Source organism: Nonomuraea sp. NPDC050310 (assembly GCF_040655795.1).
Taxonomy (GTDB): Bacteria; Actinomycetota; Actinomycetes; order Streptosporangiales; family Streptosporangiaceae; genus Nonomuraea.
Genome location: NZ_JBFAKP010000037.1, coordinates 1 through 47000 on the forward strand (window position 1 = coordinate 1; position 47000 = coordinate 47000).

The 47000-nt window shown below is 68.7% G+C and carries 48 protein-coding genes; 16 read left to right on the forward strand and 32 right to left on the reverse strand.

Annotated elements, in window-relative coordinates:
* Both AB0I67_RS41210 and AB0I67_RS41215 read left to right on the forward strand, forming a co-directional pair.
* Nucleotides 1-255, forward strand: a 255-nt coding sequence (locus tag AB0I67_RS41210) for a transposase (protein WP_357936087.1), incomplete at its 5' end; no start/stop codon positions are given.
* Between the two features lie 107 nt (nucleotides 256-362).
* The gene (locus tag AB0I67_RS41215; protein WP_357936089.1) at nucleotides 363-1781 is read left to right on the forward strand and encodes an IS1380 family transposase; all 1419 of its coding nucleotides are present in this window, start codon (nucleotides 363-365) and stop codon (nucleotides 1779-1781) included.
* Between the two features lie 225 nt (nucleotides 1782-2006).
* Here the strand turns inward: AB0I67_RS41215 and AB0I67_RS41220 are convergent, their stop codons facing one another.
* The gene (locus AB0I67_RS41220; RefSeq protein ID WP_357936091.1) at nucleotides 2007-2432 is read right to left on the reverse strand and encodes a hypothetical protein; all 426 of its coding nucleotides are present in this window, start codon (nucleotides 2430-2432) and stop codon (nucleotides 2007-2009) included.
* A 435-nt stretch (nucleotides 2433-2867) separates the two neighbouring features.
* Entirely contained in the window at nucleotides 2868-3362 is a 495-nt protein-coding gene (locus AB0I67_RS41225; protein ID WP_357936093.1) for a hypothetical protein, read from the reverse strand.
* A gap of 709 nt (nucleotides 3363-4071) precedes the next feature.
* Between AB0I67_RS41225 and AB0I67_RS41230 the strand changes: the two genes are divergently transcribed.
* Complete coding sequence (locus AB0I67_RS41230) at nucleotides 4072-5427, forward strand: hypothetical protein (RefSeq protein WP_357936094.1); 1356 nt, start codon at nucleotides 4072-4074, stop codon at nucleotides 5425-5427.
* A gap of 227 nt (nucleotides 5428-5654) precedes the next feature.
* On the opposite strand, the gene AB0I67_RS41235 is transcribed toward AB0I67_RS41230, so the two are convergent.
* The 3 genes from AB0I67_RS41235 to AB0I67_RS41245 form a co-directional block, all read right to left on the reverse strand.
* Nucleotides 5655-6146: a hypothetical protein gene (locus tag AB0I67_RS41235; RefSeq protein WP_357936095.1), complete on the reverse strand. Its 492-nt coding sequence runs from the start codon at nucleotides 6144-6146 to the stop codon at nucleotides 5655-5657.
* Nucleotides 6147-6158: 12 nt separating this feature from the next.
* Nucleotides 6159-6686, reverse strand: coding sequence for a hypothetical protein (locus AB0I67_RS41240; protein WP_357936097.1), 528 nt, complete (start codon nucleotides 6684-6686; stop codon nucleotides 6159-6161).
* A 644-nt stretch (nucleotides 6687-7330) separates the two neighbouring features.
* The gene (locus AB0I67_RS41245; RefSeq protein WP_357936098.1) at nucleotides 7331-8149 is read right to left on the reverse strand and encodes a hypothetical protein; all 819 of its coding nucleotides are present in this window, start codon (nucleotides 8147-8149) and stop codon (nucleotides 7331-7333) included.
* 446 nt (nucleotides 8150-8595) lie between these two features.
* Here AB0I67_RS41245 and AB0I67_RS41250 point away from each other — a divergent pair, with 446 nt between their 5' ends.
* On the forward strand, nucleotides 8596-9999 hold the full coding sequence (locus AB0I67_RS41250; RefSeq protein WP_357936100.1) for a hypothetical protein: 1404 nt from the start codon (nucleotides 8596-8598) through the stop codon (nucleotides 9997-9999).
* Between the two features lie 162 nt (nucleotides 10000-10161).
* Here the strand turns inward: AB0I67_RS41250 and AB0I67_RS41255 are convergent, their stop codons facing one another.
* The 5 genes from AB0I67_RS41255 to AB0I67_RS41275 all read right to left on the reverse strand — a co-directional run bounded on the left by AB0I67_RS41255 (nucleotide 10162) and on the right by AB0I67_RS41275 (nucleotide 13088).
* A complete protein-coding gene (locus tag AB0I67_RS41255; protein WP_357936101.1) occupies nucleotides 10162-10845 on the reverse strand; it encodes a 3'-5' exonuclease in 684 nt (227 codons plus the stop codon).
* A 73-nt stretch (nucleotides 10846-10918) separates the two neighbouring features.
* On the reverse strand, nucleotides 10919-11692 hold the full coding sequence (locus tag AB0I67_RS41260) for a phosphoribosylaminoimidazolesuccinocarboxamide synthase (protein WP_357936103.1): 774 nt from the start codon (nucleotides 11690-11692) through the stop codon (nucleotides 10919-10921).
* A gap of 38 nt (nucleotides 11693-11730) precedes the next feature.
* On the reverse strand, nucleotides 11731-12132 hold the full coding sequence (locus AB0I67_RS41265) for a hypothetical protein (protein WP_357936105.1): 402 nt from the start codon (nucleotides 12130-12132) through the stop codon (nucleotides 11731-11733).
* Nucleotides 12129-12299, reverse strand: coding sequence for a hypothetical protein (locus AB0I67_RS41270; RefSeq protein ID WP_357936107.1), 171 nt, complete (start codon nucleotides 12297-12299; stop codon nucleotides 12129-12131). Before AB0I67_RS41270 ends, AB0I67_RS41265 begins: the two co-directional genes overlap by 4 nt.
* 231 nt (nucleotides 12300-12530) lie before the next feature.
* Nucleotides 12531-13088, reverse strand: coding sequence for a hypothetical protein (locus AB0I67_RS41275; RefSeq protein WP_357936109.1), 558 nt, complete (start codon nucleotides 13086-13088; stop codon nucleotides 12531-12533).
* Nucleotides 13089-13244: 156 nt separating this feature from the next.
* On the opposite strand from AB0I67_RS41275, the gene AB0I67_RS41280 reads away from it, so the two are divergent.
* From AB0I67_RS41280 to AB0I67_RS41295, 4 genes are all read left to right on the forward strand, one after another.
* Complete coding sequence (locus AB0I67_RS41280) at nucleotides 13245-13982, forward strand: histidine phosphatase family protein (RefSeq protein ID WP_357936111.1); 738 nt, start codon at nucleotides 13245-13247, stop codon at nucleotides 13980-13982.
* 80 nt (nucleotides 13983-14062) lie between these two features.
* Nucleotides 14063-14314 carry a hypothetical protein gene (locus AB0I67_RS41285; protein WP_357936113.1) on the forward strand — a complete coding sequence of 84 codons (252 nt, stop codon included), beginning with the start codon at nucleotides 14063-14065 and terminating at the stop codon, nucleotides 14312-14314.
* Nucleotides 14304-14681: a zeta toxin family protein gene (locus AB0I67_RS41290; protein WP_357936115.1), complete on the forward strand. Its 378-nt coding sequence runs from the start codon at nucleotides 14304-14306 to the stop codon at nucleotides 14679-14681. Before AB0I67_RS41285 ends, AB0I67_RS41290 begins: the two co-directional genes overlap by 11 nt.
* Nucleotides 14665-15279 (forward strand): zeta toxin family protein, encoded by a 615-nt coding sequence (locus AB0I67_RS41295; RefSeq protein WP_357936117.1) that lies wholly within the window; start codon nucleotides 14665-14667, stop codon nucleotides 15277-15279. The genes AB0I67_RS41290 and AB0I67_RS41295 overlap by 17 nt, the downstream gene beginning before the upstream one ends.
* A 218-nt stretch (nucleotides 15280-15497) precedes the next feature.
* On the opposite strand, the gene AB0I67_RS41300 is transcribed toward AB0I67_RS41295, so the two are convergent.
* The 7 genes from AB0I67_RS41300 to AB0I67_RS41330 form a co-directional block, all read right to left on the reverse strand.
* The gene (locus AB0I67_RS41300) at nucleotides 15498-16358 is read right to left on the reverse strand and encodes an SAM-dependent methyltransferase (RefSeq protein ID WP_357936119.1); all 861 of its coding nucleotides are present in this window, start codon (nucleotides 16356-16358) and stop codon (nucleotides 15498-15500) included.
* A gap of 113 nt (nucleotides 16359-16471) precedes the next feature.
* Nucleotides 16472-17137: a GNAT family N-acetyltransferase gene (locus AB0I67_RS41305; protein WP_357936121.1), complete on the reverse strand. Its 666-nt coding sequence runs from the start codon at nucleotides 17135-17137 to the stop codon at nucleotides 16472-16474.
* 1 nt (nucleotide 17138) lies between these two features.
* Nucleotides 17139-18641: an APC family permease gene (locus tag AB0I67_RS41310; RefSeq protein WP_357936123.1), complete on the reverse strand. Its 1503-nt coding sequence runs from the start codon at nucleotides 18639-18641 to the stop codon at nucleotides 17139-17141.
* A gap of 45 nt (nucleotides 18642-18686) precedes the next feature.
* Nucleotides 18687-19355, reverse strand: a complete 669-nt coding sequence (locus AB0I67_RS41315) for a GPP34 family phosphoprotein (protein ID WP_357936125.1) — start codon at nucleotides 19353-19355, stop codon at nucleotides 18687-18689.
* 175 nt (nucleotides 19356-19530) lie between these two features.
* Complete coding sequence (locus AB0I67_RS41320; protein ID WP_357936127.1) at nucleotides 19531-19857, reverse strand: hypothetical protein; 327 nt, start codon at nucleotides 19855-19857, stop codon at nucleotides 19531-19533.
* Nucleotides 19854-20174, reverse strand: coding sequence for a hypothetical protein (locus AB0I67_RS41325; RefSeq protein WP_357936129.1), 321 nt, complete (start codon nucleotides 20172-20174; stop codon nucleotides 19854-19856). Before AB0I67_RS41325 ends, AB0I67_RS41320 begins: the two co-directional genes overlap by 4 nt.
* Before the next feature lie 5 nt (nucleotides 20175-20179).
* Complete coding sequence (locus tag AB0I67_RS41330) at nucleotides 20180-21022, reverse strand: SAM-dependent methyltransferase (RefSeq protein ID WP_357936131.1); 843 nt, start codon at nucleotides 21020-21022, stop codon at nucleotides 20180-20182.
* A gap of 238 nt (nucleotides 21023-21260) precedes the next feature.
* Between AB0I67_RS41330 and AB0I67_RS41335 the strand changes: the two genes are divergently transcribed.
* Both AB0I67_RS41335 and AB0I67_RS41340 read left to right on the forward strand, forming a co-directional pair.
* The gene (locus AB0I67_RS41335; RefSeq protein WP_357936133.1) at nucleotides 21261-22730 is read left to right on the forward strand and encodes a helix-turn-helix transcriptional regulator; all 1470 of its coding nucleotides are present in this window, start codon (nucleotides 21261-21263) and stop codon (nucleotides 22728-22730) included.
* Between the two features lie 12 nt (nucleotides 22731-22742).
* Nucleotides 22743-23363: a 2'-5' RNA ligase family protein gene (locus AB0I67_RS41340; protein ID WP_357936135.1), complete on the forward strand. Its 621-nt coding sequence runs from the start codon at nucleotides 22743-22745 to the stop codon at nucleotides 23361-23363.
* 83 nt (nucleotides 23364-23446) lie between these two features.
* Here the strand turns inward: AB0I67_RS41340 and AB0I67_RS41345 are convergent, their stop codons facing one another.
* On the reverse strand, nucleotides 23447-23806 hold the full coding sequence (locus tag AB0I67_RS41345) for a hypothetical protein (RefSeq protein ID WP_357936137.1): 360 nt from the start codon (nucleotides 23804-23806) through the stop codon (nucleotides 23447-23449).
* A 187-nt stretch (nucleotides 23807-23993) separates the two neighbouring features.
* On the opposite strand from AB0I67_RS41345, the gene AB0I67_RS41350 reads away from it, so the two are divergent.
* From AB0I67_RS41350 to AB0I67_RS41365, 4 genes are all read left to right on the forward strand, one after another.
* Complete coding sequence (locus tag AB0I67_RS41350; RefSeq protein WP_357936139.1) at nucleotides 23994-25109, forward strand: hypothetical protein; 1116 nt, start codon at nucleotides 23994-23996, stop codon at nucleotides 25107-25109.
* A complete protein-coding gene (locus tag AB0I67_RS41355) occupies nucleotides 25106-25783 on the forward strand; it encodes a YdcF family protein (protein ID WP_357936141.1) in 678 nt (225 codons plus the stop codon). Before AB0I67_RS41350 ends, AB0I67_RS41355 begins: the two co-directional genes overlap by 4 nt.
* A complete protein-coding gene (locus AB0I67_RS41360) occupies nucleotides 25749-26516 on the forward strand; it encodes a WbqC family protein (RefSeq protein ID WP_357936143.1) in 768 nt (255 codons plus the stop codon). Before AB0I67_RS41355 ends, AB0I67_RS41360 begins: the two co-directional genes overlap by 35 nt.
* Before the next feature lie 360 nt (nucleotides 26517-26876).
* Nucleotides 26877-28517, forward strand: coding sequence for a hypothetical protein (locus tag AB0I67_RS41365; protein ID WP_357936145.1), 1641 nt, complete (start codon nucleotides 26877-26879; stop codon nucleotides 28515-28517).
* A gap of 414 nt (nucleotides 28518-28931) precedes the next feature.
* On the opposite strand, the gene AB0I67_RS41370 is transcribed toward AB0I67_RS41365, so the two are convergent.
* Nucleotides 28932-29513 carry a hypothetical protein gene (locus tag AB0I67_RS41370; RefSeq protein WP_357936146.1) on the reverse strand — a complete coding sequence of 194 codons (582 nt, stop codon included), beginning with the start codon at nucleotides 29511-29513 and terminating at the stop codon, nucleotides 28932-28934.
* Nucleotides 29514-29716: 203 nt separating this feature from the next.
* Between AB0I67_RS41370 and AB0I67_RS41375 the strand changes: the two genes are divergently transcribed.
* Complete coding sequence (locus tag AB0I67_RS41375) at nucleotides 29717-30292, forward strand: hypothetical protein (protein ID WP_357936148.1); 576 nt, start codon at nucleotides 29717-29719, stop codon at nucleotides 30290-30292.
* A gap of 648 nt (nucleotides 30293-30940) precedes the next feature.
* On the opposite strand, the gene AB0I67_RS41380 is transcribed toward AB0I67_RS41375, so the two are convergent.
* Entirely contained in the window at nucleotides 30941-32323 is a 1383-nt protein-coding gene (locus AB0I67_RS41380; protein WP_357936150.1) for a hypothetical protein, read from the reverse strand.
* 310 nt (nucleotides 32324-32633) lie between these two features.
* Here AB0I67_RS41380 and fxlM point away from each other — a divergent pair, with 310 nt between their 5' ends.
* A complete protein-coding gene (gene fxlM / locus AB0I67_RS41385; protein WP_357936152.1) occupies nucleotides 32634-33947 on the forward strand; it encodes a methyltransferase, FxLD system in 1314 nt (437 codons plus the stop codon).
* A 569-nt stretch (nucleotides 33948-34516) separates the two neighbouring features.
* On the opposite strand, the gene AB0I67_RS41390 is transcribed toward fxlM, so the two are convergent.
* From AB0I67_RS41390 to AB0I67_RS41445, 12 genes are all read right to left on the reverse strand, one after another.
* Nucleotides 34517-35602: an SIS domain-containing protein gene (locus AB0I67_RS41390; protein ID WP_357936154.1), complete on the reverse strand. Its 1086-nt coding sequence runs from the start codon at nucleotides 35600-35602 to the stop codon at nucleotides 34517-34519.
* A gap of 63 nt (nucleotides 35603-35665) precedes the next feature.
* Nucleotides 35666-36490, reverse strand: a complete 825-nt coding sequence (locus tag AB0I67_RS41395; protein ID WP_357936155.1) for a BtpA/SgcQ family protein — start codon at nucleotides 36488-36490, stop codon at nucleotides 35666-35668.
* Nucleotides 36491-37052: 562 nt separating this feature from the next.
* Nucleotides 37053-37331, reverse strand: a complete 279-nt coding sequence (locus AB0I67_RS41400) for a hypothetical protein (RefSeq protein WP_357936157.1) — start codon at nucleotides 37329-37331, stop codon at nucleotides 37053-37055.
* Nucleotides 37332-37504: 173 nt separating this feature from the next.
* Entirely contained in the window at nucleotides 37505-37951 is a 447-nt protein-coding gene (locus AB0I67_RS41405) for a hypothetical protein (RefSeq protein ID WP_357936159.1), read from the reverse strand.
* Between the two features lie 437 nt (nucleotides 37952-38388).
* Nucleotides 38389-39357, reverse strand: a complete 969-nt coding sequence (locus AB0I67_RS41410) for a hypothetical protein (RefSeq protein ID WP_357936161.1) — start codon at nucleotides 39355-39357, stop codon at nucleotides 38389-38391.
* A gap of 346 nt (nucleotides 39358-39703) precedes the next feature.
* Nucleotides 39704-39949: a hypothetical protein gene (locus AB0I67_RS41415; RefSeq protein ID WP_357936162.1), complete on the reverse strand. Its 246-nt coding sequence runs from the start codon at nucleotides 39947-39949 to the stop codon at nucleotides 39704-39706.
* Nucleotides 39950-40258, reverse strand: a complete 309-nt coding sequence (locus AB0I67_RS41420; protein ID WP_357936164.1) for a DUF6247 family protein — start codon at nucleotides 40256-40258, stop codon at nucleotides 39950-39952.
* A complete protein-coding gene (locus AB0I67_RS41425) occupies nucleotides 40255-41091 on the reverse strand; it encodes a hypothetical protein (protein ID WP_357936166.1) in 837 nt (278 codons plus the stop codon). The genes AB0I67_RS41420 and AB0I67_RS41425 overlap by 4 nt, the downstream gene beginning before the upstream one ends.
* Before the next feature lie 368 nt (nucleotides 41092-41459).
* Nucleotides 41460-42419, reverse strand: a complete 960-nt coding sequence (locus AB0I67_RS41430) for an ankyrin repeat domain-containing protein (RefSeq protein ID WP_357936168.1) — start codon at nucleotides 42417-42419, stop codon at nucleotides 41460-41462.
* Nucleotides 42420-42812: 393 nt separating this feature from the next.
* Nucleotides 42813-45110 (reverse strand): tetratricopeptide repeat protein, encoded by a 2298-nt coding sequence (locus AB0I67_RS41435; RefSeq protein ID WP_357936170.1) that lies wholly within the window; start codon nucleotides 45108-45110, stop codon nucleotides 42813-42815.
* Between the two features lie 666 nt (nucleotides 45111-45776).
* On the reverse strand, nucleotides 45777-46220 hold the full coding sequence (locus AB0I67_RS41440; RefSeq protein ID WP_357936172.1) for an SSI family serine proteinase inhibitor: 444 nt from the start codon (nucleotides 46218-46220) through the stop codon (nucleotides 45777-45779).
* Between the two features lie 255 nt (nucleotides 46221-46475).
* Nucleotides 46476-46796 (reverse strand): hypothetical protein, encoded by a 321-nt coding sequence (locus AB0I67_RS41445; protein ID WP_357936174.1) that lies wholly within the window; start codon nucleotides 46794-46796, stop codon nucleotides 46476-46478.
* Between the last annotated feature and the right edge of the window lie 204 nt (nucleotides 46797-47000).

The following is a 47000-nucleotide window of genomic DNA, read 5'->3' on the forward strand; positions in this document are numbered from 1 at the left end:
AAGGCTTACGACCGCGACGATCTGCGACGATGGCTGCGCGGCCGGCGCATCGCCGTGCGTATCGCCCGCCGCGGGATCGAGTCCAGCCAGCGATTAGGGCGGCACCGCTGGGTGATTGAACGGACGATGTCCTGGCTGGCCGGCTATCGCCGGCTCACTATCCGCTACGAACGCTACTCCGGCAACTACCTGGCCTTTCTCGGTCTCGCCGCGGCAATGTGCTGTTACAAGCGGCTCATCCGGCTCACCACATAGGACACGGTCTAAGTTGACACTCCCGGATCATGAGAAAAGGTGCCCCTGACCTGCGAGGATTCGAGTGTTGAGGTCGTATCCAGGGCAGAAGTAGGTGCACCTTTCCGGTGAGCAAGCGTAACAGGTGGGACCGGCGGTTGTCTGTCACCGCCGACGGAAGAGGACTGATCGGCCACGCAGGCGTGGTCCTGCTGCACAAGATGGCCGACAAGTCCGGGTTGACCGGCGCGTTGGCCTCGTTATGGCCGGTGGGGTTGAGCGCCACCTGGCGTGACCGCGCGCACGCAGTGATCGGGCTGGCCAGCGCGATCGTGCTCGGCGCCCGCAACATGCTGGACGCCGAACGCCTCCAGGCTCATCATCAGGCGCTGTTCGGCGTGCCGCCGTCGGACTCCACGCTGCGCCGCACCCTGGAGACGATGGACGAGCCGATGCGGGAGCGGATCGCACGAGCCCGCGCCCGCGTCCGGCGCCACATCTGGCAGTTGCTGCACCTGCGGCCGGGTGGTTTCCCCTGGCTGCAGGTGGCCGGGAAGCGGTTGACCGGCTGGATCGTGATCGACATCGACGCGACCGTCATCACCAGCACCTCCAAGAAGAGTGGCGCGGCGGTCACCTTCAAGAAGACCTTCGGCCTCCACCCGCTGGCGGCCTGGTGCGCCAACACCCAAGAATCGCTGGAACTGCTGCGGCCGGGCAATGCCGGCAGCAACACCGTCGAGGACCACCTGCGGGTCCTGGCCGCCGCACTCAAGCAGATCCCCGGCTCCTCGGCCGCGAAGATCCTCGTACGGATCGACGGCGCGGGCGCCACCCACGAGTTGCTGGAGCACCTGCAAGCGCTCAACACCACCCGGCGAACCGTCCGCTTCCTGGTCGGCTCGGCCATCACCGCCGCCGACGAGGCCGCGATCGCCAAACTCCCCGCGACGGCCTGGGATTCCTGCCTGACCCAGGACGGCCGCCCGCACCCCGACGGCTACCAGGTGGCCGAACTGACCGCCCTGAGCACCCGCCCCGGCTGGCCGAAAGGGCTGCGACTACTGGTCCGCCGGGTCAAACCCGCCGGACGCCACCACAAGAAGCTCACCGACTTCGAGAAGACGACCGGCTGGAGATACCAGACCACCGCCACCGACATCACCCGGATGTGGGGCATCGCCGGATCCCACCACCCGCAATGGCTCGACGTCCTGGGCCGCGAGCACGCTGTCGTCGAAGATCGCGTCCGTGTCGCCAAGGCGATGGGCTTGGACAACCTGCCCAGCAAGGACTGGACCGTGAACTACGGCTGGACCCTGGTCGCGGCCCTCGGCCACGACCTGGACTGCTGGGTACGGCTGCTCACCCTGCACGACCACCCCGACCTGGCCAAGGCCGAACCCGACACGATGCGCTACCGGCTCTACCACCTGCCCGCCCGGCTGGCCCGCCGCCGCTGGCTACGTCTCGGCCCCACCTGGCCCTGGGCCCACGCGTTCGTCTCGGCCTGGGACCGTCTGGCCCGCCTGCCCATACTCGCCTGAACACCGACACCCTGCCCCCACCACCCAGGAAGGAGCCGCCCGGGCCCGTGGACCCGGCGCCCTCGCAGCGCATGCGCCACCCCACGCCCATCACACAAAGGACAAACCAAGACAATCCGCAGAGTCGATCAAGTAGCGATCACGCAGCGCCACTCGCTGACGAATCGAGGCCAATGCAGGATCCCCTCACGCCCCTTGATTTAGAACTGGCTACTTTGAGCAATCTCACATCCACGCATCCGCAGCCTCAATCTCAAGAACAATGAAGCGCTCGCTACTCCCTTCTCTCCTGGCCCGGTTGATCACCTCAGCATAATCAGGCTCATCCATCACCCCGTCATTCGAGGCTAGCTCTATCGGCTCTGCAGTAAGTACCACTTCGTCCTTTTCCGCCTTGATCCACTCACCAGGGCGCTCCTCGACGATGTGCCACCCCTTGCTACGAAGCGTTCTGGATATATTGCCAATAGATTCACCGACGTCTCGCCCGTGGACATCTACCACAAATACGTCGGTGATCTTTGTCTCACCATCCCATGTTGACGCGACCGAGGTCTCGCCATGAATGCGCCAAGTTCTCTGAACTTCGGAGCGAATGTTTTCGCTAGCCCTAGCGGTGCTTGGGACCAGCTCAGACCTGCATCCCGACACCACGAAGAGGGTGGCGCAGAGAGCCAGTAGGGCTGCTCTTCGGGCAGGCCGAGCCCTGAACCACCTAGACCGCCCCACGTGTGCATCACCAGCCCTGGTATGAGGAACCCGACGGAAGGTAAGGCCCATAACACGACTTATCCCTTGAGCATGCCCAATAAGAATAAGCAACCTTCTTACCGTGCCCAAAGATCCATGAAACCCGTTCTTCCGTCGCACGAGGAGGACCAGACTTTCCATCAATCCAATCCTGGAAGTCATCACTAACGTATAACTTCCCTTCGCCTCCCTTGGTCCATGATACGCCGGAGCACCCACAATAGGCAATGGCGGCTTGCCAGTCATTAATGGGAGTTCCAGACGACGTTTTAATGTTATCCTTTAGAAAATGCATATACGCTGCCGCAAGCTTGATAGACTAGACGTGATCATCGCCTAGCGTGGTGAAATTTTCCAACTACTCCAGCTCTTACCGTAGTAAATCTGCAACATTTTATCGGCTTTGTATACTTCGAGCTGCGAAATTCCAATTGGTGCCCCTCTGCCCAACACGGCGTATCTCGCATTAGCTTCCCAGAATCCGCCGATCAGCACCTCTCGAGACGTCGCCTCCAGAATGATTACGGCTGCGAGCGCATTCGGGTCGACCTTATGTTCTGCGGCGGCACTCTTGATCACCTTCCAATACTGGATTACCGTACGATACTCACTAAAGGAGGGATATTCTTTAGCAATTCTTGCCGATGCGCCTATCATCTTGGCATTGCGGAATCTCTCGGCACTGGCGGCGTCTCCATGCGCGCCGACAGCCCGTGGGCTTTGTGCTGATACCTTGCCGGCTTTGAGATCAGCAATAGCCCGTTCCATCTCGGCCCAGCTCTCTAACCCGCCGACCGATGCCCAAATAGCTGCAAGCCTCTTGTCGGACATGGTCCCCGACCATCTACTCATATAGTCTTTTTGGACTTCCTCATCCGCGAACCAGAAATTCGGCGGATCCATTGGACGCCCATTAGGCATGTATTCATAGCCGAGACGATCGATCTCCTCGTCGGATAGCTGAGGACTGTGAAGATAGTCAAATCCGGGAGAATTTACGTACGAAGCCCACCATCGCTCATTCGTGAACGTCTCCATACACGTGTCAGGGCCACAGATGTAGCCGCCTGTCTGACCAGCGACGAATCTGCCGGTCCCGCCGCCGCTCAAGTCGGCTTCTACTGTTGCATGTCCCGTAGGGTCGAGTCCCGTTAGGGGCCTACCGTTGGCGTACGTGTAACGGTTGGCTTGAATGCTCGGGTTAGGATTCAGCGCAAGAGAGTCGCGGCCAGAAAAAGAGCCTGTCTTTGGTGTGTACCAGCGTCAGCGAACTCGTTGGCCAGCAAGACGGCGAAGGTGGTCTTCCCGGCTCCGGGAAGGCCATAGAGAGCGAGTCTGCGCATGCGTGATAGCCCCTTCAAAGGTTGAGTTGGCTGTCGACCTGCGCTGCCGCCATGAAAGAACGGCCGGGCGCACCTTCTCTAGGGATCACCCGTAGTCTCTAATCGACCGGCTGTAGTCTCTTTCCGCCGTAGAGATGGGCAGCCCTTCACTCACGCGAGACAGTGGTGCTGGCGCCTACACCCCCGGGAGCAGCGTGATGACCACGTCGTCCGAGCGGCACCCGCTCGTAGTTCTCCGTGAGGAACTTGGTCTCTCCATGGCGGGCTACGCACGTGAACTCGACGCCGTTCACAGGTCGCTCGGATTGGGCGGCCTGGCACACGAGCGGCAGAAGATCTATCGGTGGGAGAAGGGCCTGGCGAACCCGGAGCCGTCGGCTCAACAGGCGATCGCCGTCCTTCATGGAATTCCGGTCGCCCTCATGACAGAGAAGCCGTGGCCGGAGTGGCTCGCAAGCGCATGCGGTCGGGCTGATGAGGCCCACACTTTTGGATGTCAAAAAGGTACCGTGGAGATGCTGTCGGATCTCGCCGCGGGAGGCCCAGTGGATCGGCGCCAATTCCTCATCATGACCTCGGCAGCGCTCGGATCTTCGGTGACCGGTTGGCAGGACGCGGTCGAGGCCATGGCAGTTCCGTCCTCCAACGGCCGTCGGCAGATCACGAGCGGCATGGTCGATCACCTCGAACAACGTCTCGACCATCTTCGACATCTCGACGACGCGGTCGGCAGTTCCCAGCTCCGCGAGCTGGCGGTGGCGGAGTTCGGATTCATCGTCGGGCTCGTCAAGGAAGCCCGCTTCGACGAGGCGACGGGAAGGCGCCTCTACTCAGCAGCCGCCGAGGCCGCCCGCTGCTGCGCTTGGGTGCACCTCGACGACGGATTTCACGCCCAGGCCGAACGGTACTTCGATGTCTCGCTCCGGGCCTCAGCCACCGCAGGCGACCCTCTGACCGGCGCCTATGCACTCTCGTTCCGGGCGATCCAGCAGTACACCGCGGGAGACCCCCGCGACGCCGTTGCGCTGGTAGAAGCCGCCAGAGTCCAGACGAAGGGCCAGGCGACGCCACGCTTCCGTGCCATGCTGGCTGCTCGGGCCGCTCGCTCTCACTCCAAGGCCGGCGACCGACGCGCTTGTGCGCGGGCGTTGGAGGAGGCTCGTGCCTACCTCGGTGCCGGGGTTCGTGACGATGACCCGGCCTACCTCTACTGGGTCGACCTCGGTGAAGTCGAGATGATCGCCGGGTCCTCCGCACTGGAACTTGGAGATCCACGTGAGGCGATCCGCAGGTTCGGTGCCGCGATCGAAGCCAACTACGCGGGCGATGATCAGTATCCCCGAACCCATGCGATCTATCTGTCACGTCTGGCTGATGCACACCTCACGCTGCGCGACCTCGACCAGGCGGTCGCGGCCGCAGAGCATGCTGTGCGCTGTCTCGGCGGCGTGGAGTCGGCCAGGTCCACCGCAACGCTTGCCGAGCTTCGCGAGAAGCTAAATGTTCACCGCCGTGTTGCGTGCGTTCGAGAGTTCCTCGACCTGACCGCATGATCGTTGGCTGATCAATGGGCGGTCAAAACCGACTGCGTACGTGGTGCCACAAGGCTCCCTTTCTCGCTCGCTGAGAATCCTCAGGCCCTGCTGGCCAGGCCCATGGACTCGAACAGGAAAAGCCCGATCGCGCGGCCGGTGACCGCGACCCGGATAGGCGCCTGAACCTTGTCCCGCCTGGGCCCATGCTTCTCCATGAAAGGGCCATCAGGCGGCGTGAGCTCGGATCACTCAGGGCCGGGGGTTGGCGCGTCGTCCCCCCACCCGGACCAGACGAACAAGTCAGGGTCCCAGGATGAGGCGTAGGCCAGCGACTCGGTGCGCATGCTGGTCTGGCCACGTCCCTGGTCGATGGTGAAGCCGGTGACGAATCCGCTGTCCTGGTCGATGGTGAGGCTGCCGACCGGCTCCCCGTCGGCCGCCAGCAGGGGTACTGGGGCCGCCGCCGACAGGGTGGCGTCGGTTACCCCGAGCCTCGCGTCGAGAATCTCCCGGGCGAACCTGGCCGGGTCGGGCAGAAGTTGGGCCTCGTTGACCATGAACCCCTCGTCCATCCGGGCGCGAATCTGTCCGGGAGAGGCGATGAACACAGGCCCGTGGCCGACGATCTCCACATGCCAGTACTGGGGCGGCTGGTACCAGAAGTCGACCGTACGGTCGCCGAGGTATCCCTCAAGGACGTATCTGCCGCGGACTGCGGGGCCGTGGGCCGGTGTCATAGGACGCTCACGCTAGCAGGTGAGGGTCACGCCGCCGCTGTAGGCGGTGTCGGTGGCGCCCGTCCGGCCTTCGGTGTCTTCCCAGGTAGCCCACCCTTTTGCCCGGAAGTTGCCGTCGCGTCCGATGCCCGGTGCGCCACACAGCGCGGCGCCGTTGAGGTAGTGCTTGACGCCGATGCCGGTGAAGTGGCCTTGCAGGGGGCCGGCCACGGGGGCCCAGGTGTGCGGGCCGTTGCGCTTTTCCAGCTGCAGGTAGGCCGTGATGGACACGACGTCTCCCCAGCATTGGGTCCAGGAATGGATCTCGATGTATTTCCGGCCGCTGACGGTGGCGAGATTGGGGCTCTGTGTACGTCCCCGGCAGGCCGAGACGCGCGCGGCAGAGGGCTGCGCTGTAGCGGTCTGCTCCGGTGGTGAGGGCGAGGGGGCGGTCGCGCTCGCAGCCGAGGCGATGACTAGCAAGCAGATCATGGCACTTGTTGCCGCCTTCCCCATGTAGTCAGGAAGTGCGGAGGATCGCGACGAGAGGCTGTTGCTCATAAATCAATGAGAGACAAAGCGTTCAGACTAATGTCATTTCCGCCCTCAATGACATGTTAATGATATGTCATTGAAAATTCTGGCCGGAGAAGTCATACATTAAGGTGATTTACAGAGAATGTCACGTTCAGGTTCTCTGCTGGGACGGAGTCAAGGGGGCGATCTCCCGCTGGCTCAGCGCACGACCAGCTCGGCAGTCCGTACTGCCAGGATGTGCCCGCGCCGTATATGGAGGATCACTCACCTCATAGAACAGCCCGTCACTGACCTGGGCAGATTCTGGGACCAATGCTCCGAGGGTAAGTCCCGCCAGCTCGATGAGAAGTGGGGGGTCGGCCGCCGTCTTCACGTGGAGCACGGCCTTGGCGTGGAGCGCCTGGGCTGGCCTGCCGACGCGCTGGACTCGGCTCGGGCTACGGCGGGGCCGTAGCTGCGCTGGCGATGGAAGGCGTCAAGACGTCGAGGCGACCGGCGTCGACCTGTCCCCGGCCCACGTGTCGGCCGCCCGGATGCGCTGTAGTCACCTGCCGAGCGCCGTCGCCGCCCGCGATCTGCTCCGGCGGGGCAACCGCGCGCGGGATGGCCCACGCGGGGCAGCGGCGCCACCGCCCCGGCCATGATCCCCGCCAGCCAGATGGGCGGGGTTAGGGGATGTCGGCCAAGCGGACCTCACCGGTCACCCCGGCCGGGCGGAACCGGTAGCCCCCCTGCCTGTCGGCGATCGTCTTGGCCTCGCCGAGCGCCTGCACGAGGCGGTGCAGGCGGGGGTAAGGGGAGGCGAGCGTCGCCTCGCGGAAGAACTCGCTGCGCAGCATGTCGAACACATTCGCCGCGAGGTTGGCGCCCGCCCACCGGTAGGCGCTTTCGTTGGCCGTGATCTTGGCGTTGCGCCAGGCCTCGCGCAGGTCCTCCGGCACGGAGTGGTAGCGCACCCGGTGATCGCTGCGGGCCACCTCCATCGCCGCGGGGCCCAAGCTGGTCCCGTTGAGCTTTACCATCAGCGGACTCGTGGCCGCTTCGGTGTCGGGGACCTCGCGGTACTGCTGCAGGGTCGGATCCAGGAGGCGGTCGGCCGCGGGGACGATCAGCACGGTGTGCCCGTTGAAGGTGCCGTTGGGGTTGTAGTGGGGACCGTTGCCGCCGTAGCGGGAGTGGGTGCCGTTGCCCTCCACGTCCAGGATCACCGCCTCCACCCGCGAGTCGATGCCGTACTCGGCCAAGGCGTAGTGCAGCGTCAGGCAGCCGTCCACGCAGTAGGCGGCGCCCTTGCCGTCTTCGGCGACGTTCCACAGCCACACCCCGGCCAGCCCGAGCAGCGGCAACGCCTCCGGCGGGGCGTTCAGCATCAAGGTCGATACCGTCTCCAGGCTCATCCGCACCTGCCGGCCCGATGAGGCCGAGCCCCGCTCGGGGCGGCGCCGTCGCGCTGACTTGTCCTTCTTGGGGTTCCGGCGGGCGGCCATGCCCTGACGATAGACATCGCCCGGCCAGAAGCAACCCCCAGACCTCCGCTGTGCCTTGAACAGTTCCAAAGATCAGGGCCTCCATGAACGCGGGCCGCGCTCCCCGCCCGCGGGCCTCTCGCGCACCCCACCGCCACCCTTGATCGTCTTGTGCCCGCCATGCGGCCACGGCCGCCACCGGCTACTGTCCGAGAGTGGCAGGCGATCCCGTTCGGGGACGGACCTGCCCATCCCCCGCGGGCGCGGGTCCTCCTCCCGGAACGCCCAGCTGACCAGCCGGAGCCCCTTGGATGACTGCTCGAATCCCCCGTCACCGCGCGGACGCCCACACCCTGATGCCCGGAGACTATCTCCGGGTCATCTTTGACCAGCACAGCCCCTTCCCCGTCGAGAGGTCGGCGTTCTACGCCCGGGCGGAACACATCGAGGTCCTTCCCTCCGACGGAGTGATCCGGACTCGGGGCTTCAACGGGCAGGGGCCGGTAGCCGCCTTCTGTCACGGCGTTCCCGGCCCGCTCCTGCTGCACTGCGGCGACCACCAGGTCCTGACCCAGATCGACGCCGACCGTGAACGCCACGAGCAGGCCGCTCCGTGGTGGCCGTCCCTGTCCGCCCCGTTCTTCCTGCGGGCGCACGTCGTCACCGCCGCCCGGCACCTGCCGGCCGCCCCCGTCACGGAACCGCCCACCCGCCGGGACGACCGCCCACCGCAAATGGCCACCACGATGACCATGCCTGCCTGCGCGCTGCGCCCCGGCGACTATCTCGAGGCCATCGCGGCCCGCCACCCGGACGCCGACCGCAGCCCGCACGAAGGCTTCGCCCGCGTGCAATGGATCGAGGTCCTCGACCCCGAACACGCCGGCCACCTGACCGCCTATCCCGACTGGCGCGGCCAGCGGCTCCTGCTGGTCAGACTTCGCAGCGCCCTGGATATCCTGCTGTTGGAGGCCGACTCGCCGGTACGGGTGCTGGCCTACGTCAACCCAGAACGGGCCGCCTTCGAGGGCAGCTTCGACCCCGACGGCGACGGCCCGCTCTTCGACCCCAAAGTGCCAGACTCCCGGCCCTTCACCTCCGACGAGGACCAGGCCGCTCATCTGCTGCGCGAGCGGCTACGCCAGGACGTGCGCCTGCCCGCCGACGAGGCGGCCCTCTACCCCCAGCGCTGCACCGACCCGGCCGAACGCCGCCGTCTGCTGCACGGCGTCAACGGGGTACGGCTGGTGCCGTTGTCGAGCCTGCCCTGGCCGCACGGCCTGTTCAAGTGCGCGCACGTGCCCGCCGTCGAACGCCTGGCCCGCAGCTATCCCCGCGACAAGCACAGAGACAGTGCGTCCCAGGCCGCGCACGCCGAGCTCTTCACCCAGCTGAGCGCCGACGATTTCGCCGCCTGCCCCTACCATCAGGCCAACTGGCCGCTCATCGGCGAGATCGCCCGCCGCGCCGTGGCCGGCTCCGAGCGCGATTGGCGAAACGCCCTCACCCCAGCCGAGGCCGACAGGCTCACGGCACAAGACAAGCTCTGGCTCGACAGCTTCGAGGTGGATCCCATCAACTGGGACGACGGCCACGACGCGATCACCAACGGCCAGCACCGCCTGTGCGCGCTGCGCGCCGCCGGAGTCCTCACCTGCCCCGTGGACGGTCGGCACGTCCCCGACGACCCCTACCCCGGCCCGGTGCCCGCCCACGAGCACGCCCGGCAGACCGTCGCCGGATTCTGGAGCCGCTACCTGACCAAGCGGCTTCGCAGCCGGAGGCTGGCCGACCTCGCCGGGCGCGTCCTCCTGCTGTGGCCGACCGGCCGCCGTTTGCTCTTCGGCTTCCTCATCGATGGCGACCGGTAGTCCGATCCCTATCGATTTCGGCCTCGGCGAGATCCACGCCCACGGGCACAGCGGGTCGAACCAGAACGGGACCGTCTCACGGTCCTGCTGTCGCGTATTCATCGGCGCGGTGCCATCCCTTTGAATCGTGGCGCAGGAGACTATCGGTTCGGGGGAGCGGGGTCACAGGTCGAACAGTCCATCTTGGGCGGGCTGGTTGCACTTGGCGGTGCGGCCGGCGAGCTTGATGAGGGCCGCCAGGTCGCAGAGCTGTGCGTCGCGGTCGGCGGCGGCGATGAGGTGGAAGAACACCTGGGCGGTGACCTCGACGTCGGCGGCCGCCCGGTGGCGATCCGGTGGGTGTCGGATGGACAGGTGCGCCAGGAGCGTGTCGAGCCGGTAATTCGGCAGGCCGGGGATGAGGTGCTTGGCCAGCGGGATGGTGTCGAGCAGGTCGATGCGGGCCAGGGCCGGGCAGTGCTCGCGCTGGTGGTGGATGAGGCCGGCTTCGGTGGCGGCGTGCTGGGCCACCAGCAGGTAGCGGCGGTCCGGGGTGAATCTGCTGTCCAGGGCGCCGAGCGCTTGGGCCGGGGTGGGCGCGTCCGCCAGGTCATGGGCGGTGAGGCCGGTCTGGGCGGTGAACATCGGTGTCACCGGCGCGAAAGCGGGCGGCCGGATCAGTGACGCGCCCCGGCCGACGGTCCGAAAGGCGCCTTCGTGGTAGCGCGCGGCGAGCACGGCGATCTCGACGGGCTGCGCCGGATACCCGGACGGAGTCGTGGCCTCGAAGTCGATGACCACGAACGTCGTCGCCAGGAAGGCTGGATCGCCGGTCAATCCACTCACGGGGTTCACCGCTTTCGTCATGAGCACGATGCTGCCGATCCGCATCGGCCCGTCGTGACGAGCATGCCGGACGGGCGGCTGGGACGGCTGGATTTCACGAGCAGATGAGGCGGCGTGCGGCGCATATCGCGGACGGCAGGTCGGGGGCATTCGACCACCGCTGGCCGGTCCACCGCTCGGTGAGGGCCTGGTAGAGCTGGGACATCACAGGCAGGAACTCGGGTGGCAGCGGCTTCGGTCGTGGCCACCGGTCGCGGGGAACGCCGTCGGCGATCAGGGCGTTGACCGGCACCTCGTGGCCGTGGGTGACGTACCAGTCCCGCAGGATCTGCTTGCCGCAGTGGACGCCGTCGAACATCAGGCGGCTTTCGTCGGGTGTGCCGGGGCTGTCGGCCAGAACCAGACGCGCGGCGCCTGTGAGCAGATACTCCAGCTTGCCGTCGCAGTGGCTCAGGCTGACCTCGCGAGCATGCCGGGTCAGGATCTCGTTGACGGTGAGGGTGATCTCGCGCGTTCCCTGGAACTGCCTATCGTCCAGGCCGGTCAGACGCTGGGCTTCGGCAGGCCCCAGGAAACGGTTGACGAGTCGAGCATCGTGGCGTACTCCACCATCGGGCAGGGCAGCTGCTGTCCGGTGGCGGGGGGATCGGTGAGACCAAGACCGGCGGCGGTCAGCGTCCTCGCGGCGAGACGGCGGTGCACCGAACTGCCGGGCGGGACCCGTTGCGGAACCGGACCTGCACCGGCAGCAGCGTCGTGCCCATGCTGGGCTGGGCAGCATCGGGGACTGGGGCCAGCGCGCGCAGAGCACACCACGGTGTACCGACCCACCCGCCTGTGATGCTGCCTCGGTTCTGGTACTTCGCATCTACCGCTGTCACGTCGTGACGCGCGACTGAATGCCGATCATGGCAGCGGGTCGACCCGGACGTCCGGCCAGAGCGCCCTCAGCGGGCCAGCATCGCCGGTGAGGACCGGCCAGCTGCGCTGCTGCGCGGCCAGGACGACGGCGGCCGCGGTGGCGTAGAACGGCGCTTGCGTGGCGGCGGGGCGCAGGGTGGCGGCAAGCGCGGGCAGCGTGCCGCGAGTGACGTCGGTCACGACGGTGATGGGCAGACCCAGGAGCACCTCGATGGCGTCCCAGCGGTTGTCCGGAATCTGGGCGAGTGCCGCGGCGACCGCGATGGCGGGCAGCACGATGACCTGTCCCTCTTGAAGGGAGGACCAGACGACGGCTTGTGCGTACTGGGTGCGTCCGGTACCGAAGTCGACGATGGCGGGGACGTCGAAGATGCGGCCGCTGATCACAGGGCGGGCGGCTGCTCGTCGGCAAGCTCGACGGACCGTCGGCGGGCCAGCTCAAGCATCTGCTCGTTCGGGGCGCCGATGACGGCCTTGAGGAGGCCGAGCCAGTGGGTCACCTCGGGCTCGGTAAGCGGGCGGCCCTCGGTGAGGGCGGTCTCCATGCTGGCCATACGTCCATGGTAGCTGGTGCCGTTACGCCCCGCTTGCCGCTCGGAGGCAGAAAGCGTGGCCCTGTTCCAGCAGAGCGGGACCACGTGGGGTGAGTGCGATGCGCAGGCCGACCCCCATGGAGGGGACGATCTGGTGCTACACGGCAGTCCAGCCCTCTGGTCCTGCGGCGGGTTGGGGGGGCGGTGTTCGGCGGGGTGCCGCGGCGGTTCGTCGGCCAGGCAGGGAGAGCGCTACACCAGCGGCATGGACCGCCCGGCCAGCACTTCGCCGATCATCGACCGCTGGGCCTGGAGGATCTGCAAACCTGACACCAACGCTCGTGTTGCGAGCCACTCCACAGCTGGACGTAGAACCCCGAGGCTCTCCAAGTTCTGGATCTTCCTGACGTCGTGGTGGAGGTGGCCACCGTAGGCCACCAGCTTGAAGGCCTCGCGGCAGGTGACGCTCCGCCGGTTGAGCTGGAAGCTGCCCTTCATTACTCCGGACCAGCCCTTCAGCAGAGCCGCGTTCGCCTGCCGGGTGGGATCGTCTGGGGCGAGGCGGTCGACGATGCTCGAGATGGTCTCGAAGTAGCAATCTTCCTTGGGAGCGACAAAGGCGCGGAAGACCGTGAGCGCTGATCGGAGGTCGTCGAGGTCGCCCTGCTCATAGGAGACGAATGGCTGGTTGGCGGCCCCCACAACCATGCTGGTGCTGACGGTCCCCGCGCGCAGCGCCCGGCAACGTTCAAGGGTGTTGACCTGCTCGACGAAGAGGTCGAGTTTTCCTCGGTCGGTCCGTTCCGCCACCCTCATGATCGTAATGCCAGTCTTGGGTGCAGTGGTTGGCCTCGGCGGGCTGCCCCGGTGCTACTGGACCATGCCTTCTGCGCCCGCTGGCAACCTCTAGATCGCGGCGCGGCCTTTGCAGCCCCATACAGGGATGCCGTGTGGTTGCATGGGTACATGATCGAGATTCCTGCTCATGGTGTCGATCGAATGGCAGACTTAGTCGCAGTGCGCCATGGTCAGAGCGAAGCCAACGTGCTTTTCGCCGCAGCGATCTCCGCTGGGCACAGCGATGTGAAGATCCCAGGACCGGATTCCGGGGTTCCGCTATCAGAGCTCGGACGCCGACAAGCCCAGCAAGTGGGGACGTACCTGGCGACGCTTCCTGCACACGCGCGCCCGCAGGCTGTGGTCTGCTCGCCCTACCTTCGTGCTCGACAAACTCTCGAAGAGGCGGGGGCCACTGCTGACGGGCTCCGGGTCGTGCTCGAACTGGCCCAGTACGACGAACGCTTGGTCGATCGACGTATGGGGGAGTGGGAGCTGTTGCTTCCCGCACAGCTTCGCCATCGTTTTCCGGGTGCAGCAGCGGAGATTCAGGCGCAAGGCGAGTTCCTGCACCGCCCACCGGGCGGAGAGTCCTTCGCTGACGTCGCGGCGCGACTCGCCTCGTTCCTCGAGGATGCTCATCGCACCTACCGGGGTCAGCGTGTGCTGCTTATCGCACATGACGCCGTGGTACTCATGCTGCGGCGACTCATCGAGGGCTTCACCTGGCGCGAGCTGGCGAGCATCAGCCAGAGCAACTCCGTGGCCAACGGTTCGATAACCCATTGGAGCTGGCGGGTGACTCCGAACCTGGTTGCTTACAACGTCAAGGACCACGTTGCCGACCTGAACGGAGGGAGTGCATGACACTTCACCAGGGTGGCGCCGCCGAAGATCCTCCACGCTCAGTTCTGGGACACCTGGACGCCCAGCCATGGGAGCCAGACATGGAGCGTGCTCACCATGTCACCCGCAACCTGCTGATCCGAGTTGTGGCCTGGTGCTCGCACCATGCAGCCGAAGCGGAGCGGAGATCCGATGACCAGCAGGAAGCGGCCGACCGAGTCCGAGCGTGGCAACAGCATGCGGCAAAGCTGCTAACCGACCTCGATCCGGCCGACGCGGACAGGGCCGCCCGTGTTCGGCGCTGGTGTCGCCAGATCCTCGACGAAGGTGAGGGGCCGTACGATGCCCCGTGACCAATTATCGGAAGATGCGAACGAGCGCATCTTCCGAGAGCAGATCGTTCCCATGCTGCTCACCGGCGCTGCTCGGCAGGCCAACCCAGTGGTCGTCATCGTGGGGGGTCAGACCGGTGCCGGCAAGACCGCCATCACCTCCAAGGTCAAGCGGGCGCTGGGGCAAGCAGGCAGTTTTCTCAACATCAACATGGACTTCTACAACCCCTTCCACCCGCAATATCACGTCTGGCGGACCGAGAATGAGGCGACCGCCAGCGCCAAAGTGCGCCCCGACGGGGACCGTTGGTGGGACAAGGCGCAGCGCTACGCGATCGAACAGCGTTGTCACGTGGTCTTGGAATCGGCGAATGCTGCAGCCGTCTGAGTTTGAAGAAATCGCTCTTCGCTTCGGAGCAGCGAACTTCCGCGTGGAAGCGGCACTCGTGGCGACCCCAGCAGCCCTCAGTCGGCTTGGCATCGTCGACCGGTACTGGAGCGAAGTACAAGAGGTAGGCCACGGCCGGGCCATTGCTCCAGCCGTCCACGACGCCTGCCAAGCGGGCGTCCTACGAGGCGCAAACGCGGTTGACGCCGGCGGACTGGCCCATAGCGCCTTCGTCTTCCGCAGATCCGGCCACGTCGTCTACGCCAACCATGTCGATGCCTCCGGCACTTGGATGCGTACACCTCATATGGCGGCCGCCATCACTGCGGAGTGGACGCGCCCATGGTCCCTGGCGGAGCAGCAGTGGTTCGACTCGAGGCTTTCCACGCTACGACAATCGATGCCCGCGGACTGGCAGGCGGAACTCCAGCAGATCGATGGCTTGGCAGCGCCACTCGCGGCACGGAGCAGGACCAGCGCAGCCGCCCGAATCACGTCGCGCCATGGAGGTTCCCCGCGACCGCAGAGACCGCGGGAGTTGCCACCGGCCGGACACACGGTGCGTGAACCGCAGGTACCGCGTCGCGGCCCTCGTTAACGCGGCCACCCTTCATCGAGAGCGGCGCTGTCACAGTGCCCTACCCGCCTTTCAGGGCGTCCTCGCAGAGGACGGTGCCCGAGTCGGGTGTTGTCCGAGTCGGGTGTGGACTTCGCCCCTGCCCGACGCTGCTCTTCCAGAACGGACTGACTGGCGTTCATCGCGGAGGCCACCCCGCACCCTGCGGCGAGCCATCCGCGCGCCGCAGGGTGCCCGGGTCAGGGACGTGATAGCACGGCGAGGCCACCGACAAAGCAGGCCGGGGTGGCGTGCCGCTCATCGGATACCTGGCCAGAGCCGGGGTCGGGTCTCCAGGCATGAACCGGAAGCAGGCCCGGCGGCTGCCACAGCCAGCGGGGGCCGAAGATGTCGGCGACCTCCTGACAGGAGCGGACATGCAACGGGCTGGAGCTGTTGCGGTAGACCTGCCGGCTCTTCTCGACCGCCTGCGGGTCCAGCCCATCACTGCACGCGTGACTCATGATCAGCATGCTGCCGGGGACGAGGCGGTCAGCGAACGTCCGCATCGCCGTCTTCGCTTCGCTCATGGTCAGGAAGTGCAAGACGGCCCCCAGCCCAACCCCGACTGGCTGAACGAGATCGATCATCTTCGCGAGGTCCGGCCGACCCAGCAGGGCGGGCAGGTCACGCAGGTCACCTGGGACGAAGTGCGTGTGGTCGCCTTTGACCAGCAGCGCACGGGCATGGGTGGCCACAACCAGGTCGTTGTCGACGTAGATGGTCCGGGCGTCGGGATGAACACCCTGGACGACTTCGTGGACGTTGCGTTCCATCGGCAGCCCGCAGCCGATGTCGAGGAACTGGGTGATTCCCGAGGCGGCAACATCGTGGAAAGCGCGGCCGAGGAAAGCCCTGTTGGCCTGGGCCGCGGCCCGCAGGTCCGGCACCAGACGGATGAGCTGCTCGGCAGCCTGCCTGTCGGCGGCGAAGTTGTTCTTGCCGTCGAGCAGGTAGTCGTAGATGCGTGCCGCATGCGGGAAGCGGGGATTGAACGAGCCGTCCGCGGTGATGTCGGCTTCTTGCGGCGAATGCTCCTCGCGCAGGGGAGACAACGTCATGCGTGGCCCACCGATCCCGGATGGCGGTCGCCCGCCACAGTCTGCGTGATCATCTGGCCGGGATCTTTCGCTGGAGAAGCTGGCCGGCCTGAGCGAACAAGCGCCATTCCCCGTCACCGCCGCTCATCGTCGGCGTAGGTGAGAGGGGCGGCTGGCCGCCACATGGGCCAGAACCGGACGCCCTGAGTCAACTCGTAAGGCGGCAATGCCTCATATCCGTGACGGGCATACAGGTCGCGGCTGGCGGGGCTGGCCGCGTCCAGGTAGGCGGCGGCGTGGCCGAGGTGTGCGCGGTGGCAGTGATCGAGCAGCCGGCCGCCGAGGCCCCGCCCCTGCAACTCGGGGTGGACGGCGAGGAAGAGCAGGAAGTGGTGAGGCTCGGACGGGTGGTGCTCGGTGAGGACCCGGTCGAGGTGGAGGAAGCGATCGTGCCAGGCCCCGGTGGCTGCCTTGAGCCGGGCGTCGTAGTCCGGCGGCGGGGGAGGGGGCGGGTCCGCGGTGTTGTCGAACCAGACCGCGGCCGCAGCCGGGATTACGGGCTCGCCCTGAGCAGATGCGGGTCGGCTGATCACGTGGATGGCGCCGCCGCCGTCGGGCGTGAGCGCGTGCTCGACCACGATGCTGAATTGTGCGGTCAGCACCTGGTGGCGCTGGTCGCGTTCGGGCACCAGGACGGCGCTCTGCGGCAGGTCCATGAACGCGGTGGCGATCAGCTCGGCGACCGCTGCCGCGTCCTCCGGTAGGGCCCGCCGGATCGGGGCGTTGAGAGCGGTGTCCATGTCACACCGTCCGGGTGGAGGCGAGGTCGGCGTCGGCGCCGAGGCCGACCTGCTGGTACTGATCGGGGCGGGTGGCGCGCATCAGCGCGGCCCACGCGAGCCCGAGCATGGTGGCGAAGACGAACATGGAGGGAAGCACCCACGCCAGCGAGTCCCCTTCGGGGACGCCGAGGATCAGATGGAAGTTGAAGAGCACCAGCGTCAGCATGGCCAGCAGCAGGACGGCCGCGGCGGTCGGCGCCCACCGGCGGCGCACGAGCCCCAGTCCTCTCGGGCGCCGGGCGAAGTAGACCACGATCGCGATGGCCGTGGCGCTGGCCAGCAGGAGAATGCCCAGTCCACCGAGAGCACCGCCCGCGAAGAACAGCGTCGGGACGGGATCGGCTCCGAAGACGGCGAACGTGACGATGACCGCCAGCGCGATCGCGGACTGGGTGAGTGATCCCGCGATCGGCGCGCCAGAGCGCGGCGACGTGCGCCCGAAGATGCTGGGGAGCACTCCCTCGCGACCGAGCGCGAAGACATAGCGGCCGGTGGTGTTGTGCACCGCGAGGGCGGCGGCGAACACGCTGGTCACGAAGAGAATCCGGGCGACGGTGATCACCGTGGGATGCAGGTGCTCGCCGGCCATGACGAAGATCGTCTCTGCGCCGTGCTTCTGGCTGGCCTCGACGATCGCGTCGGACCCGAGCGGGATCTGCATCGTCCAGGCGAACAGCCCGTACAGCAGGGCGATCGTGGCGATCGAGATGTAGGTGGCGGTCGGCACCGTACGGCCGGGCTCACGCGACTCCTCGGAGTAGACCACGGCGGCTTCGAAGCCGACGAAGCCGAGGACGGCGATGGCCAGCAGCGCGCCGATCCCGGGGGAGAAGAGGCTCGCCGGGGACAGGGCCGACAGAGCCATGTCGACTCCGCCCGCCGCAAACGTCGGATGCGCCAGGTTGGTCAGCCCGAACAGCACGATCACGGCGACCTCGCCGGACAGCAGCAGCGCCAGGATCTTGCCGTTGATGTCGACGCGAGCCAGTCCGAGCGAGCCCACGAGGAGCCACATGGCGAGGGCCAGCAGCCACCAGGGCAGGTCCCAGCCGAGCCAGTCGGCCAGCAGGGGCGCGGCGGCAGCTCCGATCCCGCCGTACAGGGCGACCTGCAGCGTGTTGTAGGTGAGCAGGGAGACCCAGGCCGCCGCCACACCGGAGGGGCGGCCGAGGCCGTGCGTGATGTAGGTGTAGAACGCGCCGGCGTTGGCCACGCGCCGGGCCATCTCCACGTAGCCGACGGCGAACAGCGCCAGGACCGTGCCGACGGCGAGGAAGGCGATGGGCAGGCCGGTGATGCCGGTGGCGGCGTAGCCGGTGGGCAGCACGCCAGCCACCACGGTGAGCGGCGCCGCGGCTGACAGGACGAAGAACACCACGCTGCCGACGCCGAGCCGGTTGCGGGCCAGAGCCTGGCCGATCCGGTCGGCCTGGGGTAAGTACTGCGGCGATCGAGAGATCACAACGGTCCTTTCTGGGGGAGGAGGGGCCTCTGAGGTCGCCCTCGGTTAGGTGCGGTGGGTCAGGACGGCTTTGCCGATGGCCGTGCGCACACCTGCCACCACGGGTTGAATCTGGGCAGGGAGGTCTTGGAGGGCCTGCCTGAGGAAGGTTTGCTGGCGACCGCGCTCCTCGGGGTCCTCCAGGATCGTGGTGGTGAGCTCGGCGGCGTCCGCCAACGCCGCGAGCACCAGGTCCCTGTCGCCGGGGGCGAGTCGCCGGTCACGCAGGGCGTAGCGCAGACGGGTGGCCGGCCAGGAGCAGGTGGCCCACCCCTGCTGCGAGGCGTGGACGTAGCGCACGTCGCGGCGGAGGGAGAACCTGCCCGGCGCGTCGCGGACGATCACACCGGCGACGATCAGCCGGTCCGCGACCCGGCTGATGTACTCCTCCCGGCCGAGGTAGTCCAGCCAGGTGAGCAGGGCGCTGTGGCGGCCGCACTCTCCGGCGATCAGCCTCAGCATGTCGGCCAGGAGGGGATCTCGGGGCCGCTCGTGCCCGAGGACGACCAGGTGCTCGCCGTCGACGGCGAGACACTCGGCCAGCACCAGTTCGGCCAGTAGCCCGCCGGCGAGCGTCAGGCCCGCACCGGTGCGGTGCAGACGTGGGCGTCCGGTGCGCAGGGTGTCCCACACGAGGTTGAACAGGTCACTGCATAAGGGCTGAGTTGCATGCATGAGGGGTCCGATGAGGTCGAGAAGGCAAGAGGGGTAAGCGGCAAGCCGGTAGCGCCCCCTCACTGAGTGGGCTACGGGACCAGGTTCAGATGGGGGCGACGGCTGCCCGGGAGGCTCGCCCGGGGCATGGGCGACTCTGACCGCGGTGGTGGCGGGACCGGGCAGCCGTGCCCTGTCATCGCCGTCCAGACCCCTCAGACTGGGAGGCGATGAGCTCGGTGTGGCGGGCGGCGATCAGACGGGCCGCCGCGCTGGGGTTGCTGATGACGGCTTGGTCGTACAGCCACTTGCCGTGCGAGTTGGTCTGGCCGGTCCACCAACGCCACCGGTTGCCGTACCCCCAGACCGCGAGGCGTTCCCCGACCATGACGACCGTCACGTCTTCCATCGCGTGCACGGCGGCGGTGATCCCGTGAGCGGTTGCGAGCTCGTCGCGGAGCTGCTCGGCTGCCTCGGTCTGGGGCTGCAGGTCCGCGATGAGCGAGGCGTACAAGGCCGTCATCGCGCCGTGCCCTCGATGAGTCGTTTCCACAGAGCGCTCACCTCCTCCTCCAAGCCGGTTGAAGGGCTCTCGACGATCACGCGGCTGGAGGGGTCTGCCGGGTCGAGCTGGTCGGTGCGGCGAACCCAGAAGAGACCTCCGGCCGTGACCTTCTCGTAGGTGACGGGCTGGCAGTCGCAGCTCCAGGCGAGGACGTGAGGGGCTCGTTCGAACCGGTCCTGGCTGGTCGCGGGTGCCCACGGCACCTGCTCGTGATCGGGCGGGGGCTCGCCCACCGGCGGGCAGTTGCGGTTGGTGCACGTGCTCTTGTTGGGCATTGGGACTACCTGGGGATCTCGTTGTAGGGGCCGAATGCGGCGACAGCGGCGAGGAACTGCGCGTTGCCTACGTCTTCGCCGGAGTCGGCTGGGGGCCGCCACCAGGACGCCTCCACCAGGCCGGGCTCCAGGACGTCGTATCCGGTGAGGAACTCGGCGATCTGCTCCGCGCTGCGGGGGTAGATCGGGGCGGCCTGCTGGTAGGCGGCGATCGCCTTCTGGAGTGCGGTGGCCGACAGCCTGTCGCCGCACGCGTGCGAGAAGATCACGAACCCGGCGGGAAACACCGCGGTGTACCGGCCGAGGACCTGCGCGGGTTCAACGGTCTCGGGCCAGAAGTGCGCTAGCGCCGCCGCGATGATTCCCACGGGCTTGCTGAAGTCGAGCAGCTCCGCCGCCTGCTTGAGGACCTCGTCCGTGTCCCGGGCGTCGGTCTCGACCATGATGGCCTGGTCCGGTACGGCGAGCAGGGCACGGCCGTGGACGGCGACCTGCTCGTCGTTGTCGACATAGACGACACGGGCGTGCGGGTGGAATCGGCGCGCGGTCTGGAGGACGGTGTCGCCGGTCGGGGAAGGCATTCCGCACCCGAGGTCGAGGAACTGGTCGACGCCCAGTTCGGCGACGGCCGCGACCGCGCGGTGGATGAAGTCCACGTTGGCACGGGCGGCGGCGGTGAGCTGCGGAAGGATCTCCACGAGCGAGTCGAGCAGATCCCGCTCACTCGCGCGGTGGTCCTTGCCCCCAACGACGGCGTTGTAGACGCGCGCGATGCTGGCGCCGGACTCCTTCGTGGCGCCGGCAAGGTGGGCGGTGTGCGCCGACGCGGCGGCTTCCTGTTCGGTCATCGGGGGATTCCTTCGACGCGAGGTGCGTGCTCAACGGTGCATCCCAACCCTCCCAACCCTCGCGGGGCTGGTCACGGTCAGTAGTGTCCACGTCTTCTGGACACCTCTTCATGCTGTCGAGCTGGGCAAACGGTCGGTTCAGGTAGGGGATTTGGACATCAGGACGAGCCTGGCCAAAGAGGCGGGCGAGGCCGGGCGGCTACTGTGTGAAGCAACCCCCTTCACAGCGGGAGCACAGATGACCGCCACCCCCAAGCCAGGCTCACGGGCCCAGCGCGAAGCCGTTCGCGAACAGATGCTGGCGGTCGGCGGCCGCCCGGCCGACATCGTGGCCGAGATGCGTACCCGCTGGAGACTGCGCCCGCGCGAAGCCTGGCGCCACGCCCACGGCTGGACCCTGCAGCAGCTCGCCGACCGCGTCGACGCCGCCGCAGCGGCCCTGCCTGGCGTGGCGCTGGCCACCGACGCCTCCCTCATCGGCAAGTGGGAGAAGTGGCCGTGCGGAGGGCGCCGCCCCACCGTACGAGCGCTCACCCTGCTCGCCCACGTCTTCGGCTGCCACGCCGACGACCTGCTCGACCTGGACGACCGGCAGCAGATGCCCGAGGACGAACTGCTGCTCCTCACCCGTCCTCAACCTCCAGCCGAGAGCCCGCCGCCTGCTCCTCACCCGCCGGGGGAGACCGTCCCCGATGTGACCGGGGCCGCGATGACACAGCAGGCTGCGGCGGAGTCGGCGGCCTGGGCGCAGTGGGCCGAAACCTCCAACGTCGGCGACCTGGCCCTTGAGCAGCTGCTTGCGGACACGCGAGACCTGGCGCTCGCCTACCTGTCGGAGAACCCCCTCGTCGTCTTCGCCAAGACCCGCGCGCTGCGCGACAGGGTCTTCGCCCTCCTGGAAGGGCGGCAGTATCCCCGTCAGTCCGCCGACCTGTACGCCACCGCCGGATACCTGTGCGCGCTGCTCGCGTGGATCAGCTCCGACCTTGGGCGCCTGCGCGACGCCGACACCCAGGGCCGTACCGCGTGGCTGTGCGCCGAACTGAGCGGGCACAACGACCTGCGGGCCTGGGTGCTGTCCACCCGCAGCAAGATCGCCTTCTGGGACGGCCGGTTGCGCGACGCGGTCGGGTTCGCCCGCCGCGGCGCCGACTACCACCCCCGGGGCACAGCAGGAATCCTGCTGGCCTGCCAGGAAGCCGACGCCTGGTCGACGCTCGGGGCCGCGACCGAAGCCCGCGCCGCACTCGAACGCGCGGCCGACGTCCGCGACCAGCAGAGTGGCATGGACGAGATCGGCGGGCTGTTCACCTGCCTGGATTTCCGGCGCGGCAACTACAACGCCGCCGTCCTGGCCCGCATCGGCGACCCTGCTGCCGCGCTGGCCGCTTCGCGGGCGGCGCTCGCCGACTGCCACGGCCAGCCGTACGGCACCATCGCCCAAGTCCACATCTCGCAAGGGTTCGCCCACCTCGCCTTGGGCGAGCCGGATGGCACCCTGGACGCGTTGCGGCCCGTGCTCGCTCTCCCGCCCGAGCGGCGCCTGGACACGGTGAACCGCCGCCTGACCGAGCTCGCCCGATCGGTCGCCGGATCCCCGCTCGGCGCGAGCGGACCCGGCCGCGCCCTCCAAACCGACATTGAGGCATGGCACCTCCACGCCCTGCCGCGCACCCTGGCCCTCGAACCCGGCCCCGACACCGCGTGACGAAAGGTAATGATGAGCGAGCAGCAGATGGCGGATCACTGGTGGTGGCGGCCCGGTTGGGCCGTCGGCCGCCGCTTCTACACCTTCCACCTGACCTTCCAGCACGCCAGGGACGTCCACCGCCTCGCCGCCGCGTACAGGCAGGAACTCGCCGGAGTCGACGGGCTGGATCTGATCCCCGACCAGTGGCTGCACCTCACCATGCAAGGACTGGGCTTCGTCGACGAAGTCAGCGAGCAGGACGTGCGGGCGATCGTTGACGCGGCGGCCCGCCGCCTCGCACAGGTGCCCGCCTTCGAGCTCAAGCTGGACCGGCCCGGCATCACGCCCGAGGCCATCCGCTGGGAAGCAGAACCGCCGGGGCCGGCGGCGGCTGTACGGCTCGCCATCCGCCAGGCCATCGCCGAGGTGTGGTCCGACGTGCCAGAGCAGGAGGAGGGCTTCGCCGCTCACGTGTCCATCGCCTACAGCAACTCCACCGGCGACCCTGCTCCGATCGCACAGGCTCTTCAAGCGGTCGACGCCGCGCCCGCCGTTACCCGTATCGAGAGCGCGGAGCTCATTGTGCTCGGCCGCGACCGGCACATGTACGAGTGGGACCGCTACGCGACGGTCTCTCTCGCTGTGGGCTGACACGAGCCAGCCTGCCGCCCCGCCCCGCCCCGCCAGGCTGTACGGCATCGCATGCGGGCCCGTGATGTTCTTGAGTATGTGGGTCATGACGAGCCGCCGCTCGCCGTATGGCGCGGTGTGCAGCGGCTTACAGGTGTAGGGCGGATGGTGAGCAGCCGGGCGCCCAGCGCCTCGACCTGTCTCACGCGCAGGGAAGTCAACGCGGCGTGCGGGGCAAGGTGGCTCAACGTCGGCACCACCACGCCGTAGGTCGCTGGGAGCCCGAGCACGTCGAGCAGGCCGGCGAACGCGGCGGACTGCTCGCGGTCTCGCTCGGCGAACACGCCCGCGAGCCGCAGTTCGTGCAGCTCGCAGAACGCGGCGATCGTCGCGGACAGTGCGTCCCGTCGCGGTGCGGAGATCCCCGCGGCCCGGATGTAACCGTAAACGGCCGGACTGGGCACGGGGCGCTGTTCTGTGAGGAGCTCAACCGGATGGCGTCTCTGCTCTGAAGGGCGCGGGTTTCTCACGCCCTTCAGAGTCGCCGCGTAGCCAGCCGCTGGGAATGAAGCGGTGTGGCAATTCCGTGGAAGTTCCGTATCACCACGACGGCCACCTGTGTTTCGATCAGTAGCGGAGGGAGGGCGAAGCGTGGCGACCGTTCATCAATGGACAGGCCTTGAGGCGTACGCGCTGGGCCGCGCCCTACGCATGAGCGTCCGCGCCTACGCCGAATACCTAGGTGTAGCCCCCCGCACGGTGACCACCTGGCAGCAACTCGGCACCAGCACCGTCCCCCGACCTGACACCCAAGCCATCCTCGACGTAGCGCTGTCGCGCGCAGATGCCGCAGTTCATTTGCGATTCGAGACGATCCTTTCCGAGCTCGCCTATGCGGCCAGCCTTGGACCACGCGTCACGACCAGCGGGCCGCGCCTGTGGGAGTACGAAACCTGGGACGACGACCTGGCCCGCGTCGTCGTCGCGCTCAGCCGGCAGTCCTTCGCCTTTGCCGAGCAACTGCTGACGCGCTGGCAGCATCGGTGGCCAGCACGCGACCTCGACGACCGCGGCCTCTATCTCTACGGACGCACCACGGCGCTGCTCGGCGATCTACGCCGAGACCAAGGCGCATTGCTCGGTCCGATGTCGGCCCGACGCGACTACAGCGACGCCCGCTCGATCTTCGCCCAACTCGACATCCCCCGCCGCGTCGCCCAGCTTGACCTGTCGCTCGCTGTGGTCACCGAGATGTCCGGCAACCTTGGCCAGGCCGCCCATACCTACGAGGCGCTCGCCGTTGACGACCGTCTTTCCCCGCGTGATCGTTCCCGCGCCCGCCTGTGGGTGGGCACCGCCCTTAGCAAAGACGGCGAACACGACTACGCCGCCCGGGTCATGGCCGTCGCCGTCCGCGACTTCGAGACGCAGAACGAGCCCGACGACTGGTCAGTCGGCCACCAGAAGCTCGCGCTCGCCCGCCGAGGCGCCGGCGACCTCGCCACGGCCCTGCGCCTGATCGACATCGCTCGGTCGACCGGATCGACCGGCTCGCCGCTTCAGAAGGTCCGGTTGGACACCGCCCACGGCCACATCCTGCTCTCGGATCCCGCCACCGTAGATGATGGGTTGCGGACCCTCGACGGGGCGGCTCGGTTGGCCGCCCAGGTGGGGCTGACCCACCAACTGCGCGCGATCGAGGGCATCCGGCGGACGGGCCGCGAGATGGACCAGCCCGCGGACACGGCGACCAGGGAGAATCTGTGACCAGCGACATCACGGCGAGCGAGACGATCAGCGACAAGGTGCGCGAGCAGGCGCTGCTCATCTGGGACTACCACCAGATGGATCACCATGTCCGGAAGTGCGACGCAGCGATCGGACTCGGCTCCCACGACCTCGGCGTTGCTGACACCGCCGTCGATCTCTACCACGCTGGGCTGTTCCCCATCCTGGTGTTCTCGGGCGGCAACAGCCCTACCACGAGAGCCGTGTTCCCGCGCGGCGAGGCCATCCACTTCCGGGAGAGGGCGATCGAGAGGGGTGTGCCCGACGCGGCGGTTCTCCTGGAGCCGGAGGCGGGCAACACCGGTCAGAACATCGCCTTCTCGCGGCGCGTGCTCGCCGAGGCCGGGGTCAGCCCGGCCACGGTGATGCTGATCTCCAAGCCGTACATGGAACGACGCAGCTACGCGACCGCCCGCCAGGTGTGGCCCGAGATCGAGGTGGTGTGCGCGTCGGAGCCGCTGGAGTTCGACGCCTACCTCAAGTCCATCGGCGACGCCCGGCTGGTCGTGGACATGCTCGTCGGAGATCTCCAGCGCATCATCGACTATCCCAAGCAGGGGTTTGCCATCGAGCAGGACGTTCCGGAAGAGGTACTTGACGCCTATGAGGCTCTCATCAGTGCCGGGTACGACAGCCGCCTCGTTACCTCTTGAGCTGCTGACGGCGGGCGGCCTCGTGGTGGCTGTCCACCAGCCGAACCTGTTCCCGCGGCTGTCCACGCTGGCCAAGCTGTATGCGGCCGACCGGTGGGTCATCCTGGATGACGTCCAGTTCAACGGGCGTGACTACCAGAACCGGACCCGCCTGGCCACCCTCGATGACGCCCACCGGCAGACATGGCTCACCTTGGCCACCCATCTGCCGAGAGGGCGGTCAACGTTGATCCGTGACGCGACCCTCGCTGAACCTGACCGATGCCGCCGCCGCCTGACCCACATGCTTCCCCAGCACTACAAGGCCAGCCCACACTGGCCATACCTCCGGGAACGTCTACAGCCGGTCCTCGATCGCTTCGACGGCGTCAGGTCGGTGTCCGAGGTCGCTGTCTCCTCAACGCTCCTGCTGCTCGGCATACTGGGCTGGCCGGGCCGGGCGGTCGCCAGCAGCGGCCTTCCATCGCGGCATGGCCGCTCTACGCGACTCGCTGATCTAACCGCGGTCTCTGGCGGGCGTATCTACCTCTGCGGAACAGGAGGGATGAAGTATCTCGACGTCGCCCCGTTTAAGGAATGCGGTATCCGCGTGGTGCCGTTCGCGCCGGGCGGCGTCAGCGGGCTGTGGGGGCAATCGCGACGGGTTACCGCGTTGAACGCGTTCATGATGCTTGGGCCGGAGCTGTTGGCCGCTGAACTCCGCCATCAGGCTCGGTCGGTGGTCCAGGCATGACCCTTTCCAGCCTGCGCAGAGCGATCGTCGGGAGGTCGTCGCTGCGGCGGGGAGCGTGGCGGCGAGGGTGGTGGTCAGGAGGGCTGTGGTCAGGAGGTCGTGCTCCACTCGAACGACTACGAAGAGACATGATCAGCTACTCAAAGTAGTCATTGTGGTGCTCTGCGTCTCCTACGCCACAGCAACAACACTGTCCCCACCAGCACTGCCGCGTCGTCGACGGGGTTGTCGAGTCGCGTCGCGGACGTCACCGTGAGCGGTGTGCTTGATTCCCTTGGCTGCCCCACCTGTCAGGCGCCCGCTGGAGCCGACTGCCGCCGGGCGGACGGCCGTGACCGGCTCCCACACCGAGACCGGATCATGCTCGCGGTGGCCGCCGCCAGCCTGACCTGGATCACCCAGCGCTACGCCACGGCCGACGTCGCCTCGCTCCTCGACCTTCTGCTCACCACCGAGCACACCCTCGGACCCCACCGCGCCCCATCCAAAACCGCCAACGGCTGGGGCAGCCTGCGCCACGACGACGAACGCCGGGCGGCACCTGAGTGGGAGACCACGATGCTCCAACTCGCCGCACGCCTGCACGCGAACGTCGAGGAGATCCTCTCCCTGCTCGACGGCCACAGTCTCACCCTGACACGCGAGCAGACCCAGGCGCGCGCCTTCGCCGACACCCTCCGCCACCTGCAGCACGCGATCACGCTGGTGAGCACGGACCAGACGGATCCCGACGACGAGGCGCCCACCCTGGACGCGTTGCAACGACGACAGGAGCGGGAGATCAACACTGAACTGCGCGAGCGCGCCCGCGGCCGCGACCACGTCGCCGAGCGGCACACTGACCATGACCTGGCCGCAGCCCACTGGATCGTCACCCGCTACCGCCCCAACGGCCGCTTCGAAGCCGTACGCGTCGACGACAACGACCGCCATGGCGATCCCCATGATGGCTGGGCCGCGGTCCCCGCGGCCGTTCCCGCACTGCTACGCGATTGGAGCGTCCCCGCCTGCCGGCCGGCGAAGGTGACGTGGCGCAAGAACGCCATCCCGTACGTCCCCACCCGGGTCCTGCCGTACGGCGGCTGGACACTCGACCACGACGACGACCACGACTATGGCGAGGAGGATCGGAACTCCGAACACCCGGAGACCGAGGAACTCCGGCAGAAGAGGATCGCCGAGCGCAGGGCCCGCTTCGCCGGCTACGTCACCCGGGTACGGCAGGCGTGGCCCGACCATGTGTCGGTGACCGCGTTCTTGGAGCAGCGGACCACCGAGCTTAACGATGCCTGCCCGCCCGCGCCGGACCTCGACGAGCTCCTCGAGCCCACCTACTACCGCTCCTCGCCGCTCGGGCCTGCCGGAGGTCATCTCCTTGGGCTCGGCATGATGAGCACACACGAGTGGATCGACCCAGCTGCCGTCGCCAACGTCGGCTACCGGCGTTGGAACGCCTTTGGGGGCCATCGCCCTCAGACCGTGCCCTTCATGCTGGACGCCCTCCGCAACCGGCCGGTCGACGAGGCGCTCAAGGCGTGGGCCTTCGACGACGAGCCGATCAAGGTGATCCGGATCCCGGGCCCCGCCGGGCCGCTCTACACGCTTGGGGAGAACGGCGCACACCGGATTACCGCCGCACGCTTGGCCGGTCTGCCGGGCATCTGGGCGCGCGTCGAACAACACGCGCTGGCGCTCCAGGTACAGCCGCACCAGGCTGCCCCTCACCAGGAGGCCGCACGGATACTGGCGTGCTGGCGCGGCCTGCTGGAGCGCGGACTGGTCACCGGCCGCCTCGAGGAGGACAGCCACCACCTCGGCCTCAGCACCCTGCAACTCGACGACGCGGCCGCGATCTGGCTGCTGGCCGGCCCGCGCACCGCGATCGCGTGGGCGGCTGCCTACGAGCGGGTCTATCCAGGCGCGCTGGCCGAGCTCGGCATCGCATCGGAGTACTACGCCGACGTCCGGGCCTGGGGAGCCTGGCTCGCCGGCCCCGTCTGACGGAGGATACCTGGGCCGAACGCCGGATCTGTTCCATCTGGGTGGCTTGGCGGCCGTAGCGGAGCATGCGCACGACCAGGCTGAGCATGGCGGAGGACGAGCTGTGCTCCCCGGCCGGGACGTCGACGGGGCGCGCATGGTCGGCATGCAGGCCATCCACACTGGCGACGAGCGAGGTGTTGCTGTAGATCGCCCTAACCCATGCGGCCTCGTCGGCCGGGCGTCGCACAGCTGCCAGGTGCCGGGCTCGGCGTTCGGAGAATTCCACTCCCACCAGCGGGGAACCAGGAGATGCCGGGGCCCCGAGGAGACGACCGAGTACCAGCGGGATCCCGCGCCCGACGACCTCGTCCGAGAGCCGGGAAGCGAGTGGCATCCCGTCCATGGCTGTTCTCCTTGCCCAGGGAAGGACGGCTAGATGTCGCGGCCTCCGCCGGCGACGAAGCGCCCCGTGCCGGGAGTGGGCACGCTGATCTCGGGAGCGCAGAGGCGGCAACGCCGGCCGCCCCGGACGTCTTCGGCCCGAACTAGGCGCGGCGGGGCGGGCTCGTAGCCGAGGCGGTGCCTGCATCCGTCGTCGAGCACACCGATCACGCTGTTGACCGTCCCCGTCAGGGCAGAGCAGCCGACCGCGTGCACGGTGTTGGAGCCCGTGACGACGAACCATCCCTCCGGGGCGGCGCACGCGGCCTGGTAGCGCTGCAGAGCGGGCTCGTTCGTGTCGGCCCACCGGCGGAAGGACCAGCACCCCGGACACCATTCGCCGTTGCCCTGGCAGGCGCACTCCGAACAGCATGCGCAGGGATTGCAGGCGTGCAGGGCCTGCTGGCCGTCGATCTCTATGCCGCGCGTGATGTCGGTTTCGGCGTCGGGGTCGTCGAGGAGCGGCCGGATGGCCGCGCCGGTGGCGTTGCTGTAGAGCACCTCGTAGCGGCCAGGGGCGGGAACGTCGATCACACCGATGACAGTCCAGGTCTGGACGCGGCGCACGCGCATGGGGGGTCTCCAGCCGGTCGAAGGGATTCTCACCCTAGCGAGATGATCTCTGCGAGGGGTGTCCGTTTTCGCTGACGTCGCGCGGGTTCGAGTGCGGCGAGTGGCGATGGCGAGCTCCTTCAACCGATGCGCTTGGCGAAGGCGGTTGTGAGAAGGTGCATGTGGTCACGCATCGTGCCGCTGTTGTCACCGAGGGAGCTTGGATGGTGCCGGACGTCTACTTTCTCGCCTTGCACGAGCCCTACCGCGCCGCGCAACATCCGGTGCCGATGAACGCGGTGATCGTGCACGCCGCCACGCTACGGCACCCGGATCTGCCGCAGCCGGACGGCGGGCGCATCTACCGCTGCCTGACCGAGTTCCCGGGACGCCGGTCGGGGTGCGTGGTGCCGCTGTCGACGCTGACCTACGAGCTCGACGGCGGCCGCAGCTGGCCGCTGATCGGTGACTGGGAGCGGGTCGTCGACCGGTTGGTCGCGGTCGCGCGGGCGGGCCGGTGTGACGCGATGCCGCTCGGACTGTCGGAGGTGGCGGCGGCGTTGCTGGCTAACGGACCCACCACCAGCGTGCGCTTCGCCGCGGGCCCGCCCGTCGACCCAGCCGAACGCCAGCAGGTCCTGGACGAGCTCGCCGCCCTGGTCGCCCAGGCGGCAGGCCAGGGCGCGTTGTGGCCGGGCGACGACCTGGTGGCCGCGCCGAGCAGCCCGGCGGTGCTGCCGTACCGGCCCCATCTCCTGGACGTGTCCTGGCCGGGAGCCGGTCCCGCGGCCACCAGATGATCGCACGAGCGTGAGCGTCCACGAAGCCAAGGACCTGGCAGGCGTTACCTGGGCGGTGATCGATTTCGCGGCGTTGACACCCGCTGGCCGGTGGAGCGAGCGTGGCCGGTTCTCCTCGCTGATCCGGCCGCCCGCGGACGCGCCGGTGACCCCTCGTCCGATGTCGCGCAGACCGGAATCACCGCAGCGATGCTCTCCGCGGCGCCGGTGCGTGGAGTCTGACCTGGGGCGTCGCAGCCATGACGCCGACGCCCAGCCAGACCGTCCACCACTCCCATGAGGCCAAGCTCAGTGGTTCGCGCCGTTCCGCGGTGAGACCTCGTACGGCGGGACCGTGAACAAGCCGCCGGTGAGCACGGTGAACGCGCCGCCCGTCGTCTGCGCGGACCGGACGCTGTCATGTAGACGACCTCGCCCGCGGCGGTGACGCTGTTGCTGGTTTCCCGCTCGCCCGGGTCCGCCTAGTCATCCTGGAGGACGGGAGGGCGACAGCCGAACGCCGTGCGGCGCGCGGGACAGGCTCTTGCGCCTCCTGCGCACTCCTCACGTTTGCCCGCCGTACGCAGACGCCTGCAGCTGCAGCGGGAGCGCACCGCTGCGATGTCTGACGTGGCCCTGCCGCCCTGCCGCCCTGTTGACCTCCGTTGCTCAGGCGTTCGCGGCCGGAGCGAAAACCCGGTTGAGGAAGTCCTTGAGTACAGCCGCCTCCAGCCCTTGCTTCCCGGTCAATGCCTTGCGGATGGATCGTTCGCTGACGTGACGAGGGATCTCCATCTGCCGCATGGCCTCGCCGGTGATCTGCTCGATGGTTCGTGCGGCTGTGGACGGGTCGAAGCGGATCAGCCAGACAAGGGTCCGGGCCACGGGCCGAGTGATCCCGAAGAAGTCGTGGGGGGCGTAGTCCGGGCTGTTGTGCAGATCCTTGCCGAAGGCGAACTCATGCAGGACCGCCTGGCGCACGGTGACGGCCAGGTCGTTGATGCCAACCAGCTTGGGGATGGCAGTCGCGGCGTCCCAGCTGAGAGTCTCGGCGACCTCGCGGACCGCGTCCTGCGTGCGCCAGCGCAGGCTCCACCGCTTGCGGAAGACCTGCCGGTCCCAGAGCGAGGCGAAGAAGGTCCGGCTGAGGTCGGTCCAGGTCTGGGCGATGCCCGGAGCCAGAGCGTGCCCATCGCGGTCGCTGGCTACTGCCGCCTCCACGGCTTCCCGCGAGCGGTTGCGCTGCTCGACCCATTCCTGGGCGACGACTCGGGCCCACAGAGCCCGGCCACCGATCTTGGCCTGGGGGAGCGGCAGGTCGCCTTCGCCTCGGGTGATGTAGGCGCGCAGGGTGGAGGCGGCGATGCCGGCGAGGTCGGCGACCTGGGCCGCGCCGACCAGCTGGTCGGCGCTCAGCTCTGGTGCCATCACCTTCACCACCGCACATTCGACACCGCGGTGCTCTCGGGCCTGCGCCCAGAGGGCGAGATAGTCGATCCACGCCCCGGTGAGGGCTGCCTCGCCGTTGTCGCTGTCAGGCAGGTCGGTCACGTGCCAGAGGCTTGCCTGAGTGGCGTCACCGCCGTTGCGCAGCAGGTCGGCGGCGGTGATGGAGACGGCGCTGGGCACAGGCCGCTCATAGAAGCCCTCCTCGGCGTAGTCGTAGACCTGGCCCGGCCGATACCAGGACGCGCCATCCCACCAGTAGCCGCCGGAGCGAAACAGCAGAGCGCGGGGCGCTTCGTACAGGAGGACTTGATGAACCGATGAGGCGTCCTCGTCGCGATAGAGCACCACGCTAAAGCCGTGCTCGGGGTGGTAGCGCACCGCCCAGGCCAGATCGGTGCGGGTCGGATCGGTGGTGAAGGCGCACCAGCCTTCCTTGCAGGGATCTTCGCGGCCCCACATGTCCTCGCCCCTGCCCCGGCCGATCGCCTCTATGGCGGCGGGGTCGTTCAGCGGCAGGAGGGAGTCGTCGACGAAGGGCAGGTCGGGGATCGGATGGTCGGTCCGCAGCCCGTTGGCGACCGGCTGGTAGATGAACTGAGGCACGCCGTATCTCCGTTCAACGCGATTGCTGTATTAGCAGTACAGCACTAAAGCTTGCTTGCTGCACAGCATTCAGGTGTCAGGATGCAGAGCTCCCGTCGCCGGCCTCCCGAGTACCTGACACAGAGTTCAGCCCCGGAGCCGGAGCCGTTCTACGACGATCACCAGGTGCAGAGCGAGCTGTTCAGAGACCAGCCCAACTCATCGCGCCTGCGCGGGCGTTCTCTATCCGGGGAGATCGAGAGGTGAAGGCAGGCGCTCCCGGTTTCGATCTGCCGGGGATTTCGTCGGCGGCCGCGGTTACCGTGTGCCGATGACCACCACCAACTCCACCGATCCCGGCTCCGGCTCCGGCTCCGACGACATCACCCCTAAGCCTGTCACCGAACCGCAGGCAGAGGCCATGCAGGACAGCGCCGACATGCTGCGGGCGCGTATGGTCGCCGCGCTCGTCGAGCGCGGCCAGATCGTCTCCCCGCGGGTGCGGGCCGCGTTCGAGAAGGTGCCGAGGGAACGGTTCGCGCCCGAGGCGCCACTCGCCGCTGTGTACGCGGCACACGAGGTCGTGATCACCAAGCGCGGACCGGACGGGCGGGCGACGAGTTCCATATCGGCGCCGTGGCTGCAAGCCCAGATGATCGAAGCCGCCCGGCTCGCACCCGGAGCGAGCGTGCTGGAGATCGGCTCCGGCGGCTACAACGCGGCGCTCCTGGCCGAGGTCGTCGGCTCTGAGGGGCTGGTGGTGAGTGTGGACATCGATCCGTTCGTCACCGGCCGTGCCATACGGTTCCTGGCCGAGACCGGGTACGAGCGCGTCCAGGTGGTGCTCGCCGACGCCGAGCGCATCCCCGCCGAGTATGTGCCGGACGGCGGGTTCGACGCGCTCGTGGTCACGGTCGGCTGCTGGGACGTCCCGTGGGGGCACCTGCTCGCACCGGGCGGGCGGATGGTGGTGCCGCTGCGGTTCTCCGCGGTCACGCGCTGCTTCACTTTCGTGCGCGACGGCGAGCGGTGGGCCGGCCTGGACCCGACGGTGTGCGGGTTCGTGTCGATCCAGGGGGAGGGGGCGTTCGCCGACCAGACGGTGACGCTCGCCGGCGGGGTGTCGATGACGATGGAGGGCGGCCCCGACCTGGACGCGGCGGCGCTCGATGAGGCGTTGACCGGGGACGGGGTCACCGTCTGGACGGGCGTCACCGTGGGCTCCGGGGAGCCTCACGACACGCTGCACCTGCGACTCGCGGCCGTCGACGACCGGTTCGGCATGATCTGGGCCACGCCCGATCCCGGAACCGGTGAGCGCACCGACCTTGTTCACCTGGCTACGCGCTGGCACTGCCCGGTGCTCATCACCCCGGCCTGCTTCGCCTACCTGACCGTGCGCGAGCACAAGAACGGCTGGGAGTTCGGCGCCCGCGGGCACGGTCCACGCGGCAGCGAACTGGCCCACCAACTGCGCGACCACGTCGTCGACTGGGACCGCTGCTGGCGTCGCCGGGGCCTGCCCGACTTCGTCCTGCATCCCGTTGACGCGCTCGTCCCGGCCGCGGCCGAGGGCCGTGTCTGGCGCAAGCGGCACACCCAGCTCGAAATGTCCTGGCAGCCCGCCGACCTCACGAGCAGCTGAAGGAGCGCGTCGAAGACGGGGACGGTTGCTGGTGCCGTGGCCCGGGACTGCGGGGGATCAGACGCCGATCGCCGCCATGATCCGAGGGCGATCTCGGCGGGGGACCTGCTGAGTCCCAGCGATTCGCGGCCGCTCAGTGCACCACGGGCACTGCGGTGGCTGGCGGTGCTGTGGAAGCAACGAGGCACCCGAACCGTCGAGTTCGACACGCAGGTCCGTCGGGTGCGGCTGCTGCAGAACCACCGCGTGGACAGATAGCCGAAACGGGGCGGGCATGGCCTGCCTCGCCCCGTAGGACCGGCCGCTCTGGACGTCTTTGGCTCCGACCGGACGGGGTGGGCTCGCGGCCGAAGCGGTGTTGGAGCCCGTGACGACGAACCATCCCTGCGGGGCGGCGCAGGCGGCCTGGTAGCGCTGAAGAGCGGGCTCGTCCGTGTTGGCCCAGCGTCGGAATGACCGGTACTCCTCACGCCATTCCCCATCCCGGTCCCGGTTGCTTCTTAAGCCTGGCGGCAAGGCGGGGCCGGCCATCGTGTGAGGTCGTGGGCTGGATGTTCGGGCCTTGGCTGTCAGGAGTGGTTGGTGGAAAACGGCACCCGCCCCAGCCTGCCTGCGACCTCACCAGCCAGGTGACCAGCCGCGACCAGCGTCAGCAAAGGGGAGAACTCTTCACGCACCCCACCACCCACCGGCAGTACCGTGCCAGCCGAGGCCGCGAGCTCGGCGTCGCCGTCCTCGCCGACGCCGATCACGGTGCGGCCGAGCGCGCGGGCTCGCCGTGCCACGTCCAGTGCTCGACCTCTGGCGCGGCCCGGCAGAGCGAACACCACGGTCGGCATGTCCCGCGGGCGCGCCAGCACCTCTACGTGCTCCCATTCCTCGAGGTCCTGGGCGGCGGCGAACACTCCGGCGGCCTCGATGAGTTTGGCGGCGGTGAACTGGGCGCTGCCGTAGCCGGGCCCGCTGCCCAGAGCCAGCAGTACGGGCGCGCCCGCCACCTGCTCGGCGACCTGGGCGCAGCTGGCCCGGACGAGGGCAGTGGTCGACGCCACGGCATCGGCCACCGCGGCGAGTTCGCCGGCGAGGTCGTCGGCTTCACAGCGGCCGAGGTGGCCATGGGCCCGGCCGATCTCGATCGCGACCAGGTACAGGGCCAGGATGCTGGCTTGGAAGGTGCGGATCCCCGGGCAAGGCCGCAGCCCGGCCAACGGCACGACCAACGCCTGCTGAGCTGCTCTGGCCACAGCGCTGTCGGCGGTCGAGGTGATGGCCAGCGTCCAGGCGCCCTGCTCGGCGGCGCGGGTGAGGGCGTCGACGACCTGGGTGTTGCCGCCTGAGGCGGAGACGCCTACGACCAGGGCGTGCACCCCCGGTCGAAGGGTGGACGGGGTGCTGTAGTCAAGGAAGCGCAGCGGGCTGGCCGGTTCACACGCCACGCCGGCGAAGGTGTGGAAGGCCATCTGGGTAGCCAGCGCCGCGTGCAGGGAGTCCCCGTTCCCGACCACGACCACCCGCCTCAAGCCGCCCCAGTGTGGGCCGTTCGCGTGCCGCCGCGCGGCGTCGGCGACCGTGGGATGGCAGAGGCGCAGGTCCTCGCTCAGCGCGGCGACCTGACGGGAAATCTCCGCCAGCGTGTAGCGAGAGGTCACCGTCATGCCTCGCCTTCTCTCCAGCCGGCCGGCACTGCGCCCGGCGTCGCCTTCCGCCATGGGTGGCCATCACTGTTGGGCGGAGCGCACGATGTCGACGTACGCCGCGACCTTGTCCTTGTCGATGACGCCGCCCCAGCCGCCGCTTTCCAGGCAGGTGCCGACGAACGCCCCGTCCGCGCCCGCGGCTGACCCGAGAAGGCGGGCGGCGTTGCCGTGATGGGTGTGCCCGGCCAGGATGACCGGCAGCCCAGGGCAGGCCGCGCGGACGGCGGCGATCATGCCCATGGTGGTGTCGTCGTCGCGGTGGCACAGTGAGACCGCGTCCGCGCCGGCCTGCCGGGCGGTCGAGGCGACCTCGGCGACGGACTTGCCGCCGCCGAACCAGGAGAAGTGCATCGACTCGACCTCGGCGATCAGCGCGACGTCGCGGGCGCCGATCTTGTTGCGGTACTCGGCCACCGCGAGCGGGTCGCCCTGGACGAGGCCGCCCGGTGTCATCGTCGCGCCGACCAGGGCTCCGACCCGGGTGAAGGAGCCGCCGGTGACCTGCGTCACCGCGAGCGACGCCTGGACGGCGTTGCGCATCAGCTGCGCCCCGACCTTGAAGCCGGGCCCTGCCGCTTCCACAACGGCGGCGGTGATGAGGGCCATGGCGGCGATCCGCGCCGGGTCGCAGCCGGTACCGGCCGCGTAGACCCGGTCCACCGTCTGGATGAGGCATCCGCCCGCGCCGCCGTCCACAAGGGCCCGCGCGCCGGCTACGGCGCGTTCGACGATCGGTTCGACGCCGGTCCCGTCGTGGTAGGGGGTGCCGGGCAGCGGCGGCAGATGAATCATGCCCAGCACCAGCTTGCCGCGCCCCAGCCATGACACCCCGCCAGAACTCGCCACGGCCACCTCTTCCGCCCGGGGACCGCACGCGGGCGGTCGAGGTCAAGAATCCGGCCTTTCCACCATGACACCGTTCCTCTCGATCGCCCACCCCCGATCGCGATGAAGCCCCGCGCATCACGGGACCGCTCACCCGCGGGGGACCCCAAAGGGATCGCGTTCGGACGCGACGGGGCCGTCTCGTTCTTGTTGAGGGTCGCCGCGAGCTGTCATGATCTCGGCGATAAGGATCTATCCGGCAGTGTGATCAGCATGTGAGGCTGCGATGCGGAACGACTTCCCGACCGGGACAACTGTGATGATCATGGCGGGCGACACGGGAGGCTGGGCGGTGAGGGGCAGCACCGGCGGGTTCGGCCGTCACGGGTCCGGCTGGGGACGCAGCGTCGTCGGCGGCTGCTGACCCGTTCGGTGAGTTGGCCCGACGGTCCTGCTCCACTCGGCGGCGACCGCCCTGGCCCTGCTCGACCGTGAGCGATCCCAGGACGCCTCGCCCCGGCGAACGGCCTCAGCGACCCGCTCGGATGCTGAGCGGGTGCCTCATGGCCGGACAGCCATGTCCTCATTCGGTGCGCGCGCAGTCCTTGCAGGCGGGCGGTGGCACCGGACGGTGTGTCGATCCGCCCGGCCTGCCTGACGACGGAGGCCGACACGGCACACCCGCCGGAAGTCCCGGCATGGGGGCGACGCGCTGGAGGGCGAGCAGGGCGCCGCTCTGCCGGTCGATGACGAGCTGCACCCGGTCCGCGCCCGAGATGGGCAGCTGGAGTGCCACTCCGAGCCGGCCGGCCGGGTCGCGCATGGTGTCGAGCACACTGACGCCGGGCAGCGTGGCCAGCATGCGGTACGCCGCGGCGGCACGTGTGCCCGGCGTGGCCGGGACACTCTGGACCAGTCGGGAGCCGGTACGCAGCAGCCACTCCGTGCGGCTGACGGAGCCGCCGGGCGGATACCTCTTCGAAGCTCGGCCTTCAGCGCGGCCGCGTCCTGGAGGAGCGAGCAGCTCGGCGAGCGTCAGCGCCCAGACTGCCTTCCCCTCGCCGGGTGTCCGGTAGGCGTCGAAGACCAGGACGCGGCGCGGGTAGTGGCGCACGTTCCGGTCGCAGCCGCGGTGGGGCAGAGCCGTGGAGAACCCACCCGCCGCCAGGTCTCGGCGCCCTTCTCGCCGTACGGCACAGCGGAGACGGCCTCGTACCAGGTGTACACGTCGCCGTCCGGCCCGGAGGCCAGGACGTCGAGGCCGCGTTCCTCGACGAGGTAGCCGTCGACGCCCTTCGTCCTCTGCAGCTCCTCCGACTCCAGCCGCCAGTAGCTGCTCTCGCCCCGCGGCTGGGCGGCCAGCCTGTCGGCCGCCGCGGCGAGCGCCTGCCGGGGCGTGGCGACGACCGGTCGCCAGGCGGCCTGGAGCATCAGAACCGCGATCGCGCCGACCACCAGCACGACGGCGGCCGCGGCCAGCACCCGCCCGGGTGGGCGGGCCAGCGCCGTGACAGATGGCGAGGCGGCAGCACCGGTCCCGGTCGCCCAGTGAATCGGATGCTGCTCGAAGTTGGGGCTGACCTGCTACCGCCTGCCGACGGTGTCAGCGGGCGGCCTGGGCGCTCATGCGAGATCCGGCAGCACGGCAGTTGGTCAGCTGTCGTGCTGGTTGGCCAGCCCGACCTCGCCCGGCTCGTTCAGGAGCTGAGCGTTCACAAGGATGGTGCCCAGCAGGATCCGCCTGGCCACGCTCACATAGGGCACGTAGCGAGGGGTGTGGCCCAAGCCCGTTTCGAGTAGCGCAACCGTCCCACGTGCGCGACGGCGGGTGCCGGCTCGCAGAGCACGCCCGCTGACGTAGCCTCGCAGCGTCCTTCTGACCTGATCGACCAGGTCGGCTTTCTATCCAGGGGAGGGTGTCACCCGTCAGGCCGCGGCTTGTGGGTGTGGGCCATCACTCGCCCTGTCTTGGTCACGCAGGGGCGTTGGGGTGTAGCACCGCAAGTCGGGCAGGGGTTATCGAAGGCTGCGATCTCCCTCGCGCGCCGCTCATCTGGGTCTTGGAGTGCCTTGGCCCGTTGTGAGGAGAACGGCACCGGCGCGGCCTTCACCGCATCCAGGTAGGCGATCCCCCCGGCGGATCTGTGCCGGGTTCCGGACAGCGCCAGCAGTTGCGCCAACGTGAGCACGTTCTTCGGCGCGGGTGCGTGATCGCCCCAGACGCTGCCGTCCTGCAGGTGAGAGCTGACCGGCTGCCGCTCTTGGATGATCGAGTGGGCGCGGCTCAGCCGGTCCGCGACGTCGGCGGCCGACTGAGCCTGCAGTTCCAGTTCGGTGCACGTCTTGCCCATTTCCAGCGGTACGTTCAGACGCTCGGCGCGCAGGGCCAGCTGTCGCAGGGCGACTGAGATCATGACGAGGTCTGCGGCCAGGTCCGGAAGGGTGGCAGCATCGCCCGGAGTGGCGTCGAGCGTCTTGGTGTGGGTGGTGGGCATGTCGGCTTCCTTCGCAACGGGTCGATCGTGGCCATGCTGGGGGAGTCCGAACATCTGCCTCATCTGCTCGGCCGGCATCCGCGGTCGGGCCTCCAGCGCGGCTCGCAGTCGGAGGTCGACGCGGATACGCCCATTGGGCAGTTTCGTGTACAGGCCGCAACGCACCAGTTCCTGGTGCGCGGCTGCGAGGTCATCCAGCCCGGTGAGCCAGCGCATCGCACTGGGCGGCGGCAGAGGGATCCCGTCCGCGTCGAGCCACGGGTCCAGCCGCTCTCTAAGCCACAGGACGGCATTTGAGGCTTCGGCTGAGGTAGGGGACGGGGACTTGTGCTGGCGCTTCTTGCGCCGCTGAGCTTTTGCGATCTTGGTTCGTTGTCGGTTGTTCTGTGCCATTACCAGGTCTCATTCGTGATCGGCAACTTCGTCTGGATGGGCAACACAGTCGGCTACGCGGCGGCGTTCGCTCTCGGGTTCGCTCGCCCTTTTGCGCGGAGCAGAGAGGACTCGGGCTGAGCGTTGACGCCCGGCCGATGCGACGGCCGGGCTTACCCCCTGAGCTCGGCACCGCTACAGGAGTCGCGGTCGTCAGCGTTGGCGGGCGTAGACGATGATGTTGTCGACGTAGCTTCTGGCGGTTGTGTCGAAGTTGCCGCCGCAGGTGATCAGGCGGAGTTCGGGGCGTTGCACGTTGGCGTAGACGCGCTCGGTGGGAAAGCCCTGCAGGCCGAGCTGCTGCGGTCTATGTCAGCTCCGGGAAGCGGTTCACCCGCAGAATCACGACCTCGCCTTGCGGCTCCAGCACGAAGTAGATCACCTGCAGGGTCCGGTGGTCCCAGACGAGCATGTTGCCGGAACCGAGCTTGCGGCCGTTGTCCGGGGTCAGGCGGAGGACGTCGTAGACCTCCAGAAGGGCGTCGATCTCGTCGTCGGACAGGTCGGCGATCTGCCGCTCGGCGTCGTCGTCCCCGATGAGGATGGTGTACACCTACGAGCGGCGTCCACGTCGGGCGATGACCTCTTCAAGAGCGCGGCCTGCCGGACGACGGCCGGCCCGGATGTCGGCGGCGGCGGCGTGCATGGCCTCCCAGCCGTGCTGGTCCTGGGCGCTGATGGCAATGCGCCACCAACCGCGCAGGAAGGCGTCGAGCGCGGCGAGGTCGACGACGTCGGCGTGCGTGATCGCCTCGAGCTCGGCATCGAATGCCGCCTGGTTCTCCGCCGGCAGGGCTGCACGGACGGCTGTGAAGGTCTGCTCGATCTGCGGGCTGGACTCTTCGTGCTGCTGAGCGCTCATGCCGTCCAACACCCCCTGATGCCGCTTAGTACCTGCGAACACAGCTTAACGACTGGCTGGCGTCGAGCACAGCGTTCGCCCCGGCACCGGAGCTGCGCTGGCAGGTCGCAGTATGGCTGGTTGCGGGGGAGGGGAAGGTGCTGGGCAAGGACTACGGCGGCGGCGCCTCCGGCTGGCAGACCGTGGGCTGGTGCACGACCCGGGAGGACGCCCGCATGATCGCCCGCGCGTCCATGGCGGACGGCGGCCACTACGCCCGCGCCGACGTCGGCGTGCCCGTCGGCGAGGTAGGCCTCGCGGGCGGCCCAGTCGTCGACCCCATCCACGAGCGGCGGCAACCCTTCGGTGATCCACTGCGCCGGGTAGGGCGGTGCGGGCTCGTCCTCGATCGTCGACGCCTGCAGGGGAGCGCTCCGGAGTGCCTGACGGGCGGTGTCCTCGGCATGCCAGGCGGTGCGGATCTTCGCCAGCAGCTCGCCGGTGCGCTCGAAGCCGGCTTCCGCCAGCCCCGCCATCTCCTCACGCAGCGCGCGGCCGACGCGATCGCAGGTGGCGCTCGCCTCGTCGCGAACATCGCGGGCCCTGGCGATGCGGACCTGGTCGCCGCTGGCCGTCGCGGCGGCCAGCTCGGCTTCCGCCTGTTCGTAGCGCTGGTGCAGCGCCTGGTGCTGGGCGAGGAGGTCGGCTCGCCGGGCGTGGGAGACGATGCCCTCGGCGAGGTTGACCGTCACGAGCTCGGCCACAGCGCGGCTCTCGGTCTCAGCCCGGTCGAGCAGCCGATCGACCTCCGGGCGCCCGGTCCGGCCCTCGGGGACTTCGTCGGGACCTGCCATGGCCGCCACCATCCTTGATATCCGCTGAGTTCCGTCCCGGCTTCCGGTTCTCCGGCGACGTCGTTATCCACTGAGATCCTGCGCTGACTCAGCGGATATTTCTGGTTATCCGCTGAGCCTGTTACCTCCCCGAGGAGTCCCGGCACCCTCGCTGTCCGGTCTCATCCGACCTAAGGCACGTCGCACTGATCATGAGGTATTTGCTCGGATACCTCAGATGCGTGAGACGGCAGGCCCGTGGCCAGGTTCGGTCAGCGGGAGCCGGAAGCGAAACGAGGACACTCGCACGGTGAGTGCTTGCGACGAGAGCGGGATGGCAGATCCCGTGGTCGAGTCAGGCTCGCGGTGATCGAGGCGGGGCGTTGCGCCTACCGGTGGGCCCACCAGTCGCGCTCCGGCAGCCTGAGCCACCCATCGACGTTCTCGCTGATCGAGGCGTTGTCGTCCGGTCGCAGGCCCGCCCCGGCGAAGCAGTACGGCGCGGCGTAGCCCTGGTAGAGGTAGGTGGCGAGGATCTCTTGTGTGGAGTCTTGGGCGTACGGGCTGCCGCCTCCCGGGTGGGTGTCGGAGTCCTCGATGGTCCCGTCGCGCGCGACGACGCCCTGGTTGCCGCTCTTGGGGTTGGCGTACATCCCGTAACAGACGGTGCCGGCGGAAACGAGGCGCACGAGCAGGGGGAAGGACGCCCCGTAGGCCCACGGCTGGTAGATGACGCAGCCGCCCGGCACGTCGGTGACGCCGACGACGGCGAGCGCGTCCTCGCTTTCGAGATCCTCCTCCAGAAGATCCAACTCGTCCTCGTTGATCGGTTCGGCGTTCAGACGCCGGGTGACCTCGGCGGCGGTGACGCCGCCCACGCAGGCGAGGCTGAAGCCGTCGTCCAAGGGCTGCCCGAGCGTGGTGATCAGATGTCTGGCGGTGGCGACGGCCGCCACATCCTCCGCAGACAGCCCGTTCCGGAATTCGGGCGAGGGGAACAGGTCGGGTGTAGGGGTGGCGAGGCTGAGGCGGCCGGGTGACCAGCCGTTCATCATCGGCCGCCACGGGTCGGCTCCTGCCGCGGCCAGGGCGCGGGCGTTGCCGGGGCGGTTGGCGAAGACGGCTGCCCAGAGCGCGGTGTGGCCGTCGAGTTCCGCGTCGACGTCGCTGACGCGGCGGGCGAGCTCGGCGACGACCTCGGGCGAGCCGTACATGGCTGCGGCGTGCAGGGGGCGCTCGGGGAAGTAGGCTCCCGACTCGGGGTCGGCCCCTGCTTCGAGCCGAGCCAGGACCGCAGCGAGGTCCTTCCAGCCAATGCCGGTCCAGTTTTGGTCTCTGCTGACGATCATTGTTCTCCTCTGGGGCGAGCTTCTAGAGATGATCATCACGGACGCCACTGACAGTTCAGCGGTCATCCCAGCGGGCCATGGTCGTCGCGAACACTGCGGGGTAAGGGCGAAAGCAGCCCGAGTGTCGTCACCCGCGGTCGCGCTCAGGCAGGCGAGGGTCTCGGCGTAGATGAGGGCGGTGCGCGGTTCGGCGCGGTAACGGTCCAGGAAGCGGGCGATGGCCTCGCTGAGCGACAGGCCCCCGGCAAGTTGTGACACAGAACGTAACGGAGCCGCGGTCTCGTCCCGCCGATCGCTGCGCAGGTCGCGATGATCGGAGGAGGACTCCTGTGACACGGAATGGCTAATTCTGTGGCACAGGCGCTCAGGTGCTCTCGCACCCCGAGCCCGCGCTCACTCTTCCCCCAGGCGCACGGCCTTGTCGTCCAAGCCCAGCGATTGAAACACGCGACGCAGCTCGGCACGCTTGTCGATGTAGCGCTGACGGTACTGGCCGGGAAACCGCTCAGCGAGTTCATGCCAGATCACCAGCGCCTCCTCCGCTGCAGCCAGAAGCTGCTCGTGGTGGCCCAGTCGATCGTCCGCGGTCCCGAGGTTGTCCAGGGCGTGGGCGAGGCCGGCTTGGTGGGTGGGGTTGGCGGCGTTGGCGGCGGTCAGCGCCCGATACAGGCCGACCGCCTCCTCCGCCGCAGCCAGGCCCTGCTCGTGGTGGCCCAGCCGACCGTGCGCCGCCCCGAGGTGGTCCATCGCGTCGGCGAGGCCAGGCTGGTGGGCGGGGTCGGCGGCGGCCAGCGCCCGATACAGGCCGACCGCCTCCTCCGCCGCAGCCAGGAACTGTTCGTGGTGGCCCAGCCGATCGTACGCCGCCCCGAGGTGGTCCAGGGCGCTGGCGAGACCGGGCTGGTGGGCGGGGTCGGCGGCGGCCAGCGCCCGTAACAGGCCGACCGCCTCCTTCATTGCGGCCAGGCACTGTTCGTGGTGGCCCAGCCGATCGTGCGCCACCCCGAGGCTTTCCAGGGCCTCGGCTACATCAGCAAGGTCGCCCGTCGCGCGGGCGTGACGTAAGCGGTGGCGTGCCAGGACCAGCGTGCAGCGAGGCAGGTCGTCGGCGGGAGTGATCTGCAGCAGGAAGGTGGTGGTGTCTGCGTCGAGGTCGGCGCGGGCGAGAGCAGCGGCGGCGGCCTCGTCCAGGCCGCTGCTGCTGCCGGTGGTCATGGCGACATAGATGGCGTGATGGGCCAGCAGGACCGGGTCAGCGCCGAGCAGGTACTCGAACAAGGCGCGGGCGGTCGGATAGTGCTCTGCGGCGCGGGCCAGCACAGCGAGCACCCGGCTGGCTTCGTCCTCGCTCAGACCGGACAGCAGACACTTGGCGAACTCCTGGTCCTCGGCGGTGAGGTGGGTGGTGATGAACCAGTCGGCCAGCAGATCCGGGCCCGGCCGGCATTCGGCCCGGCCCGGGTAGAGGGCATGAGCCCAGCGCAACAGGTTACGCACCCGCTCTTCAGAGGCGTCGGCGAGTTCGGGGATGCGGCGCAGCACCGCTACCCCGGCCGCCTGGCCGGAAGGAGCGATCAGCGCCAGCGCGGCGATCACGCGGCCCAGCAGCACGTCCCCGACGGGGCCGAGCGCCCACCGCTCGTCGGCCGCTCTTGCCTTCCACCAGCGGGCTTCGTGCTCGAACAGCACCCGGGCGACCTGCTCCAGCGGCAGCGTGGAGGCGCTGGGCGCTGAGGGCTGCAAGACGGTGACCATGGCCTGGGCCAGCATCTCCACCATGGTCTGTCCGGCCCGGACCGGCGCCACCCGTTCCGACAGCGATGGCGCGGGCACACCTCGGGCGGTCGCGAAGTCGCCCACCGCGGCGCCGTACCAGCGGATCAAGTCGGTGACCTCCCCCAGCGGCTGCAGCCGCAGCTGTGCCGCTTGACGGGCCAGCATCGCCTGCACCGCCCCGGCGTGCCGCTCGGGCAGCCGGGTGGCCAGCGCCGGCCCGAGCTCATCGCCGTGGCGGGTGATCAGCGCCACCCGCAACCGCACCCGGCCCGCATACCCCGCCAAAGCGCTCAGGAGGGCGCCCAGGTCCGTGCGGGCATCAGCGTCGTCGACCAGGGCGAGCACGCGCATGTCCGAGGCGGCCGCGGCCGCCTCCACCAGCGCCGCGCCCATGCCGTCCTTCAGCCAGCCCACCGTCCATTCGGGCTCCAGTTGCCGGGCCATGTGCAGCGCCAGCCGGGTTTTGCCGCACCCGGCCGGCCCGTCCACCACCATCAGCCCCCACACTGTCGTGCCTGGCCGGTCCGCCTGGGAGTCCTCGGCGCACCAGGCATGCCAGCGCTGCTGTTCGGCCTGCCGGCCCCAGAACGGGGTCGGGCACGACTGCGCGCTCAACACCTCCAGCACGCTACGCCCGCCCGCCTCTTCACCCGCTGCCGCCGATGGCACGGCAGGCGTGGTCCCCAGCGGGTCGAGCAGGCCCCGCACCGCTTGGCGTGCCGCTTCCCGCTGGTCTTGCCGGGTTAAGATGACGCCGAAGTAGGAGCCGCTGGCTCCCGCCAGCCCGGTGACCACCGCGGCGATCAGCGCCCGCCACCCGACCGGCCAACCTCCCGGCACCAGCAACGGCACCACCCCGGCCCCGATGCTGCAGGCCGCTCCTAACACCCAGGGGTTCCTCAGCGCACGCCGCATCCCGCCCACCTACATTCCTCTACGCCAGGCCCCGAGGCGTTGTATACCCCTCCCCTGCCGTCCGCGCAGGGAGACGGGGATAGGTGAAATGCGGTCGAGACCAACCAAAGGCGAGCAGCGCGAGCTGACCACAACGACTGCTCGGTCCTGCCATCTCAGCGACAACGGGACCTGCGCCGTCAGGCATGGCGTGTGATCATCCTGCGGATAGCCTGAGGTCTGCCTGGTATGGAATTGCGCTGACCTGCACAAACACGGAGCAGCTGATCTCGTGCATGATCAGAGCGGGGCTTGATGCCCTGATGTCCGTTCTTTCGGCCGGTTCTGCGTGATCATGCATCGCGGAAGTGCCCCCGCTTCGTGGCACGAAATGACTACCCGCATCCGAATGGTTACCGTATGCTCCTCGCCTATCGGCGCGGTCGCAGCGCGCCGGTTCGTGGGGAAGGCGAGGGCCGCACCCGCCCGGCGGTCGGAGGGTCCCCGGGGTCCGGTCGACGGCTCTCGCCCGCCCGCGCCCCATGGCCCGACACTCCCTCCCCGCCGCTGTCAGCAATGCGAATCACCGCACGAGCGCCTTGCTGGTGCCCCGAACCCCCCGGCCTGGCGCTCCCCGCGGTTGTCTGAACGACCGTGGGGAGCGCCGGCGGTGCGCCTAGGGGTGAGTCATCCTTGCCACGGGTGCAGGTTGAACACGCCGCCACTGGCGCCGTTGGCCGCGCACTGATTGCCGTAGGTGCGGGTGAAGGCGGTGGGCTCGCCGTCCCAGGTGCCCTGCGCGACGACCGTGACCGGGTCGTAGATCAGCACGCACGGGCGGTTGTCGGGGGTGAGCTTGGCGAAGTTTCCTTGCGCCTGGTCGAGGAGGCGACAGGAATGGTGTGGCCGCGGGTGGGTGCCGCTGGTGGGGAAGCAGTTCAAGGTGGCCGAGTCCCGGACCGGGCCGGAGGCCGACCCCCCGTCGTGCACGGTGATGGTGGCCTTGCCTCTGGGTTCAGGCGCGTGGGGGTCGGTGTGGGCCGAGGCGGACTGGGTCACCGTGCTCGCGATGACGGCGGCGAGCAGGAGGACGACGCCACCCCGGACACGCTGTGTGATCGTTTGGCTCATGATCGTGACGATAGCGGTGATCGCAGTCTCGAATGACGAGGTCATGGCGGAAGTGGTCTCCGCCTCGCGGTTCGAAATGACTACCCGCATCCGGATGGTTACCGTATGCTCCTGGCCTAGCGGCGCGGTCACCGGCGCGCCGCTCGTGGGGAAGGCGAGGGCCGCCCGCTCGGTGGGGGGAGGGGTCCCCTGGGGCCGGTCGACGGCTCTCGCCCGCCCGCGCCTTCCCGACGGGGGCGCGACTTACGCCTTGTTCTACGTGCCGGACGTGCTGATGGGCAGTCCGAGCGGGCTGGCGGCCAGGACGTCGAGGAAGCACGCTCCCCACAGGCGCTTGGCTTCGGCCAGGCCGTAGGGGGTCAGCACCTGCTCGGTGGCGGCCCGGCCGGAGTCCAGGTAGTCCAGCCACGCGGCGCGGGCCGGGCGGTTCTGGTCGCAGGTGAGGCACAGCTCGACCTCGCCCCGCCCGATCGCGCCAAGGTGGATCACCATCAGCACCCGGCGGCCACAGCCCGCACACGTGGGCAGCGAACTGCCGGGCACCGGCCTGAACCTCACCATCTGCTCATCGCTCATCATCAGAAGGTAACTCTGGGGCGAAAGGGATTTCCGGCGAAGAACGGAACTCCTCCGACGGTTCTCAGGAACGAGCCCGCCGCTTCCCCCCGCCTGCCCCCACGAGAGCCCGCTCCGCTTCCACGTTCGGAAGCGGAGCGGGCTCGCTCGTGGCGGTCAGAATCCTCCGGCGGCTTCGGCCGCGGGGCCGGCCGGGGCGCCACC

Excerpts from the sequence above, each read along its gene's own strand:
- AB0I67_RS41225 (WP_357936093.1), bottom strand. The coding sequence starts at position 3,362 with ATGTCCGACAAGAGGCTTGCAGCTATTTGGGCATCGGTCGGCGGGTTA.
- AB0I67_RS41230 (WP_357936094.1), top strand. The coding sequence starts at position 4,072 with ATGACCACGTCGTCCGAGCGGCACCCGCTCGTAGTTCTCCGTGAGGAA.
- AB0I67_RS41235 (WP_357936095.1), bottom strand. The coding sequence starts at position 6,146 with ATGACACCGGCCCACGGCCCCGCAGTCCGCGGCAGATACGTCCTTGAG.
- AB0I67_RS41240 (WP_357936097.1), bottom strand. The coding sequence starts at position 6,686 with ATGAGCAACAGCCTCTCGTCGCGATCCTCCGCACTTCCTGACTACATG.
- AB0I67_RS41245 (WP_357936098.1), bottom strand. The coding sequence starts at position 8,149 with ATGGCCGCCCGCCGGAACCCCAAGAAGGACAAGTCAGCGCGACGGCGC.
- AB0I67_RS41255 (WP_357936101.1), bottom strand. The coding sequence starts at position 10,845 with ATGACGAAAGCGGTGAACCCCGTGAGTGGATTGACCGGCGATCCAGCC.
- AB0I67_RS41260 (WP_357936103.1), bottom strand. The coding sequence starts at position 11,692 with ATGCGAAGTACCAGAACCGAGGCAGCATCACAGGCGGGTGGGTCGGTA.
- AB0I67_RS41270 (WP_357936107.1), bottom strand. The coding sequence starts at position 12,299 with ATGGCCAGCATGGAGACCGCCCTCACCGAGGGCCGCCCGCTTACCGAG.
- AB0I67_RS41280 (WP_357936111.1), top strand. The coding sequence starts at position 13,245 with ATGATCGAGATTCCTGCTCATGGTGTCGATCGAATGGCAGACTTAGTC.
- AB0I67_RS41285 (WP_357936113.1), top strand. The coding sequence starts at position 14,063 with ATGGAGCGTGCTCACCATGTCACCCGCAACCTGCTGATCCGAGTTGTG.
- AB0I67_RS41290 (WP_357936115.1), top strand. The coding sequence starts at position 14,304 with ATGCCCCGTGACCAATTATCGGAAGATGCGAACGAGCGCATCTTCCGA.
- AB0I67_RS41295 (WP_357936117.1), top strand. The coding sequence starts at position 14,665 with ATGCTGCAGCCGTCTGAGTTTGAAGAAATCGCTCTTCGCTTCGGAGCA.
- AB0I67_RS41300 (WP_357936119.1), bottom strand. The coding sequence starts at position 16,358 with ATGACGTTGTCTCCCCTGCGCGAGGAGCATTCGCCGCAAGAAGCCGAC.
- AB0I67_RS41305 (WP_357936121.1), bottom strand. The coding sequence starts at position 17,137 with ATGGACACCGCTCTCAACGCCCCGATCCGGCGGGCCCTACCGGAGGAC.
- AB0I67_RS41315 (WP_357936125.1), bottom strand. The coding sequence starts at position 19,355 with ATGCATGCAACTCAGCCCTTATGCAGTGACCTGTTCAACCTCGTGTGG.
- AB0I67_RS41320 (WP_357936127.1), bottom strand. The coding sequence starts at position 19,857 with ATGACGGCCTTGTACGCCTCGCTCATCGCGGACCTGCAGCCCCAGACC.
- AB0I67_RS41325 (WP_357936129.1), bottom strand. The coding sequence starts at position 20,174 with ATGCCCAACAAGAGCACGTGCACCAACCGCAACTGCCCGCCGGTGGGC.
- AB0I67_RS41330 (WP_357936131.1), bottom strand. The coding sequence starts at position 21,022 with ATGACCGAACAGGAAGCCGCCGCGTCGGCGCACACCGCCCACCTTGCC.
- AB0I67_RS41335 (WP_357936133.1), top strand. The coding sequence starts at position 21,261 with ATGACCGCCACCCCCAAGCCAGGCTCACGGGCCCAGCGCGAAGCCGTT.
- AB0I67_RS41340 (WP_357936135.1), top strand. The coding sequence starts at position 22,743 with ATGAGCGAGCAGCAGATGGCGGATCACTGGTGGTGGCGGCCCGGTTGG.
- AB0I67_RS41365 (WP_357936145.1), top strand. The coding sequence starts at position 26,877 with ATGCTCGCGGTGGCCGCCGCCAGCCTGACCTGGATCACCCAGCGCTAC.
- AB0I67_RS41370 (WP_357936146.1), bottom strand. The coding sequence starts at position 29,513 with ATGCGCGTGCGCCGCGTCCAGACCTGGACTGTCATCGGTGTGATCGAC.
- AB0I67_RS41375 (WP_357936148.1), top strand. The coding sequence starts at position 29,717 with ATGGTGCCGGACGTCTACTTTCTCGCCTTGCACGAGCCCTACCGCGCC.
- fxlM (WP_357936152.1), top strand. The coding sequence starts at position 32,634 with ATGACCACCACCAACTCCACCGATCCCGGCTCCGGCTCCGGCTCCGAC.
- AB0I67_RS41390 (WP_357936154.1), bottom strand. The coding sequence starts at position 35,602 with ATGACGGTGACCTCTCGCTACACGCTGGCGGAGATTTCCCGTCAGGTC.
- AB0I67_RS41400 (WP_357936157.1), bottom strand. The coding sequence starts at position 37,331 with ATGCTGGCCACGCTGCCCGGCGTCAGTGTGCTCGACACCATGCGCGAC.
- AB0I67_RS41410 (WP_357936161.1), bottom strand. The coding sequence starts at position 39,357 with ATGGCACAGAACAACCGACAACGAACCAAGATCGCAAAAGCTCAGCGG.
- AB0I67_RS41420 (WP_357936164.1), bottom strand. The coding sequence starts at position 40,258 with ATGAGCGCTCAGCAGCACGAAGAGTCCAGCCCGCAGATCGAGCAGACC.
- AB0I67_RS41425 (WP_357936166.1), bottom strand. The coding sequence starts at position 41,091 with ATGGCAGGTCCCGACGAAGTCCCCGAGGGCCGGACCGGGCGCCCGGAG.
- AB0I67_RS41430 (WP_357936168.1), bottom strand. The coding sequence starts at position 42,419 with ATGATCGTCAGCAGAGACCAAAACTGGACCGGCATTGGCTGGAAGGAC.
- AB0I67_RS41435 (WP_357936170.1), bottom strand. The coding sequence starts at position 45,110 with ATGCGGCGTGCGCTGAGGAACCCCTGGGTGTTAGGAGCGGCCTGCAGC.
- AB0I67_RS41440 (WP_357936172.1), bottom strand. The coding sequence starts at position 46,220 with ATGAGCCAAACGATCACACAGCGTGTCCGGGGTGGCGTCGTCCTCCTG.
- AB0I67_RS41445 (WP_357936174.1), bottom strand. The coding sequence starts at position 46,796 with ATGAGCGATGAGCAGATGGTGAGGTTCAGGCCGGTGCCCGGCAGTTCG.